We start from the raw sequence: 55,484 nt of genomic DNA, 5'->3' as shown, positions 1-55,484 counted from the left end.
AAGAGGTATCACTTTCGTGATACCTCTGGAGCTTAAGCGTCCACCTCCGGCTATTTTTTATTTTTTAATAACAATAAAAACGACCATCAGCTTTGCCGAGCTAAGACGGTCGTTTTTCTTTGCTTCTTGGCGTTTACGATTACCGCGATAGATAATCACATCAAGAAGCAAATGAGCTAAGTCTATTAAGACTTTTGCCCAATCCAATACGACATCCTCCTTCTTTTAGATTTCAGTTGAGTATGATTACCTTGAACCATACGCATCACCTACTTTCTTTTAAAACAAGCCGGAGGGGACGCCTTAACTAAGCTCCATTCCAATATTTTACCTGAACTTCGTTTTGCGAACAACTGTTTTTATGCAAAAAAGTCTCCACTTGTTTGGAGACTTTTTTGCTATATTTTTATTAATGTTTCTTTTTCAAAACTACACCAGCAAAAGTAGTCAATACAAGACCCATCAAAGCTAAAAAGAAGTTATGATTTCCTGTTTGAGGTAACTTATTCTCATTACTTTTAGTCTCTTCACGATTGTTTGTTTGAGAAGTCTTAGATTGAGAATTTACTGCTTGAGTACTATTAGCTGTTTGAACTTTTAAGTTACTTTCTTGAGTTTTAGTTTCCGTTCCTGTTTCCACTTTATCTGTAGTCAGGTGATTATTAACAGTAGTTTCTGCGGCATTACTACTTGAATCGGTTGTTTCCACTGATTCTGCATTACTATTACTACTATCATTTGAAGTTTGACTATCACTATTCTTGTGAGTTGCATCATCTTGATTAGTTGAAGTAGTACCTGATTCTGTTTGCTCCTTATCTGTTGCCGGCTTTAGTTCATTACTATCAGAATCAACTGATTTGCTTGTATCTTCTTGGTTGGTTGCTTTGTCTTCACCTGAACTTCCTTCTTCTCCAACTACAGTAATCGTTGAAGTATTAGTAATCGTTCCATTATTCAGATGATAAGTATAAGTTAAAGTATAGGTGCCTGCTTTAGCAGTAATCTTATCAACATCAACTGCATTTCCATCGGCATCAACTGCAGAAACGGTTAAAGTCTTACCATCTACAGTTAAATCTTCTGTTGATGTTTCATTAGTATTAGTCATATTAGTCTTAACAATTTGTGCCTTCATGAGCGGACTAGTATCACTAATTTGAGTTGGATTTAATTCATCCCCAACCTTTAAAGTCAAATCTTGTGTTGTTAAAACTTTTTGAACTTCTACGTAAAAGCCTGAGCCTGAGCCTGAACTACTGCTATCACTACCAGAATTATCACTAGTAAAAATAACATTACCAGATGTTAAAACATAGGTATAGTAAGGCCATGAATTATTGCTTGAGTCAACATTGATACTGTAGCCATGTTTACTTAAGACAGACTGAATTTTTGCCAGATTAATACGATAACTACCATCTGTGTACAATGCATCTAAATTACTTGAATAAGTACCGAAATTAGAAATTTCAAAGTAACTTGAATCAATTGCAGTATCCTTTAAAATCTCATTTGCTTCACTACTATATTGATAGTTAAGTGTGCCATCAGATTCTCTAATTAAAACCCGAGCATAATTAGTAATATTGGTATTTTTAATTGCTTCCAAAACACTAGTTGCCTTTTTAGCTACTCGAATATTAACATTATTACTGCTGTCACTGCCAATATATGCGCCTTTACTACCATCAGCATTTAATTTCCACAAGTAGAAAAAGTCGTTGCTAGTGATAGTTCTTAATGATGAACTTCCTGCTTCTTCACCTGAAATTTTACCAGATAACATATTAGCTAATTGACTCTTCACTTCGTCATAATTAGTGATTTCAACTGGTAAAACTGTAGTGTAAGTCTTACCTGCTTCAGCAATTCCTGAAACTCTAACATAAGCAACATTGCTCCAATCAACATCACTTAAGCTAACTGTTTGATAACTTCCAGGATTTGAAAGATAAGAAACTTGAATAGTTTCATTCTTTAAGCCACTAGTAAAACTACTCATCTTACTACTATCAATCGTTGCTTTTACTGTAGTATTTGTATCATTTACACTTGGTGAAGTAAGAATAAAGTCAACATAAGCATCTTCATCTGTAGTATTGGTAATTTTTTCAACGATATTAAATTTGCCATTACTATTGTCAACATCTAAGATTGCTGAAGAAGTTGAAAGTGTATCTGAATCAGCATTAGCAAAACCAGTTGCATGAACGATACCGTTATATGTAGATTGAGCTACGCTACCTGCGCTGTTATTAACAATTGCGCCAGTGGTGTCAGTACTTGCACTATAACTTACTGAAGTTGCTTGCTTACTGTCTGACTCATTAGTAGTTGCTGTAGCACTTGTTGCAGTTTGACTACTGTTAGATGTCTTACTTGCGCTATTGCTATCAGTATTAGCTGCACTACTTGTTGTAGTTTCGTTTGTCTGAGTACTTATAGTTTGGCTGTCACTTACTGTATCAGCTTTAACAATATTACTATTAGTCAATAACACGCCACTTAAAACAGCTGTTGAAATAAAAGTTAAACTAGTGATTTTTTTCATCGATAAAAGCTCCTTTTAGCTGTTGTAAAAGAACTCTTTAAATAAGAATTCCTTCTCCCTTAGTTAAAAAATATATCTAAATATATCTTTATACTTAAAAAGTCTCCCATTATTGGGAGACTTTTCTGTTACTATTTTTTGAATATTCTTTGAATATTTAATGTTTCTTTTTTAAAGTTATACCAGCAAAGGTAGTCAATCCAAGTCCAATCAAAGCTAGAATCATATCGTGATTACCAGTTTGAGGTAACTTGTTTTCATTATTAGTAGCCTTAGCGAGTTTTGTTTGCACACCGTTAATAGCCTTTTGCTTCTTTGAAACAACTACTTGAGTTTTAACTTCAGCTGATTCAGATTTAGTTGCTACTTTATTAAATGTCTTTTCAGTAGTGTTTTCCTTAATAGGATTTTTAGGCGTATTATCTTCGCTCTTCTTATTGATAACTTCCTTGTGATTATCTGCTTCGTGGTTGTTATCTTCGTTATTTTCTGACTTGTGAGTATCATCAGTCTTAGTTTGACCTTCTGCTTCCAAGTAGACTGTAATATCCTTAATATCCTTGGTCAAAGTAATTGAAGTTGGAATAGTTGAACCAGCAACTAGCTTATAGTTATTTGGAATTGCTTGTTCATCACTAGTTAAGTTAACAGTTTCGCCAACTTTACCATTTTTGGTAACAGTCTTGATAGTTTTGCCAGTCTTTTTATCTACAAAGTAAACATGAACCACTGGATCATCAGTTGGTGTTACTGGAGTTGTTGTGTCCTTAACCACTTTGATATCTATTGTTTTATCAGTATCTTTAATTGTGACAAAGTCTGGCACAGTTTGTCCTTTTGCTAACTTGTAACCTTCTGGAACTGTTTGTTGCTTCTTAGTCAAATCAATTTCATCATCTGGTTGGCCTTCAACTGTTACGGTTTTGACCACTTTATTATTGCTTACAAAGCGAATTACATACTTATGGGTAGCAACTTTATCATGATATGGATTTTCTTTCTTATCAAGCACAGTAACTGTTGAGGTATTGGTAATTGTACCGTTATTCAAGTGATAAGTGTAAGTTAAGGTATAAGTACCTGCTTTAGTAGTAATTTTATCAAGGTCAACTGAATTGCCCTTTGCATCAACAGCGGAGACAGTTAAGGTCTTACCATCTACAGTTAAGTCTTTTTCTTTGGTCGTAGTAGTATTATTGGCTTTATCTATGTTTGTAAATTTAATATGAGCCTTCATTAATGGATTATCATCACTAATTTGAGTTGGATCTAGCTCATCCCCAACATATAAAGATACAGGCTGTGTAACTAATACTTTTTGAACTTCGATATACAAATCACTGTTTGAGCTTGTATCATCACTGACTTTTGAATCATCATCGAAAGAAGGATTATCGGTAGAATGCTTGCTATATGTATAATATGGCCAAAAATTATTATTAGAATCAACATTAACACTGTAACCATACTTACTTAAAACTGCTTGAATCTTATCAAGATTAATAGAGTATTCTATATCTTCATAAAGCTTATTATCACTTGATAAATATGCACCTAATTTATGTATTTCAAAGAAACTACTATCTATTGATGTATTATTTCCTAATAAGTCGGTAGCTTCTCCATCATATTTATACTCAAGTTGACCATCTTCATTTCTAATTGAGTCATAAGCACTAATAGCTTTGGTATTTTCAAGTTCAGTGATTGCACTGGTATTAGGCTTAGCCAAACGTAGTTGGATGTTATTTGCAACATCACCACCAATAAATGTGCCCTTACTACCATCAGAGTTAAGTTGCCACATAAATAGAAGATCAGAACTAGAAATTAGCTGATCACTTGAATTTGCTGTACCATCTTCTGGTAAATTAGCCTTAACTTCATCATAGTTGCTAATTTCAACTGGTAAAGCAGTAGTATAAATCTTGCCAGCTTCAGCAATTCCAGAAATTTTAACATAAATAACCTTGCTCCAGTCAACATCACTTAAGTTAACAGTTTGGTAATTACCTGGAGTATAAGAAACTTGAATAACTTCGTTTTTTAAGCCACTAGTGAATCCACTCATCTTGCTGCTATCGATTACTGCTTTAATAGTGTTCGCTTGACTAGGAGCCGCAATATAAAAGTCAACATAGGCATCTTTATCTGTAGTGTTGGCAATCTTTTCTACAATATTGAACTTGCCATCACTTTTTTCTACATTCAAGATTGCTGCAGAAGTTGAAAGTGTATTTGAATCAGCATTAGCAAAGCCAGTTGCATGAACAATACCGTTATAAGTAGATTGCGCAACACTAGAATTGTTGTTATTGAAAATAGTCTTGGTAGCATCAGTACTTGCAGTAAAACTTACAGGGGTAGTTTTATGCTTAGTTTCAGTAGTATCAGTAGCTTTTTTACTATCAGTTGAATCAGTACTGTTCCTCTTAGTCTGATCAGTGGGCTGATTACTACTGGTTGAATCTGTTCCATTAGATTTAGTTTGAGTATCAGTAGCCTTAGTAGTTTGCTTACTATCAATGGAAGTTGACTTATTATCAGAAACAGAATTAGAAGTAGTTTGAGTGTTTACAGCTGGGCTGTTACCCTCCCCAATGGTATTTGCAGTATCAGCTTTAACAATATTACTATTAGTTAACAACATACCGCTTAAAACCGCAGTTGAAATGAAAGTTAAACTTGTTAATTTCCTCATAATATGAAAACTCCTTAAAAATGTTATTTTTAAATAACATAATTTATTGTCATAGTATAGAATAAAAAATAACTTTTCAAGGAATATGCTATTTAAATAATATTTTCTTTTTTTAAGCCTGACATTTCGTCACTTTTGTTATTGATAGTAAGTGAAAAAATCTTTCAACATCGCTACAACCATGTGGATTTAGACTCTCTGTTTTAATTACACTTACTTTTTCAGTAATATGTAAATTTTACATACAAAAAAGGCAACCATCTCAAATGAGATAATTGCCTTAATTAAATTACTTAGTTAATTAAGCATCGATTTCTTCGATGTCAACAATAACAACGTCACCGCTGGTCTTACCAGTCTTCTTGTATTGTGCTTCAGCTAATTCCTTGTCATCTGAAACGTGAACGCTACCGATTACACGTACGTTAGTGTGACTAGGAACATCTGCAACTACAACAGCAACCTTGCTACCGTTGTGAATGTTGTCCCATAAGTGTGCATGAGTTACTTCTACCCATGCCAAGTGACTTTCGTCAAGAACGTTTAATGAACCCTTAGGACCAACTTGTGGGTTACCATCCTTATCTACTGATGATACAAATGCTAACTTTTCTTCGAAAAACTTTTGTTGATCTTCAGTTAATTTAACACTGTCTAATTTCTTCATAATAAAATACCTTTCTTTCTCCACAAAATAGTTAAGTTTTTAACTCTCATTTAGAATAGAACAAAAATCCAAAAATGACAATTCATTTGCTCAGATAAAAAAATAAAAGGTGCTACTTTGTAGTAGCGCCTTCTATGTACGGATATTATTTTTTCTAAAAGTATTTTAACATGCTTTGTTCTCGATTGAAATAACTATGCATCCCTAAATTTAAGCTTGATAACGTTTTTCACCGTCTAGATAAGTTGCATCTAATGTCATATCAGGATTTAAAACGATAAAGTCAGCAGGCATGTCAGGAGCGATCACACCACATTTATCTAAAATATGGCTGCTCTTAGCTGGAACATAACTTGCCATCATGATAGCATCTTCACTAGTTGCCAAGTTCCAGTCAACTAAGTTCTTAACCGCATCTTTCAAGAGTAAAATACTTCCTGCTAAGTTATCACCTTGCTTAAGCCGAGCCATACCGTCTTTTACATAAACTGGCAATTCACCTAGCATATAATCACCATCTGGCATTAAGCCGGCTTGCATACAGTCGGTAATTAAGCAGATATGCTCGCATCCCTTTGCCTGAATTAAGGCCCGCAATGCCGGAATTTGAACGTGGTGACCATCAGCAATTAATTCGCAATCTGTCAATCTACTTGAAAATGCAGCCCCAATAATATTGGGTTCATGTTGTGACAATTGATTCATCCCATTATAGGTATGTGTGAACATGCTAGCACCCGCATTTATAGCATCATCAGCATCTTCAAAGTTACTACTTGAGTGGCCCAAAGCAACAACTACGCCTTCTTTAACTACTTGACGGATAAAATCGGCGCTACCTTGGCGTTCAGGTGCCATTGAAATTTTACAAAGTAAATCACCACTAGCTTTACGCCATTTATTAAACAAATTGATATCTGGATCAATCATGTATTTAGGATTTTCAGCACCACCATGTTCCGGGGTAAAAAATGGTCCTTCAAAGTGCAAGCCTTGAATCTTAGCCCCGGTTTCTTCATGACGATGCTCTTTGAACATCTCACAAATTGAAGTCAAAGTCTCACTGCTAGCAGTAATCGTAGTTGGTAACCAGCTAGTTACCCCAGCTTTTAATAAGCCTTCAGAAATCTTGTTAATACCTTCCCAGTCACTTTTCATAACGTCTTCATTCAATAAGCCGTGGATATGAGTATCAACTAATCCTGGAGCTACTGCTTTGGCTCCTAATTCAACAATCTTACCTTCAGGCTTTTGATTTTCTCGTAAGTAACGTCCAAACTTACCAGCATCAACTTCTAGATATCCTCCCAATTCGGTGCTATTTTTTAAGAAAAACTTTGCTGCATGAATATAATATGTCATTTTTTATACTTCTTTCCTTAAATTGGTAAATACCATTACATCTCAATTTTCCTTCATCTACCAACCTTAAGTCAACAAAAAGATTTTTCCCTTAAAATCCCTTAATATCTACTAAAAATCCGGCCAAAGTTCGTTATAATGAAAGTAACTGTAATTTTAACTTAGAGATGGTATTTATGAGCGAACTAATCAAAGCAAAACATCAATTAGGCGCCTTAAGTGGCGTTCAAAAAACAGATACATATTACGAAATTCATTACACTAGTGGCGATATTGCTCGCTTAACAATTTTAGCTGATGGTATTTTTCGATTCCAAGTTGGAAATTTTGAGCAAAACCCACTTGAATTAAACTTGGATCTTTTTGCTTCAAACTACATGGCTAAAAGTAGTGCCAAAGCAACGAGTGAAGCCTTCATCGTGCAATCTGGTCCATATCGACTAGTCTTTGGTCAAAAGCCAGCCTTGCTAACAATCTTTGACGAAACTGTCCACCGGGCTCGTTTAAGTGAAGTTAGTCCAATTGAACTAGGCGAAAATCGCGCTAGTCAATTTTTGAAGCAAAATGCAAATGAATTTTACTATGGTACCGGTTTGCAAGGCGGTAGATACTCCCACAAGGGACGCCAAGTTTTAATTAAAGACTTAGGTGTTAGTGGCGAAGGTGGAACAATCAATCCACTACCATTCTTCTGGTCAAATGCGGGTTTTGGTATTTTACGTAATACTTTAGCTGATGGTTTATATAACTTTAATGCCGAAAACGGCAAAGCTAGCATCTTAACTCACCAAGAAAACACCATTGATAACTTCTATATCATCGGTAATTCACCACAAGCAATTTTAGAGCGTTACTATGCTTTAGTTGGCAAACCTCAAATTCTGCCTGACTTTGCCTTAAATATGGGTTATTTAGGTAACTTTATTGATCAAAAATGGCTTAGCGCTGACAAGTCAAAACGTGACGCTTTACGTTTTGAAAATGGTAGTTACTACCAAAAAGATCTTACCAATAGTGATTTAGCAGTGAGCGCATCTTTGAACGGCGAAGATAATATTGAATTTTCTGCCCGGGCAATGATTGACCGTTACCAACGCTTGAACTTTCCTTTAGGCTGGATTATTCCAGATTTTGGAGCCAAAACTAGTGTTAGTGCCGAAAGCTTAAATAATTTTACTAGCTACGCTAATGATCACGGCGTTGCAAGTGGTGTTAGTCAAGTTCAAAATATTACAGAAGATACTAAAGTTGCTTTTATTAATAAGGACCAAGCTAAAAAGAGCTTTGACGCCTTAAAAGAACATGTAGCATGTCCTTTAGTCTTAACTAACGATGGTGATGCTCGCAGCAGTCGCTACGCTGGGCTAATTTATGGGGAAACTGGTGGCGAATGGGACAGCATTAAAGTTCAAATTGCTAGTCTACTAGGTATCAGCCTCTCCGGTCAGCCAATTGTTGGAGCTGCTTGTGACGGCTTATATGGCGGGGCCAACGCCCAAGTTAACGTTCGTGACTATCAATGGAAGGCCTTTACCCCACTCTTTTTCAGTATGGATGGACAAGGTAATCTTCCAAAACTTCCATTCTTCTTTAATAACAAGATAACTCGGATTAACCGCGCATATGCTGCCTTGAGGCAACAATTATCTACTTATCTCAAAGCTTTATTCAAAGAAGCGCGTGATGGCGACTTAATTATGCGCCCATTATTTATGGAATTTCCACATGAAAAAGTCAACTATCGCGATGACTTCGCCCATGAATTTATGCTAGGGAAGGATTTATTAATTGCTCCAATTACAGATGGTCGCGAAGATGAAAATGGTTATTCAATTAAGGATCGACTCTATTTGCCGGATCACCGTTGCATGTGGATTGATTTATTTACTGGTGAAAAATATGCCGGTGGCCGTGTTTATAACAACCTTAAGTATCCTATCTGGCATTTGCCGGTCTTTGTTAAAGCAGGCGCAATTCTAGATTTTGGAAAACGTCATTTCAGTATCTACCCATATGCAAACAGCTCTACTTTAGCCTTATCTGATTTAGGTCAAACTAAACTTGAATCTAATCTTAGTGATGGCGTCCTAACTGTAACAGTTAACCCAAGTGAAGGTAACTATCAAGAAAATGATAAGCAACAAACAACTTCCCTTGATATCTTAACGGATCGTTATCCTGGAAAAGTTGTTTTGAAGATTAACGACGAGCCTATTCGCTTTAATGAATATGGGTCAAATGAAACCTTCCAAGCTGCAAAAGAAGGTTACTACTTTAGTTCTAACTATATTGCTACTAAAGATTTTAGTGGATTTACTGATAAGCGCCAAAATGTGTTACACGTGAAACTTTCTGCACGTGATATCACTGATACTAAGATTGAACTAATTATCGATAACTTTTCGTACGGCGGTTTAGCTATGGCACATGCAATTACTGATTCAGCTTTACGTCCACCACGTCAGCCAATGATTGATTCTAAGAAGACTAGCGCCCATTCAATAACTGCAGTTTGGCCTAATAAAGCACAAGTACAAATTGAAGTAAACGGTATTGTCTTTGATGGCATTTATTCTAAGAGTTTTACTTTTAACAGCTTAGTTCCAAATACCCTTTACAAGATGCGCTTGCGCTATATTTCAGGTAACAAGGTTAGTGAATGGAGTGACTACTTCGGTACTAAGACCAAACCTAGTCAATTTACTTATGCTGTCAAAAATATCAAATTAGAAACTATGCTTGGTGGTCAAACTGAAAATGCAACCGACTTAATCCCAGCTAGTGAGTGGATTAGTGACAAAGAAATTGAAAATAATAGCGAACTCAACTTTATCTTCCCAGAAAAAGAAGCATTAAGTCGAATGGTCTATGTCCCTCGTAGTGCAGATCAAGTTGGGCGAATCTTAAATGGTAAAGTTTTAATTAGTGAAAATGGTACAGATTTTACTGATTATCAAGACTTCACTTGGCACAATGATCCTAAAAACAAAGTTATCGGTCTGCGTGATGTTCAAGCAAAAGCTATCAAATTAATTATTAATGAAACTAGCGATAATTTGGTCAGCGCCAAACAATTCTACTTCTTTAAAGCAAAATAATTTCTTAAGATACCCTTATGGGTGTCTTTTTTTGCGTAATGAGTCGTGTTATAATTCTAATTGAGTGTTATCTAACATATGGACAGATACATAACTGACTAGCAAATTATTATTTTCTCTTTTCAACTGCTTTACAGATGCAGCTAATGTAAAGTGGTCATGTTATAATCAAATAAATTAATGCGCAATAGGTATATATAACGAATAAATTGAATTAATAGTAGCTAGATAATCACTTAAAAAAGAGCGTTCAGCTTTACTGAACGCTCTTTTCTTTTTGTCCCATTTTTCGAGCTAATAACCAACTAGTCAACGGAATTGTTAAAACAACTCCAATAATTGCATATATCATTATTAACATTTCACTCACAAATAATTTTTCATTTAAAATTTGTCCAAGTGAATAGTTTAAACGTAAATACCAGATAAATAGTGGTAAAAAGCTGGCAAATAAGCTAAACAAGATAGTATTGACTGCCGTTGTTAAGACATCAACTCCAATTTTACTTGCACTATGCTCTAACTGCTTACTAGTAATCTTAGGATTATGCTTTTTTATTTCAATTAAGCCACTGCTCATAGCAACACTAGCTTCACTAATTGCACCCAAGGTACTGAAAATCGCAACTGCAACTGCAATTACTGGATAAGAAATTCCTGCAAATTGTGATAGTCCCACCAACTCTTCGCCTGCTTCTTCGCCAAAGCCTGCAGCTTGGGCAAAGTATTCTAAAACTATAATTATAACTGCTAAAATTAATGACACCAGAAAGGCAGCATAAAATGATATTTTAGCTACTCTCACATCATGAGTCCCTAAAAAAATAATAGTTGCTAATTTTAATGGAATAAAAATCAATAATAAAATTTCAATGTTAATTCCCCAAGAAATCAGCAAAGCCACTAAGATTAATAAACAAGTGTTAAGCAAAATACTCAAAAAACTATTAAGTCCACTTTTCCCGCCAATTATTAGCATCAAGAAAAATAAAATTAACAATAAAGCCATTAAGGTCGACATTACTTAGCCTCCTTTGAATGGAGAAAAGTCAAACTAGCTACACTTGCAAAAACTGCCGTTAAGCAGATTCCAATCGCACTCATTAAGCTTTGAATCATCCCCAAGGATAAAGTAAACTCAAAGGTAAAACGCAAGGTATTATTATCGCGCAAATACAAAATAGTCATTGGCAATGCTTCCGCCATAAAAATCAAAACCAAAACATTAATCAAGGGTCCCATAATTTCTTGTCCCATACTACGACCACTTAATAGCAGTTCTTGGGCTTTTAGCGTTGGCTTTCTTTGGCAAAGTTCATACAAACTAGAAACAATATCTGTTGCCTCATCCATTACTGCCCCAAGTACTCCAAGTAAAGCCTGCGCTAAAAATAACGAGCGTGGATTCTGGGTCGCATATTCAACAGTTTCATATTTCATGCCATTTTCACCAGTTAATATCATTACTGCATAACAAATGCCAAAGGAAACAAATACTCCAAGTAAAGTCACCAAAAAAGTAATGAGCATTTTTCGATTGAAGCCTTGTCCTAAAAGAAGTGAACAAAAAGCAAAAATAATTACTGCTGCTCCATAGATAGTAAAAATTTCGGTGCCATTTTCCTTAACATCAAAGAAAATAACCAGGTAAAAAATAATCCAGTTCAAAAGTAATGAAACTGCCAGCCAGATTGTCCTTTTTCCACAAACCAAAATTAATAATGCACTCGCAATACTCAAACCTAAAAAGATAACCCAATCACGCTTAGGACTTTCAAGTTTGATAGTACCATGATTGAAACTGACTAAAACTCGCTGCCCTGAACGATATTTCTGTGTTTGAATTTGACTAGCAACATAGTGATTTTTTATTTGGTATATTTTTCCCCGCTCTTTACCAGATAAAATTTTTATTTTTAACGTTTGTACCCGTTTAACATCGCTATTCTTATATTCATCTGTTACTTTGTCTGTTACCTTATCTGCCAAATCATGATTAATAATAACGCCAGTATTGCAATAACTGCTTGGAGTAAAATAAATGACTACGGTTAAAATTAGCCCTAATAAAAAGACTATTCCCGCCGTTACTTTCTTCGCATCAATTTCTGTTTTCATCCTCACTAAACCTTTCTGCCATTTATTTTACTCATCAAAAAAAGATGACTCTCACCAAAGTCATCTTTTTATTGATTTCTTATAGATTAAGAAAGGAAACGATCCCACCAGTGCTTTTTACGTGGCAGTTGCATATCTGCTAGTGTCCGGTGCACATTGGCTTTTGCGCGTTTGGCTGCATTTTCATGAGCTCGACGTAAAATCTCACCGCGAACTTCATCTTCGCTTTTTTGCATATCTTCGGCAACTTCGCTCCGTTTTTGTTCTGGAGTTTTTTCTTGAGGTTCAGCTGCCAAATCAGCATCAACAATCCCAGAAATATCAGGCATCCCTGCGAATTTATCTTCAGGTGCTGGAATTTGCTTTTGTGCATCAAGCAAGGCTTCATTTTGCTTTTGCACAGCTGCTACTTGTGCTTGCAAGTCAGCAATAGCCTTGTTTTGACTAGCGATTGTTTGTTGTAAAGCAGTTAATAACTTCACCACTTGCTTAGAATCAAGCAAGGCATTAGCTTGTTGCTCTAATTTTTGATCAGCCTTTTTTTGATCCTCAGCCTGTTTATCACTAATTGCAAAAACTTGTCTAGCAGCTTCACTCAAAGTTAAGTCACTGGTCTTAGCTAACTTGTGAAAAGCCTTTAAATCCTCAATGTTCTGCTGGGTGTACAAGCGGGCTCTTTGCGCAGTTCTTTGGTAGTAATCATCCCTACCAGTTGTCTTTTCAACCAGTAATGAATATTTACGCAAAGTTGCAACGCTAATTTTTAATTCTTCTGCAGCAGTACTTGGATTGACCAACGCTGTTTCATTCTTACTACTCATACCCGCTCTCCCTTTTATTCAGGCTTGTGCAACAAAGTGCTCTTGTGATTGTGACGTTCAATTGCCAAATCAATTAAACGGGTAATTAAATCTGGATACTTAATGCCAGCTTCTTCAAATAACTTAGGGTACATACTAATGTTAGTGAAACCAGGTAAAGCGTTTAATTCATTGAAAATAACCTTGTGGTCACTAGCTCTAAGCATTGAGTCAATTCTAGCCATACCACTACATTCAGTTGCACGATAAATCTTTTCAGCATTTGAACGAACTGTTTCTACAATTTCATCAGGTAATTCAGCTGGAATTTGTAAAGTAGTAGTTGAATTATCTTCATACTTGTTTTTGTAGCTGTAAAATGAACCAGATGCGTTGATAATTTGACCAACACCTGAAACTAAAATATCATCATTACCCAAAACAGCAGTTTCAACTTCAGTTCCGTGAATTGCTTCTTCAACTAATACCTTGTCATCATACTTAAAGGCTTCTTCAAGTGCAGGTAAGTATTCACTTGCCTTAGTTACATGACTAATACCAACACTTGATCCTTGGTTAGATGGCTTAACAAAAAGATCACTACCCAGCTTTTCACTAGCATAATCATAGCTTAACTTTTCATTATTTTTATCGTTAAATTCGTAACGCTTGATTGAAATCCAATCAGCAACAGGTACGCCAGCTCTTTGGGCCAAAATCTTGGTCATTTCCTTATCCATAGTAACAGCTGCTGCTAAAACATCATCACCGACAAATGGCTTATCAAGCAATCTAAATAGCCCTTGTAAAACACCATCTTCCCCTAAGTTACCATGGACAATTGGGAAGAAGACATCAATTTCAGGTAAATTAGCTAATTGTTCAAAGTTAGAAACATTAGCCATTTTATGAGGATTCTTAATTGTATAACTAGGATTATCCCAAACCTTCTTTGAATCTTCTAAGCTTGCAAAATAGTTTTCTTTGGTTAACCAAATTGGATATACATCGAACTTATCTTTATCAATTGCATTATAAATATTGTGGCCAGAAACAATGGAGACCTCATATTCTGAGGAGTTACCACCAAAAATTAAGCCAACTCTTGTTTTGTTAGTCATACTTTTTCTCCTTATCTTGTTCAATTTTTAATTATACGCATTTAAAGCGAACATTGCGCACTTTCAGCGAAAAAAAGCAAAATTTTTTCAAAATTTTATAAATGTTACATTTATGTTACAAAAGAATCTGGTATTATATGTGTAACGAAAGGATGGATTTAAATGAAAATCAAACATGCTTTAATTGGTCTATCAGCAAGTGTACTATTAATGGCACCTGCAACAAGTTTGGTTGAAAATACTGCCCCAACTGTACAAGCTGCGACTTTTTCTCAAAGTGAAATTAGCTTAATTAAGAATTTGCAAGCTCGTTACGCCGCATTGGACAAAACCAGTTATTCTAGAAGCAATTTATATCAAATTACTCCTAATTTAGGTACTCCATTTTCAGCTGGGAGTTTGAATTCTAACTATATCTCCAGTCAATTAGCCTGGATTAATTACTATCGAGCTTTATTTGACTTATCCCCAATTTCAGCTTCCGCAACTGAAAACCAAAATGCACAAGTTGCTGCTGCTGTTATGGCGTCAATTAATGCTAATCCTTTCCATGATCAACATGGTTTACCAAATGAAAGTCGCCCTTCCAATATTAGTTCTAGCGACTGGGATACTGCCGTGGAATTAACTAACAATTCCAACTTAAATTTCAATGTTTCCAATGAATCCGCTGGTGACGTTATAACCGACTTATTAACTGATAGTTATAACTTAACCGGTGGTGACACTGGACACCGTGCTTGGCTCCTGTCCCCTTGGCTTTCAACTACTGGAATTGGTGCAGCTTATGGATCTAACGGCTATCGCTATTCAGTTCAACGAGTTATTAACATTTCTGATGCCTTAAGAATACCAACTAAAACTACATTAACCTATCCTAGTGACGGCGTTTTCCCAATTGAACTTTTACAAGGTCCCAACATTTATTGGTCACTTTACTTAGCCTATGATCAAATTAAGGGAACGCCAACAATTACTATTACAGACTTAGATACTGGTCAAAAATCAACTGCTACTAATGTATCTAACTATAACTCAAAATACTATGGTAACTTCTCAACAATTATTACCTATAAACCTGGTAATATTAACTTAGTTTCTGGGCACCAATATCAAGTAAATATTAATGGTGTAACCACTTATAATTTCAAGCTCTTTAACCAAGTAGCAGCTAATCAACCAAGTTTAAATACCAATAAGACAACTACTGATATCGATAAAATTAAGAGTGAAAATCTAACACCAGAAGAAAGTGATGTTAAGATTAAATCAGCTTTACTCATTAAGGCCGAAGCTTTACGTGATAGCTTAATGAAACACCGTATAATCAATAACAGTGTTTTTGGTAGATCTTACCAAGATGGAAAGTCTTTCCATAATTTAGGTAAAAATCAGTGGTATCATGACTTTTATTTGACGGGGAATCCTTCTTTAACTGCAGGTATTTTAAACGCAGATAATAAATTAATTGATACTAATATTTATACCAGTCCATACGCATCATTACGTACCAAAACTAATGCCCATTTAACTAGCCATACTAGTTACGCATATGGCCAAAAAATTCAAATTGGACAAGTAAACTGGTACTATCTTGGTCCTAAGATGTGGGTTCAAAAATTGCCAACTGATTTAAAATTAAGTAAACAAAAATAAGTAAACAAAAAACTAAGCCAAATTTATGGCTTAGTTTTTTTATTGAGGATATCCTACTACTACTAGTCGCCCTCGAACATATTCAGCAAGGTATACATCTAAAGAACTAGTAAACCCTTTTTCAGCTAATTCTTTATTTAACCACTCTTCATCTTTATGGATTAAATCTAAGACATCATAGTTGATTTGACCATCATTAATTAATGGGAATTTGACATTACTTTCATTATTTTCAATTACAACAAATTGGCCATTAGCATCAACGAAAGCACTCTTAACTTGGCTAGTATCGTTAATGCCATTACTACGCAAATGCATCATAATTTCATTAGCAGTGATACCATTTTTAACACAAGTTTTTACTTGAATTTGACCATTGCGAATTATATTAATGGGTTGACCATCAATCAATATTCTAGCCAGGCGCCAGCGGGCTTTTAAGACATAAATAATAAAGACAATTAAGGTCCAAATCAACAAAATAATTGCAAACTGCATAATCGTAATTGCTTCATTATAGATAATCCCGCCTATAATACCACCTAGAACGAAATTTTGAATTTGATCAATTGGTGATGAAGGAGCTAAATTCTTCTTACCAAACAAATTAATTTGTAAGATTAATGCCAGCATCCCGATAATAAACTTCAAAGTAATTGCTGTATAGTCCATTTTGCCTCCTCCTTAATTATGATAGTTAATTTGATTTGATATTAGATGAGTTTCCTTTAAGCTATAACTGGCTGAATCTGATGCCAAAGTTACTCGGTAAAACTTATCTTTAACTTTGACAATTATTCCATCAGTTAATTGGGAAGAATTTACATAAACTTTTTCAATAGAAACATTATGATCACGAGCAAGTGATTTAATGAAAGGTGCCATTTGCGAAGTTTTATTACCTTGTTGTCTAGTCTGATTCAAGTTTTCAATTTGACGAAAAGCTTGAATTGAAATAAATAAACCAAAAATAATTGCTAAATCGCGATACTTAATATCGTAATTATGACGAAAGTAAAACACAACTGCTAAAATCAACAAAACAACTGAGACAATAATTGAAGTCATAATTACAGTTGAATTGAAACTTTCCTGATTTTTTATAAAATCAAGTGAATAAAAATCCATTTTTTCTTCTCCTATTTTTTCTACTTCAATTTAAAATAAAAAACCAGATAATCTTTTTGCAAGATTTTATCTAGTTTTTTATTTTATTTAGCTGAAGAAAGCTGCCATGGAATTGTACTAATAATAAAGATAATAGCACCTACCATTACATACTCTAAGAATACCGAACTCGCTAATTCGATTTCGTACCCTAAATCTAAAATTGTAATAGCTTCAACATTAAAAATCAATGGAATCATAGCAAGTAAAACAAAGAGAATCATCATCAGTGCACCTGTCCACATTCCACTAGCAGTTACCTCATGAATAATTGCTCTTTTAGAAAGTTTGTCATTCATTTCTAGCAAAATAGAGATAAAAGATAAAATCAAGACAATAATTAAGACGACATTAATAATCAAAAACATAGTGTCTAAATTAGCCTTTTGGGTAACATCAGACAAGTAGAAGGCAGTAATTACTGTATAAACCGCACTATCCCCTTGTTTTTTTAATCCATCACGAATATTTTGCGCTTCAGTTGTTGATTCATCATTAACTTCGCTTTTAATTGTTCGTAACAATTGCTTAGCTAAAGCAGTATTATCAGTTTTAAACCAGTGAAATCCCAAAGTATAATCGGTTAATTCATCTGCTAAAGCTGAAGTTTGACTACTGGTTAACAAGTTGGTATTACCATCTTTTTTACCATTGAGTAGTACCGCTAAACGATCAAATTTAGCATTAATCTGGCGGTCAATTACCGCTTGACCACTACTAGTTCGCGCGATGCCCTTCATAAATCCAGGATTCATTAAAGTTAAGGTTGTCATTACTAGCGTTACTACTAAAAAGATAATAGCTATTAATGACCTCTTATATGTTCTATTTTGAACTGCATCAAGTCGGCGCACTTCTGAACGTGTCGCTTGCACCATTTTTTAGCTCCTAACTATAAATTTCTTTTCCTTCATCAAACATGTGATCAATTGCATAATGAACACTAGTAATATCAGCTTTCATTATGGTTTGATGGCCTTCTTTGATAACTTTTTGGATATCTTTTTGGCTATAATCCAAGAAGACCCCCATCAATGTTGATGTCATATAATCGGCAATCTTTTCTGGATTTAAACGGTGCGTTTGACGACGAATGTATAAACGTCCCCCACCTGCAGCAATAAAAGAAATACCTGATTTTAATTTGGTAATTTCTTCATTAGAAAACTTCTCCATCAAGTTTCTTTCTTCAATCCATGAATTAAGCATCCCACTCCAAGTATCCAGACTTGTATTATCACTAAAAGCTTGGTAAATCACCTTTTCTAAGCCTTCATCCATGAGGCCTAGTGATCCAATAACATAGCAGAAGGTTTTAATTTGAACAAATAAGTTCACCTCATCATCAACCACATTTTTATATATTTCATCCCATAAAATGCTAAAGAGGTTATGCATAATATCTGTTGTTAATTTTCTCTTATGTGGATAGTATGATTGCAAAAGTGATTTAGAGATACCTGACTCTTCAGCTATCATTTGTAAGGAGACATTATCCATTCCATTCTGGCGGATTAATTTAAAAGTATTATCTAAAATTATTCTTCTCCGCTTCATATTTTTATGTCTGGCCATCTTAATCCTTCTTTCCTGATAATTCATACTATACAATTATAAGAAATTATACCAACTATAGCTGATTTTGTATAGTTTAAAGAAAAAACTGACCTACTTGAGGTCAGTTTTTATTAGTTATCAAATTACCCACTTACTTAATTCGGTTTTGTTCATCAAAAATTTGGTGGATTGAACGATCATTATAAACGTAATCAATTCCTCGTGCCAAAAGTTGATCAACTGATACTCGAACTAAACGATCAGGATACTTTTCATGCTTAATTGTATCAGTAACAACAATTTGTTCAATTGGTAACTTGTTTAAAACTGAAATTGCATCATGTGACAAGAGGGCATGACTTGCAGCTACATAAACCTTAGTAGCACCCGCTGCAAGAACAGAATTAGTTGAAGAAGCAATTCTAGTACCAGTATCGATTAAATCATCAACAATAATACATTTCTTACCCTTTACATCACCAATCATATCATGAACTGAATCGTCATAGCGAGCACCTCTTTGATCAACAATTGCAATTGGTGCATTGAAGAATGAACCAAAGCTTCTTGCTAATTTAGTACCAGAGTGGTCAGGTGAAACAATAACAACATCATCTTCATCGACACTAGCAATCCCATTATCTAAGTAATAATGTGCTAAAAGTGGCATTGCATGTAAGTGATCAACTGGAATATTGTAGAATCCTTGGATTTGTTCAGCATGTAAATCAAGGGTAATTAAGCGATCAATTCCAGTTAATTGTAACAAGTTAGCAACTAACTTAGCTGTAATTGGTTCACGTGAACGGGTCTTAGTATCAGAACGTGAATATGCAAGATATGGTACAACGCAGTTAATTCGGTGTGCTGAAGCACGATGGAGTGCATCACAAACAATTTCAAGTTCCATAAAGTTTTCATTCACCGGATCTTGAATTGATTGAATTACAAACACGTCACAACCACGAACTGTTTCACCAATATTAACTGCAATTTCACCATCACTAAAATGATGTACTGCAGTTTCAAGTAATGGTATATGTAAAATATTAGCAATCTTTTCATTTAAAGCTTGATTGCCGCCCAATCCAATTAACTTCATTGGATGCAACATTTGATGGAGTTCTTCTTTGTTCATTTTTTGCCCCTTTTTGGAAATAACTAGATACATCTATTATAGCCAAAAAAAGGCTTTGGATAAACCAAAGCCAATAAAATTTATTTCTGATTTTTAATTTGAGCACTTACTTTAACCCTTTTTTTAAAGTAGCCTAAGAAAATTAATGCAAAAACTAAAGCAGCTGGAACTGTTAAAAATGTATAGTACATTTCATGCCAACCAAATCTCACACTTAAATAGATAAAACTAGCTAAGCAGATAACTGCCAATAATGAAAAACCATAGCCATGCTTACGATAATAGCGTTGCTTTCTTGCGCGGGAAACATGCTTCACTTCTGTTTGCATAATCTTATATTGAGTAAAAGCTACTAATAAAATTGCTAAAAAGTAGATGATTAAGCCACTGAAATTCATCAAATTTCCCTTCTTTCTAAATTAAATATATTGTCTAATACACTACCACAAGATACAGATTTAATGCAAGCAAAAAGCAGTTAAGTTATTAAACCTAACTACTTCTTACAAAGATAAAGTCTATCAGCGTCTCAAGGTTTTTAGTTGATTTGATATTTTCTAAATTGGAAGACTGATTAGTAATAACAAATCTTAACCATGAGACAATATATGGGGTAGCTTGCGCTACCAAATGATTTATTGCGTTATACTTAATAGATTTTCATGTGGAAGCTGACAGAGAGAAAATCCAACTCTCTCCTACAAAAAGAAGGAATACCTCTACCAAGGCATCCCCTCTCTCGTATTAGATTTCTTATGCCATGTACAATCTAGTACACGACGAGGATTTCCCACGTGGGGATATGTATCACACTTCATACAAAGGTGATAGCCACCAAGGCGGATAAACGATTAATTTTACGAAGTTAACCTTGGAGAAACAACCCTTTGAATGCTACCTCAGCTTATATCTCCACGTAAGTTATTGTACCATTTTTTAATAATATTTGTACTAAAAAGGTTCATTTTTAGAGAAAAATTTTTCATACTGTTATACTATTTGTATTAACTAATTAAATCATAAATTTGGAGGAACTATGAGTACTTTTAGCACAATTTTATTACTAATTTTAGCTGTGGAACACTTAGTTATTGCCTTTATGGAAATTATGGGAACACCAGAAAAACAAGCTAAGGCTTTTGACTTAGCGCTTGCTTATGTTAAACAACCTGAAGCACGTATTTCAATGGCAAACCAGGGAATTTATAACGGCATGCTTGCAATCATCATTATTTTTGCACAAATTTTAATTACTCAACCTAATTTAATTTATATCAATATTTTACTTGCAAGCTTTATTACAGTTGTAGGATTTTTCGGTGGTTTAACTGCAACCAAAAAAATCTTTTTGGTACAAATGACCCCTGGTTTACTTGCTGTTATTGTTAGTACTTTAGCTCTATATTTCTAAATTAAATAAAAGGCAGGAGATTATCTCCTGCCTTTTATTTAATCGCAAAACTCTTTAATTAAATCTAACATCTTAAAACTATGAACCGTATAACTGTCATGATTTTGTCTTGGCATAATTACCAGTCTAGCATGTTGCATAATTTGTGAATACCAACGAACGTGTTCAACTTTGACCCAATCTTTTTCACCAACAACGCATAAAACAGGTGTAGTAATCTTTTTTAATTGTTCAGGGTTAACAATTGTCTCAGTCAATTCCACTTGAGCATCAGGGTCACGATTAACAAATCGCTTTACCCCTTCAAAAGCATAATGATATTTTTTAATCCCTGAACCATGAACAAAAACTCCCGCCACAATAGCTTTTTTAATCATATTGGGATATTGACTAGCCAACATCAAGGTTACAACTCCACCAGCATCAAAACCATAAACATAAGGTTGCTTAAGATTTAATTTACGAATAAATGCCGCTAAATCGGATACCTCTTCTTGGTAGTGATCAGCTGCGCGCCCACTACTTAGGCCATGTCCTCGCATGTCTAAGACATAAACAGTATAGTAAAGTGATAGCGGGGACAAAATTTTATCAAACATACTACCATCTAAGTGGTGCCCGTGAAGTAAAATTAATGGTTCGCCTTGTCCTAGTTTTTGGTAATACAAATCAACGTTATTAACTGTAACTTTCATTCTTAGATTCCTTTGATAAACCCTCTGTCTTCAAGAGATGACGACGATGTTTTCTTTGGGATTTTTCAAGCTCTTTTTCTTGCATAATACTCTTAACGATCTGGCTCCATACACGATAATTACCAACAACATTGTCTGAAGCTTTCTTTAGACTTGGCTTATGCACTAATGAATCGCTTCTTTGCCAATAATGATAATAAGGACGCTGAGTATAATAAAAGCCATCTGAAACTGAAATATACTTTACATTAAAAATCTGATCTTCTAACAAATTAATATCAGTATCAAAACGTAAGTTGTTTTTTTGGACAATTTCGGTCTTATACCCTTTATTCCATGAGTAACCCTTAACCGGGGAAGAAAAAACATTCGTCATCTTTAAATAAGTATTCCCCTTAGTTAAAAGACCACCTTCTGGCATCCCCATTGCGCGTGGCTGCTTATTAGGACGGTCAATATAGTACCCGCAAGCTACCATGTCAACTTCTGGATGCATTTTAAAAGCACGTAAGAAAAAGGCAGTATAGCCTGGTTCGACAAAGTCATCCCCATCATGAAAAGTAAAATAAGGCGTATCCACTTGCTCTATTGCAGTATTCCTTGCTGCACTTGGTCCCTGATTTTGGGTAGTAATCAAAGTAAAGTACTTAAAGCTATGCCGATATTGCTCTAATATCTTGTTACTTTCATCAGTGGAGCCATCATCAACAATTAGTAATTTAAAATTTCTTTCTTCCTGCTTAAGTAAGGCATCTAGAGCTCGTGGCAAGTATTCAGCTAAGTTATAAACCGGCATAATTACCGTTAATTTTGGTTGCTGCACACGAAAATCCTCCTTAGGTAAGATTATATCATCACATAAAAAAATTGCCTATTTTCTCTCCAAATTAGTTAAGGAAATGCAAAAACTATTAATCTTTCATTATCAAAATTCATCCACCAAATTTAAATCAGTTATAATATAAGGCAAAGGAGCGAAAATTATGAAAAAATTTTTTACATTATTAACTGCTGGGTTATTATCCCTTAGCATGGTCTCTTTTAGTAAAACATCAGTTGTCAAAGCTGATGACTCTACTCCTGTTGTTACCTTGGGATCATCTTTAACAAGTAGTCAAAGACAAGGAACAATAGATACTTTGACTAGTTCATTAAATGGAGCTAGTTACAAGACCATTACTGTTACTGGTAGTGATTTAGTTAAATATCTTAACCCATCTGGTTCTAACTTCACCAGTAATTCAGGTGTTTGGTCTAGTGCTATGATTCAAAAAACTAGTAGTGGTAGCGGAATTAACGTTAAAATTCTAGATTATAATGGCAACAACAACATCACCACTATTACCGCTAACCAATACAAAAACGCAGCTTTAACTGCCGGAATCACTGATGCCAATATTTACGTTACTAGTGCTACTGAAATTGATGGTTCTGGTGCCTTAGCTGGTATTTACGCAGCGTATGCTCAAACTGGTAATAGCTTGAATCAAAGCCAAGTTAATGCGGCACAAAACGAATTAAATACTTTGAGTGGTATTACCCAGGAAAACAAAAATAAAGATGGCTATAGCGATGCCCAACTAAATAACGCAGTAGCTGGCGCTAAAGCTGAGATGGCCAAGTATGGTTCAAATATTTCCAATAGTCAAATTACTAATATTGTTAATAATCAAATTCAAAAAAATAATTTAACCAATGTCATCACTAACAATCAAAAGAAGCAAATTATTAACTTGTTAATTCAAATTAAAAACTCAGGTGCTTTAAGCTCTAGTGGTTTCAAAGAACAAGCTCAAAAATTATCTAGCCAAATTCAAAATGGTGCCAAGAACATCTTTAATAAGTTAAATTCTCAAGAAACTAAAAACTGGATTCAACAAGTTATTGACGCAGTTGTTAACTTCTTCAAAGGCTTGTTTGGTGGCGAAATTATTTTAGGATAAAATTAAATAACTAAATAATGAAAAAAGCTCTGATTTTTATCAGAGCTTTTTTGATCCATGTTTTTGCTTACGCCAAAAATGAAAGACTACCGTTAAACCTAAAATACCAAAAACAATAATTGCAAAAATGGTATTCGGAACTTCAAACTTCAAAGGTGGTAAATCAAGTAATAATTTTAAGGCAATAATTCCAATCAAAACATAAGCCATTGGTTCTAATTCCGGAATAATAGCCATCAATCTAATAATAATTTCGGCTACTCCCCGCATACATAAAATTCCAATCATCCCACCAATTAAAACAACAACTGGATTTTCAGCAATTGCTAAAGCAGCTAAAACTGAATCAATTGAAAAGACAATATCCATTAATTCAATCGAAATAACTGTCCGCCAAAATAAAGAAAAAATATGCTTTTTACCATTAGCTTCAACATGATGAACCTTTTTATGTTGACTAGCTTCAGGATGCCTTTGATTATAGAAAAACTTCAAGCTCAAATAACAAAGATAAAGACCACCAGCTAGTTTAATTTCCCAAAAATTAATTAAATATGAACCAACACCAATAATTAAAAATCGGAAAAGATAAGCACCCCATAAACCATATAGCAATGATTTTTCTTTTTCTATTTTATTAGGTAAAACTTGTGTCTGTGCTGCCAAGACAACGGCATTATCTACTGATAAAAGACATTCCATGACAACTAAAGTTAAAATCACCAGCCAGTCCTTACTACTTGTAACAACATGGGCCCAATTATTTAACTCAAAAAACGGCTGATACATTTTAAAAATTAACATGTGATATTTTCACCCTTTACATTTGGTCCATGTATTTATTTAAGGCGTTATCAACGAAGTTATTGCCGTAATTATCCGCATGGCCCTTGGTCCATTCAAATTCTGCTTGAGTGAAATGTGGTAATAATTGATCTAATTCTTGCCATAACTCTTTATTCTTTAACTCGCCACCGCTACGCTTCCAGCCACGTTGTTTCCAGCTTTGAAGCCATTTTTTTGTAATTGCATTCAACACATATTGGGAATCAAGCACAAATAAGATTTTTTTATTTTCCAACTTCAATTCAAGTGCTCGTTTCATCGCCTGAATTAAAGCTGTTTGTTCCATCTTATTATTGGTTGCTCCAAATTCACCACCAGCTTCACTAATAGCATCTTCACCAACTTCAATTAAATAAGCCCAAGCAGCTTTATCCGTTGCTTGTACATGTTCTCCAGCTTTATTACCATGATTACGACAACCGCCATCAGTAAAAATCACTACATCATAGTTATCATAGTTTGATTTTGTCATCTTTACTTTTTTACCTTCCTTTTTATCATTTTTCATTACTCGGCTTTGAGCTTTAATCTTTTCTGCAGCAGCTGTTAAACTGTCAACAGTAGGCTTCATAATTGCCTTTTTTTCATCAGCAGATAAGTCTACATAATCACTAGCTTCACTTATCTTTTCAAAAGACTTATATTCTGCACCACTAAAGCCCTTAACTTGCTTTTCGCATTCTTCCCAAGTGCGGTAAACACCTGGCTTCCGTCCCTTTTTTACAGCGTAATACTTCATAGTGTACCCATTTCTTTTTCTAGACTAACCAATTAATGATAAAATACCATTATTACAACTATCTGCGAGGAGGGCAAAGTTGATTTTTAATTCAAAAAAATATTCTGAAGAAACTGAAAAAAATCGTATTGCTAGCTCTAGTGATCCCAGTACTTTCAACATGATTTCACTAGGCTTATTAGCCACATTTGCTCCCAGCAGATGGATTCTTCGCTTACGTAAGCTTAGCGTAGATAATTTTGCCACGATAAATCCAATTTTGCAAAAGCAGTGCCCTATTATTTATATCCATGGCTTTCGCGGAGGCGCTTATACTACTCAAGTAATGGTAGATGAAGTTTGCAAATTAAAACACGACTCTCACTATTTACGAGTAATAATGGACTTAAGTGGTAAAGTCACTTTCGAAGGAGAATGGACCAGCGATAAGCATCCCATTATTCAACTTGTTTTTCGCCAACGAATTATTGGCAAAAAAGGAATTAACTACTATCTTAGTCGCCTGCTACCCCTTTTAAAATCGCAGTTTCATTTTGATAATTATTATGCTGTTGCTCATTCACTGGGAGCCCCAGCAATCATTGATACACAAATGCGTTATGCTAAAAATGCTAAGTTTCCACAACTTAAAAAAGTTGCCCTCATCGCTGGTCCTTTTAATGGCGTTACTTACTTAGGTGATATCCCTAATGTTAATATTATGGGAGAAAAGGGTTATCCCCTAGCAATGAATTTGACTTACCTTCATTTCTTACATCAGCGCAAACGTTTTTCTTCTCATATTCAAGTTCTCAACATCTACGGTAACATCTTAGATGAAACTAATACGGATAAGTTTATTAGTGTTGTTTCAGCTAAAAGTATTCGCTACATTCTGGCTCCCCAACTTGATTACTATCAAGAAGTTGAAGTTCGAGGAGCAATGGCTGAACATAGCCAGATGCATGATGAACCCTTTGTTATTAACATTATCAATCATTTTTTAGGTTTAAAGTAAAAACAGTAAAGGAATAATAATCATAAGGAGATTTTCGGTGATTTGGTTTAGCTATATTCATTTAACTATCATTGTTATTAACACATTACTGGCAATTTATGTTGTATTCCGTAGAAAAAGAAGTGTCGCAAGCGCCTGGGCTTGGCTAATTATTCTGATTATTTTGCCAATTATAGGTTTTATTCTTTATGGCTTTTTTGGTCGAGGATTATCACAAGAAAATCTCTTTGCGATTAATAAGCAAAATCACATTGGCTTACGTAATGTTCAAAAAATGATTCCAGTCTCCCCCATTAAGGCGGGGAACTCCGATACCAGTGAGAAAGCTAAGGTAGCAATCGAATATTTTAATCAAAATAACGAAGCTCCTCTATCAAAAAATAATACAGTCAAAATTTATACAGATGGAATTGAAAAATTTCAAGATTTAATGCGCGATATTGAAGCCGCCAAAGAAACTATTAACATTGAATATTACAGCTTTTATAATGACAAAATCGGTAATGAAATGTTAGATCTTTTAATAAAAAAGGCCGAATCTGGTGTCAAAATCCACTTGCTTTATGATGCTTGGGGGTCATTAGGTGCCAGTAAAAGTTGGTTTAACAAGTTGCGCCGCGCCGGAGGACATGTTTTGCCCTTCATTACGTCTCGAAATATGATTCTGCGTTACCGCATTAATTATCACCTTCACCGTAAAATCGTTGTCATTGACGGACGTATTGCTTGGACCGGTGGCTTTAATGTAGGAGATCAATACTTAGGGAGAAAGAAAAAATTTGGTTATTGGCGTGATACTCATGTTCGAATTGTTGGTTCAAGTGCACTCCTACTTCAAGAACGTTTTGTCATGGATTGGAACGCTTCAATTACTAAACCTAGTGAAGTTATTACTTTTTCTAAAAAACTCTTCCCCAATCTGGATGAAAGTAGAATTACCGATGCTAATGTTGCAACTCAAATCGTTGCTGACGGACCAGACAGTGAATTACCATATATGAAAAATGGTATGATGCGACTTATGCTTTTGTCGCGCAAACGCCTTTGGATTCAAACACCTTATTTAATTCCTGATGAAGCTATGGTCGCAGTTTGGCAAATTATTGCCAATTCAGGTGTTGATTTTAGAATCATGATTCCATCTAAGCCAGATCATCCCTTTATTTATCGAGCAACTCAGTGGTACGCCAATCAACTTACGCGTCTAGGAATTAAAATTTATATCTATGATAGTGGCTTTTTACATGCTAAAACTATTATTTGTGATCATGATTTTGCATCAGTCGGCTCAATGAACCAAGACTTTAGGTCTTATAACTTAAATTTTGAAGACATGGCTATTTTTTACGACAAAAATGTTTGCCATGATTTAGCTCAAATTTTTGAAGAAGATATGGCTAATTGTCATTTACTAACTATTGAAGAAATTGAAAATCAACCTTTACATTTGCGCGCACTTCAAGCATTCTCTCGGTTATTTTCACCAATTTTATAAAACAAATGAAAAAGAGGTAGCATTAGCTACCCCTTTTTCATTAAAATGCATCAACTTCAATACCTACATCTTTGCGTACACATTTTTGTAGAGCCTGAATCACATCATCAATTGCTTTACTAAAGCGAATATAATAGGTTCTTCCTTTAGATTGGAAGGCTACGATAACTAACCCCTTGCCATTAGGCTTAGTTGTCCCCATAACTTTGATGTGGTCAATATCTGAAAACTTAACAGTCCGCTTCAAATAACCACTTACGACAATTCTAGTTTTAGAAAAGCCAGTATTACCATCCATAATACTCATCAATAAAAAGATGGCCAATAAGATTGGTAAGCCCGTAGTTGAGAAATTAATATAATTCCAAGCAAAGCAAACCCAAATAAAGATAATAGCCCAAATAATTGATGCTAAACGATAACGGCCATGTATTTCAATTGTGGCTTGCCAATACCAGCTGTAACCAATATAAGCAAGGAGTAACAACGCTAATAAATATATCATTGCAGTCACCTCTCGTTCTTTCTGATTCAATTATAACAAATATTGGGTATATAATTGAAATAGTAGTTTATAACGAGGTAAGAAAAATGACAAGCAAAATAGACTCTTTTATTTCTGATTTAAAAACTGCAAATAAAGTTACTTTTTTGACAGGTGCTGGAGTTTCAACTCACTCTGGCATTCCAGATTATCGCTCTAAAAATGGTATCTATCATGGCGTAAATATGTCACCTGAAATTATTTTGAGTCCAGATACGCTCTTACATCGTCCAGAACTTTTCCATCAATTTGTCATGAATAACATGTATTTTCCTGACGCTAAGCCCAATTTAATCCATCAAAAAATTGTCCAAATCTGTAATCAAAAAGGTGAACTAATTACCCAAAATATTGATTGTTTAGACACTAAAGCTGGCAATAAACATGTTACCGAGTTTCATGGCAATTTATATAATATCTATTGCACTAAGTGTCACCAAAAAGTAGCTTTTAATTCTTACCAAAAATCCTATAAGCATGAATGTGGTGGCATTATTCGTCCAGGGATTGTTTTGTATGGTGAAGGCATTGACTCGCAAGTTTTGGAACATTCACTGCAGGCAGTAAGTACTAGTGACTTAATTGTAATTGTTGGTACCAGTTTTGTGGTCTATCCATTTGCCGGTTTGCTTAATTATCGCCAGGCAAACAGTAAGGTATGGTGTTTAAATAAAACTAAAATTCAAACCGATATTGCCGAACAAATTACAACAGATGCATTAAAGGTCTTTCAAGAACTCTCTTAAAACTTGAGCTTGATTGTGCAATTCGTCGCGAGCTCCAAATAAGAAAAGAACATCCTGTTTGGTTAATTTTGTCTTAATTAGCTGCTTAAAAGCTGCTAAATCAGGATTTTGAGTAAGTTCTGCTTGATATTTAGCTTTAAATTCAGGAAATTTTTCCACTTCATGGTGATACCATTTACGTAATTCACTACTTGGTGCTATTGTCTTAGCCCATAAATCTAATTGAGCTTTTTCTTTACTCATTCCCCTTGGCCAAATCCGATCAACTAAAATGCGATAGCCATCAGGTTGATCTTTACTATATATTCTGACTAATTTAATTTCTGACATTTGTTTCATCTCCAATATTTTTATCATAGGCAGGTTTTTATGAATTATCAAACTTTCTTTCAAAATCGTCCCACAACTGAAATCGCCCAAGATCTTCTAGGTAGAATGTTAACATATCATGGAATTGGCGGATTAATCGTTGAAGCTGAAGCTTACTTAGGAAAAAAAGATTTCGCTGCCCATTCATATAACGGCCGAAGAAGTCCAGCTAATGAAGGACTTTACTGTGAAGGAGGCCACTTATACATTTACGCTCAAAGACAATATTTTTTCTTTGATATAGCTACTCAAGAAAAAGATGTCCCAGAAGGTATTTTAGTTAGAGCAATTGAGCCTAAAATCGGAATTGAAGCGATGATTAAAAATCGTTCAGGAAAAACTGGTCCTTTATTAACCAATGGTCCAGCAAAAATGATGCAAGCCTTAGGTGTTACGTCAAGAAAATGGGATTTAGCAAACTTAGCAGACTCTCCTTTTGAAATTGATCTCGCACACAAAATAATTCCCCGGGAAATTATCGCTGCCCCACGAATTGGAATTAAGCAGGCAGATTCTTACTGGGCTAAGGCTCCACTTCGCTTTTATGTCGCTGGAAATCCATATATTTCTGACATGAAAAAGAAAAATATCCAAGAAAATAACGGCTGGGTGTTGACAAAATAAATTCTTTAATATATTCTTAAGCACAGTTAAATAAATAATCCAATGCAATAGAGGTTGCGGCAAGTCACAAAAATTCTGGAGTTCACGTAGACTTTGAAGGAATCGTAAGGATTGTCGCCGAAATGGATAGATAGACGTGCTATCTATCTGTTGGGCTACAAGAGCATATCTTGTAGACTGTCCTGGTAGTCCCCAGGGAGCGCTATCTGATTTGGTAGATAATACTGATGATTAAACCCTATTGTTTTTAGTGAACAATAGGGATTTTTTTATTGCTCTTTATTGTATTGGCTTTAGTTGATTAATTTTTGGAGGTTTTATCAAGTGAAGTCAAAAAATACTTGGCTAGTAATTCTAGCATTTTTAATGGCATCAATTGGATTTTTTGGAAATAGCAATCAAGAAGTTCAAGCTGCCAAAAGCAATGGTGTTTTAAGAATTGGGATGGAAGCAAACTATCCCCCATACAACTGGACACAAACAAACAGTAGCAATGGCGCAATTCCAATTGAAGGTTCAAAGACCTATGCTAATGGTTACGATGTTCAAATCGCTAAGTTAATTGGTAAAAAGTTGGGTAAAAAAGTTGTCGCTGTAAAAACTGAATGGGATGGACTTTTACCTGCTTTAACAAGTGGCAAGATTGACTTAATCATCGCTGGTATGAGTCCAACAGCCGAAAGAAGAAAGGCTATTAACTTCTCTAACCCATACAGAAAGTCAACTTTTGTTGTTATTACTAAGAGTAACAGTAAATATGCTAATGCTAAGAGTTTAACTGATTTTGCTGGTGCAAAGTTAACCGCTCAACAAGGTACTTTACACTACGACTTAATTAAACAATTAAAGGGTGCTGTTCGTGAAAATGCCATGAAAGACTTCGCCGCAATGCGTCAAAGTTTAATTTCTGGCACGATTGATGGTTATGTAGCTGAAGATATTGAAGCTCAAAGTTTCAAGAGTGTTTACCCTAACTCAACTGCCATTAACATCAGCAAGATGCCTGGTTTCCACGTTTCAGCTAGCGATAGCGAAACTTCAATTGGGGTTAAGAAAGGTAATGACAAGCTTTTAGCTCAAGTAAATTCTGCTTTAGCAACTATTTCAAATTCTAAGCGTGACCAATTAATGGAAACCGCTGTTAAAGAACAACCTTCTACTGACAGTGACAAGAAAACCAACTGGTTTGTTTCAACTTGGAACACTTACGGTTCAATGATTCTTGCCGGTGTTGGTATGACACTTTTGCTTGCCTTAGTTGGTACTATTGCAGGTTTCTTTATCGGTTTAGTTGTCGGAGTTATCAGAACTATTCCTACTCCAACTTCTTTACTTAACCGCTGGTTATTAAAGGTTGTTAACTTCTTACTTTCTGTTTATGTTGAAGTCTTCCGTGGAACTCCTATGATGGTTCAAGCAGCTGTTATTTACTACGGAATCGCTCAATTCTGGCACCTTAACTTGAACAGAACTGTAGCAGCTTTAGTAATTGTTTCTATTAATACTGGTGCCTACCTTGCCGAAGTTATCCGTGGTGGTATCATGGCAACTCCTAAGGGTCAATTTGAAGCTGCTAGTGCATTAGGTATGACCCACAATCAAAGAATGTGGAATATCATTTTGCCACAAGCAATTAAGAACTGTTTACCATCAATCACTAATGAATTTATCGTAAATATTAAGGATACTTCAGTATTAAGTATTATTTCTGTTTCAGAATTGTTCTTTGTTGGTTCAACAATTGCCAGTCAAAGCTTCCAATTCTTCCAAACTTACTTGATGATTTCAGCAATTTACTTAGTACTTACCTTCTCAATTACCAGAATCTTTAACCTAATTGAAAAGAAACTACAAGGTCCTAAGAATTACAATCTAATGGCTAACCAAGTCCAAGTCGGTACACCTGAAGAACAAGGAGGAAACAACTAATGAGTGAAAATATCATCAGTGTTAATCACTTACAAAAAAGCTACGGTGATCACCAAGTATTGCGTGATATTACCTTTGATGTAAAAAAAGGTGAAATTGTTTCAATCATCGGTCCTTCTGGTGGTGGTAAGTCAACCATGCTTAGATGTATCAACTTGCTTGAAGAACCAACTGGTGGTGAAATTAACTTCAACGGTAGTGACATTACCAAGCCTGGCTTTAATCGTAACGATTACCGTTCTAAAGTCGGCATGGTTTTCCAACAATTTGACTTATTTGAAAATAAGAACGTTTTACAAAACTGTATGATTGGACAGGAATTAGTCTTAAAGCGTTCAAAAGAAGAAGCCAAAAAGATTGCTTTAGAAAACTTGAAGAAAGTTGGTATGGATCCATTTGTTGATGCTAAGCCTAAGCAATTATCTGGTGGACAACAACAAAGAGTGGCTATTGCCCGGGCAATATCTATGAATCCAGATGTTTTACTCTTTGACGAACCAACCAGTGCCCTTGACCCAGAAATGGTTGGAGAAGTTCTTGATGTTATGCAAAAACTAGCAACAACTGGTTTAACAATGATTATTGTTACTCACGAAATGGCCTTTGCTAAGCATGTTTCTGATAAGGTTATCTTTATGAGTGATGGTGTGATTACTGAACAAGGTAGTCCTGAAGATATTTTTGATCATCCTCAAGAAGAAAAGACGCAAAAGTTCTTACGTAACTTTAGAAAAGAAGACATTTAATAAAAGATAATATAGAAATAGCTATCCCTAATTGGCAGGGATAGCTATTTTTTATCCTTCAAGAAATTCTGACATATGCTGTGCGTAGGCTTCCATTCCTAGCCAGGCACAAATTTCGATTGCTTTTTGGCATTTTTTTAAATACTTTGTAGCATTCGAACTTTTATACAACGCTAAATTTTTATAGAAAATAACACTATTTTTATAAAAGACTAAATCGGGAGAACTTGGAATTGCATCAGCTATTGACACCAACTTATCTATTCCTTCATATTCTCCAATCTTAAGTTTTAAAAATAGATTATTACAAATAATTCCTAAAAGGATTCTCTTAAGCTCTTTAGAAAATGGTGGTTTGTATTCTTTTAAAATATCCTGAACAATTAAATTCACACTAAAACAATCGTACAAAGGCATTAAGTTACAAAAAAGCGTTAATTTTTCTTCATTCCAATTCGGAAGATTGAAAACTTTTTCTCTGAGTTGTTCCCGTAGTTTCCAATTTACTGGTTCAGTTGACTTTTTAACAGTTTCTATCCATCCACGAGCAATTAAGACTTGCTCTTTCTTGATTTTTTCGGGTAGCTGACTTTTTTGTATTAATTCAGGAATTTTTTCAAGCGTCTTTCTATCATCATTGTAGTGAGCATTTATCATCATTTCATGAAAAAGATTAAGCTGCTTGGCCAAATCTTGAGAATCAAACATTCCAAAAAAATCACTTAATCGGATATTGTTTCTTTTTAGCAGTTCAATCAAATCTTCAGCTGATACCCGATGAGAGCCTTTTTCAATCTTACAGTAGTAAGATGGGCTAACTACATCAGAAGCAAATTCTTTACGTGTTTTGCCTTGTTCGAGGCGAAATTTTTGTAACAACTCTCCAATTTTCATCATCATTCCCCCATTTTTAGGAGTAATGATAATTGGAATTTAGTATGTTTGCAAGTTATATGCACAAAAAGCAAAGCCAAGTGTTTCTATCATTTGCTTTTTAATCTAATAACTAAAAAGTAATAGATTGCACTTAAAAATAAAGCTAGACCATAGATGTATTGTGTGCTAAGTGAACCCCAGGTTTTAACAATCCAGCCACCAAATAATGAACCAATCGGAATCATAATTGATACAATACTATCGTTAATTGTTTGGACTCTTCCAAGAATTGCTGAAGAAAAACTTACTTGCACTAAAGCTTCAAAATTAGTATTCATCATTGTTATCCAAGCTGATGAAATTGCTGAAGATAAGAGCAAAATCCAAGCACTTAAGTTGACGGATAGAGGAACTATAAGTCGGAAAATTGCCGCGCCAAAAAAGCAGATGGCTACGAAAAGGCGCATTTCTTTTTTGCTAGCCTTAAATTTTTGAACTAAAAAGGCTCCTAATACTCCTCCAATAGATGATGCAAGTAATAATTCACCATATCCGATTACCGAATTATGAATGTAATCTTGTGCAAAATATGGTAAACCCACAGCGAAGATTCCATAAAAGAAATTGACGACTCCAAGTGGCAAAATTAATTCCAGTATATTTTTTTCTTTTTTTAATGTTTTCCAACCAATCAGAATGTCATTTAAATATGAACCAGAGAAATATTCATCTTCCTCGAGAACATCTTTAGCAGATACTGAGATATTTACATTGGCATAAAAGAGTAATGCCAAGGCGAAAACTAAGGCTGATAAAATCACCGTTGCATCAATAGAAAAGAGGGCAATTATTACAGTTACCCCAGCATCAAGAATCATATCTAGGGTAGTGAAAGTTACTTGAAACAAGCCATTAAACCGTAAAATTTCTCTTTCAGAAACCAGTAGTGGCAGTAATTTGTATTGGGCTGGGTAAATTATGGCGGATAAAATAGTTGATGCAATAAATAAAAGCATCAAAACAATTGTCATCAAAAGATTGTGGAATTGTGTTATTAAGGCTAAAAATACCACAATACTAATTGAGGCCTGCAAGATTGTAGAAATTTTAAGCAACTTTTTAATCGAAACGCGATCGATAATCGGGCCAAACCCAAAAGAAAGCATATCAATTCCTGAAGTAATTGCGAAGATAATGGAAACACTCATTGTCGAATGAGTTACTTGCTTAAAGTACCATAAAATTGCTAGATAAAATAAACTGTCGGCGATATTAGTAGCGACTCGACCAGCTAAAAGAGTATAAACACTGAGATTTTTCTTTAGTTTTAACATGATTAATTATCTTTCTCTAGTTTATGTTAATAATAAAGGAGATTACTAGAAAGTAAGCTCTTTTGTATCATATTTGTTACATATTTATTTTTGACCAACTTTTTACTACTTTTTCATATCCATATTTGTTCAATATATCTTGAATTTGATTAGCGGATTTATAATCACCTTCAATTAAATACTTGAAGTATATAGCAAAGAATCTATAAATCATAAAATGAAATACATTTTCTGTTAAATCTAAAATAGTCTTGATAGTTTTTTCAACCTTTATTTTTCCTTGAGCTGTAACATAAGTTTTTCTTTCATAGCAAAGCCCAAGATAGTTCTCTAACAAACGTAAATATCTTTCTATCATAATCTTTGATATACTTTTATTTTTTTGGATGTACGCTAACAATCTACCAATTAAAAAATCTAAATGTTCCTGAGACCATATCGGCATTGTATTAGCTAGCAATCTCAATGATTCTGGACGTGTAATCCACTTTTCTCCCTCATCAAATTGCTCATAAATCTCCTTAATTGTCTGTTGCTCAATTTGCTCTAGCTTATTATCAAGATAGGCTACAGATACTATACTCCTCAATTTTAGTCCAGGCAATACATGCACTTGTTTACAATATTCTTTTAATTGCCGCAAATCTTTCCGATCAAATGCAAACATCATTTTATTCTGTAAATATTCACTCATTTGGTTTTCTTTCGGCATGTAAGTTTCTTTTAACAACTTATAAAATGAAGAGATATCTATTTCATGTAAAAATAATATTTTAGCAAGACTTTCTGCACTGATACCTGTTTGATTACTTTCAACTTTTGCATAGAATGGGCGACTAACAATCCCTTCACACATTTGTTTTTGAGTAAGTCCTCTTTCCAATCTAACCTTTTTTAATGCGTCACCTATTGTCATTGCCTTTACCTCATAAATATTATTTTTCTTTAAAAGCTTAATTTATAAATATTGTACAAAAAAATGGTAAAACCAGCACTCAAACTGCTTTGCCCCTTAAAATGTCATATCCGCCATTTTTTCTTCCCCACTCAAACTTTTCTATAAAATATTTCATAAATATCCACTATAGAAAGGTTATACAAAATGAAAGTCTTCTTTAAAAACTCAAATTTCCGGCTTTTTGCAACTGGTAGTTTTCTTTCAAGCGCTGGCGATGTTTTATTCTACCTAGCCTTCATGACCTATGCCAGCAACTTAAAAAATTATTCTTTAGCAATTTCATTAATCGCAATTAGTGAAGCTATTCCGAAGTTTTTCACACTTTTTGGTGGTTACCTTGCCGACAAAACGAGAGATAAATTTAAGAGCATTTTTAACCTTGCCTTAGTTAGATGTATTCTTTACACCATCGTCGGCTTATTATTAACGACTAAAATGAGTGATTGGAATCTGGTAATGTGTATTGCCTTAGTGAACTTTATTTCAGACACCTTTGGTACTTATTCAAGTGGCTTAGTTACACCTTTAATTGTTGCTATCTTAGGTAAGGAAAACTACGCCGAAGGTAGTGGTTTTGCTAATGGTATGTCACAAACAATCTCAATGCTTGCTCGCTTTGCTGGTGCTAGCATGTTGCTATTTATGTCATATTCTTCATTAGCATTTATCAACGCTGCTACTTTTTTAATCGCTGGTATCTTATTTGCTTTAGTTGGTAAGCGAGTAAATACACAAAAATTGCCACTTCCTAAATCAAATAAATTAAACTTCTTCCAAACACTAAAAACATCTTTTAAGTAAGTAAAAAAGCAAAACAATCTTTTAACTATGATTTCTATCTTAGTTTTGCTTAACGCTGTCTTAGCGGTACTAATTCCTCTATTTACAATTATTTTAGCAACTCATAAGCAAACCATGCTTATTGGTAATTACAGCTTTACTTTGGCAATTAGTGAAACAATTGTTGGCGGCGGTATGATTTTAGGTAGTTTATTTGGTCCTACTATCTTCAAAAAAACTTCTGTTTTCTTACTAGCAATTTTGGCAAGTATTTTGGCACTATTTGCTAGTTTAAGTTTGTTCATTAACAATTTATTTGTTATTTTAGGAACCTTTGCCTTGCTAACTTTCTTTGTAGCGACAATTTCTTTAAAAATGAATCAGTGGCTCATTTCTTCCGTAGAATCAAGCATTCTAGGCTCTACTGCTAGCTTATTAAATACCTTGTTAATGGCTAGTGACCCATTTATGACGATGCTGCTCTCAAGTATTACTGCCATCAGCAATGTCTATATCGCTATTTCTGTTCTACTATGCTTTAACGTTTTAGTTATCTTTTTAATCATCACAGCTTATTTGAAAAATAAAGCCTTAAAAGCTAATATCCCTCTTGCTGAGTCAGAAGCTTAAACTAGTTATTTGTACTCTTGCTTTTTAATTATTTATAATGAAAATAACTATTGAAACAGAAAGGATACACTATGACTCACAAGCAAAATAAAGTTGATGCTAGTTCTGGTTCATCTTTTACCGAAAAATTAGAGCAAGAAGCCCCACAAGTTTGGCCTGGTCCTAAAGGTATGATTCCTGTTACTAGTGGCCGCGCTGATGATGCCAATGTCCACAATCGTAATTATTTAGACAATATTTTAGTTGAAATGCGCATCATTGATGCTGTAAAGCCTGATCTAACAACTGAATTTTTTGGCAAAAAATATGCTTCACCAATTAACTTAGCAGCTGTCTCTCACTTAAATAAGGTCTTACCTGACAGGAGCCGCAAGCCAATGCAAGAGAAAGTTCAAGCTGCTAAAAGTCAAAACGTCTTAAACTGGATTGGTATGGAAAGTAATCAAGATTACGCCGAAATTGTCAAAAATAGTGGCGATACCGTTAGAATTGTTAAGCCTTTTGCGGAACACGAAGACATTATCAATGAATTGCGCTTTGCTCAAGATTTAGGAGCCCTTGCTGTTGGTATGGATATTGATCACGTTCCTGGTGAAGATGGTAAATATGATGTGGTTGACGGCATTAACTTAGGTCCAGTTACTTTTTCAGATTTAAGAAGATATGCTCATGCGACAAGTCTTCCGTTTGTAGCTAAGGGCGTTTTATCTGTCCAAGACGCACTCAAAGCTAGAGATGCTGGGGCTAGTGCAATAGTTGTTTCTCACCACCATGGTCGTTTACCATTTGGCGTTCCCCCACTAAAAATGCTACCTGCTATTAAAGAAGCTCTTGCTGATAGCAATATGACCATTTTTGTTGATGGTTCATTAATGACTGGTTATGATGTCTACAAGGCTATGGCTATGGGCGCTGATGGGGTCTTAGTAGGGCGCGCAATTTTATCTGAATTATTGCAAGCTGGCCAAAAGGCAACTGAAGAAAAAATCAAGCTGCTTAACGAGCAATTATCACAAATGATGCTTTATACTGGCATCCCTGACACTAAGTCATTTGATAGCAGCGTACTTCATTTTAATTAAAATAAAACCACTTGTAGGAATCCAACCTATAAGTGGTTTTTAGTTTATATTATTAGCACTTTCTTTATTTATTATGATATAATTTTGCTAATATAATTATAATATAATTTTCATGGAGGTGCTTTTATGGACTCGCTCACTTTATCAATTGACACTTTAACGGTTGACATTGTCAAAGCTGATACTTTTACAATTAAATACCAGGATTGCAAGCCGGAAGACTTTGAAATCACCTATGGCGATAATGTCACTATCACTCAGATTAACCCTGGTCGGACGATTTCTATTAATCGTTTTTCCCTATTCTTTAAGAAAAAAGAAATCAAACTCCCTAAAATCCAAGTTGGCGTACCTGACCTAAAAAAATTATCTGCCGAAATCGACTCTGGTTGTCTTAGAATCTCAAACTTAAATATTGATCAGCTGGATTTAGATTTAGACAGTGGCGTAATCAAGCTTGAGCAAGTTAAAGTGCAAAATGCTAAAATCCTATGTGATTCCGGCTTAGTAAATATCGAACAACTTAAAGTAGCTAATATTTGTGATATTGATGTCGACTCAGGTAAATTAACACTTAAAGATTCAATCACTGATCAATGCGGTTATGATATTAAATGCGACTCTGGCATTACCAAACTATTTGGCGCAGTTAAGCTTTCTAGTCATAAACACTGGAAAAAAGATGGTAGTCCGCTCTTTCATATTCGCGTAGACAGCGGTATGTGTACGGTTAAATAAAATAAGCTAGGATTCTTCCTAGCTTATTTTTTGCGGTTGATTAACTTAATAACTAACCCGGCTAATACAGTGATTGCAACTGAATTCAGCAAAGTGCTTTGTAAATTATGACCACTTACGCCATACCAAATTAAGCAAGCTAATAAAATAGCTAATTCTCCTACCCAAAAGGCATATTTTTTAATGAATTCCATCTTAAACTCCTTCAACAGTTATAACAACATTATACCAAGCTTTTGAAGTATAATTTCATTATAAAAATGCACTTATGCAAGGGCCAGGTAAAGTTATCCGAAAAATTACCGAAGCTGATAATTTAGATAGTTTTCCTGGGTACTTACAAAATAATGAATTTATTTCATTTTATACTATAGCAATCATATGTTCGATTTGATAAAATCAATTATTATAATATTATCCAGTTTGATAATTAATTAGCAGCTATAGCAAAGGATGAAATTCATTGCAAAATAAAAATGAAATATTGAATCAAGTTAACTAACGATTTGAGATTTTGTGCAACTCTACTATAACTAAATTTAAAAAATTGCCTTACTGGCTAAATTTTGTATCTAAACAATATATATTTGAAAAAGATAAAAAATTACCTACACATTATTATCACTTTAAAAGAGGTACAGTAATTCGTGTTAATTTTGGTATCAATCCCGGTAGTGAATTTTCATTTACACACTTTGCTATCGTTCTTGATAAAAATGACAGTTCTCGAAAAAACACACTTACCGTTCTACCATTAACTTCAAAACCTGGTATTAATCGATATTGTCTTGGGAAAGATATTTTTAATCAAACGGTAACTTTGTTGAACTCTCAAATTAAAAAAATTAATGATCAAATCCCCAGGATTCAACAAGAAAACTTAAAGCAAGAGGCAGAAATATTAGCAGAAGATATTAATCAAATTTCTAAGGTTGCTTATATTTATCAAGATTTTAATAAAAGTTCTTACGTAAGACTTACTGATATTACTACAATTAGCAAATTAAGAATTACCAAAATTAATAAATTTGATCCTTCTGGGAAAATAAAATTAACAGAAAAGCAAATGAAAGATTTAAGTTTAGAGATTGCAAAGCTATATCTAGACAAAACATAATTATCTCGTATATAATGAAGGTACGCGGGACATAGATCCCCTAATTTATTCACGAGTGCCTAGAGCACCAAGCACCATCAATGTTGATGGTGCTTTTTTTTCACATATAAAAAAATACACCAGATATGGTGTATTTTTCTTTGTTAGTAAAATTTTATTTGCCAAAATATGACTTTAAAACAGCAACGCTTTCTCCACGTAAAACGCCACTAGTAACAGTAGGCGCATTGTTTGAATTTTCAAAAACGATTTTGCTACAATTTGAGCCATGTTTTCCCATGGTCATTTCTAAGTCATCATTGCTTGCCGCATAAACCATTCTCCCTAATTTTGACCAAACCATGGCACCAGAACACATAAAACATGGTTCACAAGATGTATATAAAGTATATTCACTTAAATTAGTAATTCCTGTTGAGGTACAAAAACGACGAATTAAGCCTGTTTCTGCGTGAAAAGTAGGATCATTGGCAGTAAAAATTTGATTTTCATTGGTGAATACAACTTCATTATCTTTAACTAGTACTGCTCCAAATGGTTCATTGCCATGTTCTACAGCTTTTTTAGATAATTCAATCGCTTCTTGCATAAATTTTTCGTCGTTCATTGTTTTTTACCTTTCTTTTATTAAGTTATTAAATAAAGTATATCCTATGCATTAGCTTTCATTGCAAGCTTAAATTTATTTTCACATGCAAAATAAGTAACAATGGTAATCAATACACGATAACTAAAAAACTGATAGTAACTTTATCCTAATAACTGTAAAGCTACAGTAATAAGAATTAAAACATAGAAATTTTGCGAAGTAAAAAGAGATATCCTTCAGATATCTCTTTTTGTACGGGTTATTATATTTCGTTTTTTAATTTACTTATAAAATATTATCTTCAGTTTTTGCATCAAAGAATGAAGCCTTATTCAAATCAAATCCTAACTTAATAGTAGCTCCTGGTTTTACAAAATCACGAGCATCCACTTTTGATACTAATTCAAAATCACCTATTTTACAGTACAACTGAGTTTCAGAACCGAGCAATTCAGAAACGACTACTTTTGCTGAAACAGTATTTTCAGGAAAGGTATTTAAGAATAATTCTTCAGAATGCATATCCTCTGGTCTTATTCCTAAAATAACTTCATTTCCTTCATAGCCTTTCTCAGCTAATTGCTTATAAATACCTTCTGGAATAGGAATTGAAAAGGCATTGTTTAAAACGACTTTCCCCTTTTCTAGCTGGCAGTTAAAGAAGTTCATAGCAGGTGCGCCAATAAAGCCAGCAACAAACTTATTTGCAGGATGACGATAAATTTCTAGTGGGCTTCCAACTTGTTGAATTTTACCATCTTTCATAACAACAATTCGATCTGCTAAAGTCATAGCTTCTACTTGGTCGTGAGTAACATAGATGGTTGTAGTCTTAAGATCTTGGTGTATTTTAGCAATTTCTGCTCTCATAGAAACTCTAAGCTTCGCATCCAAGTTTGATAATGGCTCATCCATTAAAAAGATTGGAGCATCCCGCACAATTGCGCGTCCTAAAGCAACTCTCTGTCTTTGACCACCGGACAAATCAGCTGGTTTACGCTTTAAATATGCTTCAAGTCCCAATACTTTAGCAGCATCAGTAACTTTCTTGTTAATTGTTGCCTTATCTACCTTACGAATCTTTAATCCAAATGCCATATTTTCAAAGACGGTCATATGAGGATACAAGGCATAATTTTGAAAAACCATCGCAATGTCTCTATTTTTTGGAGCCACATCATTAACAACTTTGCCGTTAATTTTCAAAGTTCCTTTGGTAATATCTTCAAGTCCAGCAATCATTCTTAAAGTGGTTGATTTACCACAACCTGAAGGTCCAACAAAGACAATAAATTCATTATCTTTAATGTGTAAATCAAAGTCAGTTACAGAATAATTTTCTGCTTTATCATATCTCTTGTAAATATGATCTAAATCTATTGTAGCCATCACTATCCCTCACACTCTCTTCCTTGTATCAAAGTAACAATACTGAAAGTTTTTTCTTTAGCAAAAATTTCTAAAGTTGAATTATCAAAAATCAAACTTAACTCTTTACTATCTGCTTGCCAGTGATATTCTTTCTTAAAAGCTGGAGAATGAACTGTTATCACGTATTCATTTTCATCATTAATACGCTTAATTTTGACCTCTCCATCTTTTCCTTGGAACAGATATTGTGAACCTAATTCAAAGATACCCTGAATTCTTGGTGTTTGATTTTTTATTGATTGAATAGCCTTTATTTTTTCCGTTTTAAATACACCAAATGGCTTTTGAATAACTTTTTTGCCATCTTCAGCCAATTCAAGATATCTAGGAATGGTCATCATTCCATTCCATTGGTGATTAGTATCTGCCAAATATGTTTCATTTTCCATACTTCTGAACCAAGAAATTAGTACCCTGCTACCCTCATAATTAAATGATTGAGTTGCATAAATATCAGCATTACCATCTAAAGCCATAAATTTATCGCAAGTAAATTCAGCTTGGTCCCAATCCATCTTACCTTCAGCAAGATATACCTGACTGCGCTTTGATTCTCCCCAAATAACGCAAAATGTAAGAATGTCTTTGTCACCAATTGAGTAAAAATCTGGACATTCAGTCATTATTCCTAGCTTACTGAAGTCTTTAAAGACATTGCCCTTGTAAGTCCAATGCTTTAAATCATCAGATTCAAATAGAACAATATTACCATGTTTTTGAATTCCAGCAGCTAAAAATAGATAGTACTTACCATTTTGTTGAATAACTTTAGGATCTCTAAAATTCTCAGGTTCAATTCCAGGAATAGCATCTAGATCTATAACTGGATTTTGATCATACTTTTGGAAAGTAACACCATCTTTAGAATAAGCTAGACATTGCGTTTCATGTGCTTGTCCTTTAGCATCAACTGAATGGCCAGTATAAAGAACATATAATTGGTCGTCTTTAACAATTGCAGATCCAGAAAAGACACCATCTTTGTCATAGCTCTCACTTGGTTCAAGTGCTACCGGCATATCATTCCATGTTTGCAAATCTCGACTAATTGCATGTCCCCAGTGAATATTACCCCACTGATTTTTGAAAGGGTTATATTGATAAAATAAATGATACATTCCATTGTAATAAATCAAGCCATTAGGATCATTAAGCCATCCAAACAAAGGAGTGAAATGCAGATTAGGTCTTGCACCATCTTTTTCTAATGCTCTTACTTTTTCAAAAAGAAAATCATTTGCTTTCATTACTTATCTCCATTACCTGTTGAACCTAATCCTTGGACTAAGTACTTTTGGAAGAAAGCATATACTAAAATCAAAGGAATAGTAGAAATAGCCAATAAAGCCATCACTTGGTTCATATATACAGGTTGTGTATTGTTAATATTTGTTATTGCCACTTGTAATGGGAATTGGTTAGAATCATTCAAAACCATCAATGGCCAAACATAGTCATTCCAGCTTCCGATAAAGGATAAAGTACCAATAGTTGCAATAGTTGGCTTAGCCATTGGTAATAATACGCTCCAAAAGATTCTAAAGCTACCAGCGCCTTCTATTTCCGCTGCCTCGCTTACATTAGCTGGAATTGCTTCAAACGCATTTCTAAACATGTAAATTGCAAATGGGCTAGACATCCCTGGCAAAATAACTGCCAGCATAGTATTTAAAATACCTAATTGCTTTGCAACTTGGAATTGCTGAATTAACAATGTCGCACCAGGAATTACCATTAATGAAATCAAAAAGGCAAACAAGGCTTTTTTGCCCCAAAAATCAAATTTAGCAAAAGCATAACCAGCTAGTGAGTTGACAATTAATGAACCTGCAGTTAATGAAATTGCATAGACAACAGAGTTCAAAATATATCTAAAAATGGGGAATCGACTAAATAATTGCTGATATGCCACGCCCCAATCTTTAGGATTGGTAGAAGGCAAAAATGCGAATATGCTAGTCATTTGAGAATAAATATCTTTTTCTTGCTTTAAAGATGATGCAATCATCCAGACTAAAGGGAAGATAAAGAATAGAGCTAGCATCATAATTAAGAAAGTGGAAAAAATCAAATTTGCTTTTTTTCTGCTCATCTTTATTTTTCCTTTCTATTAGTAATACGTCTTTGAATGACTGTTAAAACAATGATAATTAATCCATAAATGACACTAACAGCAGAAGCATAACCTAATTGACGATCAGTAAAGCCTGTCCGATAAATATAGTAAATCGGAGTCATAGTTGAATATTCAGGTCCACCTTGGGTCATAACCATTGATTGTGTCATTAGGTTCAAAGCCGAAATTAAGGTAGTAGTCAGAATCATTACTGTTGTTGGTTTTAGACCGGGCAAGGTAATATAAAGGAACTTCTTCCATTTACTTGCACCATCTAATTCTGCTGCTTCATAAAGGGATTCAGGTATGTCTTGCAATCCTGCCAAAAAGATTAACATCTGGTAACCAGCACCTTGCCAGGCGGAAATCCCAATAATTACATACATCGCTTGCTTAGTAGAAGTTAAGAATGGCTGTGGAGCTATATGAATAATCTTAAGTAAACTATTTAAGAGCCCTTGTTCAGGGTTAACAATATAGAGCCACAAAACCGAGGTGACGGTTAATGAAACAACTACTGGAGCAAAAAATGCAATTTTGTAAAAGAGATTAAATGGTCTCTTTTTATTAACAATAAGTGCCAATCCTAAAGCCAGCCCAAGTTGAATTGGAATAATAAAGACAACGAATTGAGCTATATTTCTAAGACTTTGAAGAAAAATTCCATCTTTAAAGGTTTGAATATAATTTGCTAAACCAACGAACTTTTTTGCATCTGGATTCAAAATATTGTAATCAGTGAAAGAATAGCTAATTGACATAGCAAAAGGAATGATAAGAAAAATCAGCAATAAGAGGATTGCGGGTAGGACAAATAGCCAACCAATTTGATTTCGCAAAACTTTATTTTTCATATCTAAAAATCCCCTCTAAACTACTTAAGGTATTTTTGCATTGCTTTAGCTTGCTTCTTCAATACCTTTTCAACATTAGGATTCTTTTGGTAAAGTGTTACATCTTGAACAGTTTCAGCAAAAGTACGTGAAATTTGTGGGTAGTTAACAATAATTGGTCTTGCATGACCTGATTGTTCATTTTGTTCAATTAAGAATTTCATAGCGCTATCGGCATTCTTAGAAATTCTAGCAATATTTGACTTTCTTGATGGAAGAACACCTAGAGCTTTATCAGTATTGTAGCTTCCTTCTTTACTTGCTAAGAAGTTAACTAAGGCACCTGCAGCCTTCTTATTCTTAGCAGTTGCACTCATTGCATATTGCCATGAGCCAGTAGGAGAAACAAGCTTCTTAGTTTCAGGTGATACAGGGTATGGTAAAACGTCCCAATCAAGTGACTTATATTGAGTCTTCAAAGATTGAATTTCCCATGCACCAGTTAAAAACATTGGGTACTTACCAGTTTCAAATCCTTTATCTTTAGGACTCAAAGTAGTGTAGCCCTTCTTTACCAATTCTTGGATAAACTTAAAGGCACTAGCAGTCTTGGCTGAATCAAAGTAACCGGTTGATTTAGTTGATGAACTGTTTACAATATCACCATTTGCTGACCATACAAATGGAGCAAAAGCATAAATTGACCATTCAGAGCGATCATTTAAGTTCATGTTAAATGGTGTAGTGTGTAACTTATTCTTTAATCTCTTACAAATACTTAAGAATTGATCCCAAGTCCAAGGTTTGTTTAAAGTTGGTAATTCTGAATCAGAAATGCCGGCTTTCTTAAATAACTTCTTGTTGTAGTAAATTCCGACAGATGATTCTTGATAGCCAACTGCATAAAGTTTACCTTTATAAGTACCTTGTTTAACAATACTTGGTAATAAGTCTGATTTATTAGTAATGTACTTATCAATTGGTTGAATAATCTTTGAATGTGCATATGCAGCAGTATTTGGACCGTCCAAAGTTAAAACATCTGGTAATGAACCTGAATTAACAGCCGCATTAATCTTGTCTTCATAGCCACCACCAGAACTAGAACGTGGAATAAATTCTACTTTAGCTTTGTAGCCATGTTTATTTGTCTTATTAAAAATAGAAATATTCTTAGATAAAGCTTTTCCTTCAGGGTCATCTTTAGAAACGTGGACCCACATAGTAACTGTATTTTGATTTTGGGCTTTTTGACTTGAACACCCAGCAAGTGATAATCCAGCCATGCAGGCTATAGTTGCAAGACTTGTTTTCCAAAACTTCTTCATTTTTGTATCTCCTGTTTCATTTTAAAATTGAAACGTTTCATTTACAATTCAAATAATAACAGCGTGTGTAAACGCTGTCAAATATTTTTTGTGGTATTACCTTCAATATAGCTTACTGGGAAACGCTCAATCCTTTGTTCATCCCTATGTTGCTCTACTTTTTCGATAACCATTTCTACTGCGCATTTTGCCATTTCTGGGAGTGGCTGTCTAATTGTCGAAATCCCTAATTCAGAATTAAAATCTGGCTTTATCCCATCATAGCCAATTAACTGAATTTGCTCTGGTACGGAAATCTCTCGTTGCGCTAACCAATTTTTAACATCTAGTAACAAACTATCAGTATTACAGAAAATCCCATCAATTTCAGGATTTTTATCTAGCAACTTAAATAGCTCTGTTTCTTCCTTTTCTTTTGTCACTGGTTCTAGCAAATAAACATCTGCAAATTCATATCCTTGTTCTGACAAATATTCTGCAAAACCCTTATGACGTTTCATTACATCACTAGGATTATGGTTATAAGTACCAATAAAGGCTGGGTGTTTCACTCCATGTTTCAGCAATTCTTCAGCAGCTAATCTGCCACCTTCATAATTTTCCGAAGTAACATAAGAAATTTTTTGTTCAAAATATCGATCAATTGATACCAAGGGAATACCAGCATAGAAATATTTATCCAAATCATCATATGTGATGCAAATAATGGCATCAATCTTGTTTTGTTTAGCCATTTTAATATAATGCTGTTCTGCCTTAGGATTATTAGAATAATTGCAAAGTAGCAATTTATAATTTTTTTCTGCTAAATATTTTTCTACATAATAAGCAAATTCCGCAAAAAACAAGTTCCAAATTGAAGGTAAAATAAGCGCCACAGTCTTTGAAGATTTAACTTTTAAGCCTCTTGCATATTCATCTGGAACATAGTTTAGCTTTTTGATAGCTGCATTAACTTTATCAATTGTCTTTTGCTTAACACCAGGAGCGTGATTAATAACTCTTGAAACTGACCCCAAAGCAACACCAGCTTCGCGTGCAACATCTTTCATAGTAGCCATAAATACCATCTCCCTTTTTACAGATAAATTTAATACTTAACAGTTTATTATACTATGCAAATAAATAATATTCACAAACTAAGCCAAAAGAAAAAAGATATCCAAATGGATATCTTTTATACAATATCATCTTTCTTAGCTACTAAAGCTAACTTCCAGCCAGTAGTAAAGTGATTTTCTCTCAAGTGCCTAATAGCGTCATAATCACTTTCTAAGCTATCAATTGCATCTTGCAGCCTTTTATTTTCTTTTCTAATCGCATTTAATTCCGGATCATTCACTACCCCTCTTAAATGCACCTGTGCAGCTAAATAACGGCGACGATGTTCGAATTCTTCTTTTAAAGTTCTTAAACTAGCATCATAGCGAACTAGTTTTTTATTCAAGTCTTCAACCTGCTTATTTAACTTTACAAATAAGTCATAAGGCATGTCTGATTTGATGCGATTGCATTCACTACATGACAAAATTAAATTATCTAAGTCGTTATTATGTGACAAAGATACTGGATCTTTATGATCCACACTGCGGCCAGGGCGACCACAATATTGACAAATATACTTGTATTTAGCCCGAATACGCTCGCGATTAATATAATCAACTTCATTAAGTTGGAAATTAACATTTAAGCCTAGCCCAATAAGATTACGACTAAACTCAATTCCAGCTTGGGGGACAAAATCAAGTTCGCCGTCTTCACTTTTAATGATGGCTTGATTTAATTCGCTACGGTCTATTTGACCACTGGCTACTTCATTACTATCGAAGTCTTGCATAAAGGCTTCATAAGCTTTTCTCTGCTTTTGACTTTTAACAATAAAGTTATGTTCGCCTGTGCCTTCTTTACCACGATAGCCATATAAAAGTGCCTGTGCAAAAGTTGCAATAACTTCATTTGCGTAGTCTTCAGGATTTAAATTACGCTCAAGACAAATATCACAAATACTCCGTAATTTAGGATTCATTAACCCTTTTTCTTTGAAATGAAAAGAAGCTAATCTTAGTCCACAACTTTCACACTGAAGCCTCACTAGTTTTCCTCCACCAAAATGCTAAAGGCGATTTTTTGCATCTTTACTGCACCAGCAAAATCACCCTTAAATAAGTCTGGCAAAATCTTTTTGATGAAGTATTTAACACATGCTAAATCGTCAAATTCTTTTATTGTTTCTAAGCTTTCTTTGAACATCTGCATATAAACTGGATTAGGATTACCTAATTCAATTTCACCATATGCTTCATACATTAAGTCTAGCTTATCACAAACTGACAAAATTTTACCTTCTAAAGTGTCATCTTTTGCTTCACTTAGACGTTTGCGGTAGATTTCTTGAAATTCTGCTGGAATTTCATGTTTGATGAATTCATTAGTCATGGCTTCTTCAACATCGCCAACTAATTTACGCATTTGCGGTGTTGCGTATTTAACTGGGGTCTTAATATCCCCAATGAAACGTTCAGTATAGTCATGGTTTAAACTCTTTTCGTAAAGGGCCTTCCAATTAACTTCTTGATCACCATATACTTCTTCAATATCTCCCATCATTTGGGCAAATTCAGCTGTTCTAAAGCAGTGTGCAGCAACTGAATGGTGTTGATATTTAAAGTAGCCCGGTGCTCTGTCAATTGACTCCAAACTTGATAACCCTTGTAAATATGCGTGTAAACCCATTATTTATTTTCCTCCCTTACTTAAATTTGACTAAAAATTTTTACTATCATACCAAATAAAAAAATTAAATGCAAATGCGAATGTAAAAAGCTATAAAAAAAGACTACTAGAACAAATATCCTAGTAGTCTTTATTTAAATTCTTACTTGTTTTCGTCCTTAGCAGCCTTGTTAAGGTATGCTACAACTGCTGCTGCGTGAGCAACACGCTTCTTTGAGTTAGCAGCGTTACGAGGACGACGGTGTGGGTTAATCCCAGTGTGAATGTTTCTTGACATGTCTATTCTTCCTTTCAGATTTTCGAAAATCTATATAATTCTAACATAGGAAGAGTTATTTTAGCAAGTCTTTCCAGCTTTCATTTCTTCAGCTGTTAAAGCATGAGGATGATATTCATTTACACTAACTGCACCATCAATAATGCCACTATTATCACTTAAGCTAATTAAGGCATTGCGGGCGTTTAAAACTAATCCATCTGTTAAGAAGGCCATTTCATCACTTGAAGTATACATTTCAAAACCAGCATTATTTTCTAAAACAATATCGTATGCTGGATCTTGCTTGTCAACTACTACTAATTGGAAATCTGCCCCAATTGTACAAGTACCACCTTGAGTTGAATACTTATTAGAACCGTCATCTAAAGTAAGTAAAACAACTTGTCCAGGCTTAACGTGCTTAGCAATAATAGCTTTTGCTTCATCCTTAACATTAATTGAAATAGTTTTTAAATCAGTCATTGTAATTCCTCCCTTTATACTTACCTGAATTACTAACTAAATGTTAGCAATTACAAAAACTGAATTCAAACAATTTGCTCACATCTTTATTTTAATAAAATTTTTGAAAAACCATTGCAAGCGGTGTAAAAATGGCTCACAATAAAAAATGGTGATTTTTAGACGATTAAGTGTGAGGGGGACCACCAAATGACCGTCTTAAAAAATATTGTTAAAGATAGAATTTTTCAAATAACTTTAGTTGTTACTATTGTTAGCTTATTTTTTGCGCGTCCAAAAATAGCTGACATTAATTTCCATACACTTTATTCCGTAACAGCCATGCTCTGCTTAATCCAAATATATTCATATTTGCATGTTTTGGATATTTTAGCATATAAATTAACAAAACTGGCAGATAATACTCGTAAACTTACTTTAATGTTTACCCTTTTATCTGTTCTCTCTGGTATGTTTTTAGGAAATGATATTACTGTTTTAACTTTAATCCCTCTATATTTAAATATAGCTAAAAAATACTCACTACCAGAAATTGTCCCCGCCACTTTAATCGGAATGGGTGCAAATATTGGAGCTTCATTTACTCCTTGGGGTAACCCGCACAATATCTTTATTGTCAGCAATTATCACGTCGCTGTTGACACTTTCTTTTCTTGGTCAACGCCTTATTTAATAATTTCTGTCTTATTGCTTCTATGTGTCTTTTTCTTTTTACCTAAAACTGCAATTCCTGTTGCTGAAACGCAGGCTATCCATGTAAATTGGCGGATGACCATGCTAACAACCGCTGTGTTCATTTTCTTCTTCTTTGGTGTCTTTTCCATCGTACCAATTTATTTACCAATGATTGCAGCTTTATTATTAGCTTTGCTCATTAATCCAAGAATTTTGTTAAAGCTAGACTATGCTTTACTATTAACCTTTACTTTATTCTTTGTCTTCATCAGTGATATCCAACAAATTCCTTCAATTGTCGGATTGATTCACATGACAGTTTATTCTGAAGGTTCAACTTATCTAACTTCAATTATTTCTAGCCAGTTTATCAGTAATGTACCTTCAACTATCCTAGTTGGGAAGTTTACTAATTTCGCCAAAGCTTTACTGTTAGGCTCAAATATCGGTGGTTTTGGATCTGTTGTTGGTTCAATGGCAAATATGCTAGTACTTAAGACTTTCAACCAACATGCTAGCCATAGTAAGCGCAAGTTCTTCTTGCATTGGACCTTAATGCAATTTGCCGGACTTATTATTTTAACCATTGTTGGCTGGATTATCATTAGTTTTAATATTTAAGTTAAGGAGTGGTGCTAACCACTCTTTTTTCTTGTAAAAGAAAAGCGTTATTAATACAATTAAAACTAAGTATTAAAAGATTAAGGAGATTATATTATGGCAATTTGGATTATTTTAGCTATTATAGTTTTGCTAGTAATAATTTATATTTTGACTTATAACGGCTTGCAAAATGCCAAAGTTTATACTGAAGAATCATGGAGTCAAATTGACGTGCAATTAAAGCGGAGAAATGATTTGATTCCTAACTTGGTCGAAACTGTTAAGGGTTATGCTGCTCATGAAAAAGAAACTTTGAGCCAAATCGTTGAATTAAGAAACCAATTAACTCAAGTGCCAGCAGATGATCACGAAGAAAAGATGAAGGTTTCAAACCAAATTACCGATTCTTTAAAGAGTATCTTTGCTTTACGTGAAGCTTACCCAGATTTAAAAGCTAACCAAGAATTTAGCAAGTTAATGGAAGAACTTACTAATACTGAAAATAAAATTGCATATTCTCGCCAACTTTATAACTCAAGTGCAGCTCTTTATGATCGTAAGCTTTTAACCTTCCCTTCAAATATTGTGGCTGGTATTCACCACTTCACTAAGGTTGAATATTTAGTAACTCCAGAAGCTGAAAAGGAAGCTCCAAAAGTTTCATTTAAGGACTAGCCTATGCTATTTGAGCAAATTTCAAGAAATAAACGTAGAACTGCTCTGATTCTAACAATTTTTGTTTTAATTTTAGCTTTAGTTGGCGCAGCTGTTGGCTACTTTGTCGCTGATAGCATGATAGCTGGAATAATTATTGCTGTAATTGGAACAGGTATCTATTTGGCAATTGTTTTGCACGATCCTGCTCAATTAGTTATGAGCATGAATAACGCCGAAGAAATTCAGGAACAAGACAATCCAGAACTTTGGCATATCGTTGAAGATATGGCAATGGTTGCTCGAGTTCCAATGCCTCGAGTTTATATTATCGACGATGCTAGTCCTAACGCTTTTGCGACAGGACGAGATCCTGAACATGCTAGTGTTGCTGTAACACGCGGCTTACTTGAGATGATGAACCGAGAAGAGCTTGAAGGGGTACTTGGTCACGAACTTTCTCACGTCCGCAATTATGATATTTTGGTATCCACTATTGCGATTGCAATGTTAACCGTGATTACTCTATTAACCGACTTTACTTCGCGTTACTTATTCTGGTTTGGTGGTAGCAGACGAGATAGAGATGACGATGATAATGACAACAAGAACTTAGAAATCATTAAAATCGTACTCTTCGTAATCACAATTTTGTTAGCACCTTTGGCTGCTACTTTGATTAATTTAGCTCTTTCACGAAACCGGGAATACTTAGCTGATGCTGGAAGTGTTGAATTAACTAGAAATCCTCATGGCTTAATTTCTGCTTTAAAAAAGATTGAAAATAGTCAACCCATGGAAAATGTAAGTTCTAGTAGCCGGGCCCTTTATATTGAAGATCCGGTAAAGAAAGAACACAGCAGTTTATTTGACACTCACCCACCTACAAGTGAACGAATTAAGCGACTTGAACAGATGTAAAAAAGAGAATCCTAACGGATTCTCTTTTTGTGTTGCTAATATTAACTCACACCTAAGGCAAATTTAGCGTAATCTGACATCCGCTCTTTCGTCCACCTAGGCTGTGTCCTAAATTCAACGTCGACATTTTTAACTTCAGGTATTTTTACTAATACCTCTTTAATCATCTTTGCTAAAACAATTTCTAAGGGGCAACCTAAAATCTCTAGTGTTAATTCAACTAAACAAATACCATCTTCATCTAAGTCAATACTATAGACAAAACCCATATTAACAATATCAATTCCTAATTCAGGGTCAACAACAGTCGTTAGTTGCTTAATAATTTCATCTTTAATAACTTCTGGTGCTCTCATTTTCTTCACCACTAGGCATCTTTACCAAAAATCTTAGCCTTAATTGCTTGCCCAGTAGGAGTCCCAGCTAAACCGCCAATTCCCGTTTCACGCAAAGCAGCTGGCATTGACTTACCTACCTTATCAAGGGCCATGATACATTCATCTGCTGGAATTACACTTACACATCCTGCCAAAGCTAAGTCAGCCGAAACCAAAGCATTCGCTGCTCCAATAGCGTTACGCTTGACACATGGAACTTCAACTAAACCAGCAATCGGATCACAAACCAAGCCCAACAAATTACTAATTGCAATCGATAAGGCTTCAGCGCATTGTTGGGGCGTTCCACCTGCAGCTTCAACTGCCGCCGCTGCTCCCATTGCTGAAGCACTACCTACTTCCGCTTGGCAGCCTCCAGTTGCACCAGCGATTCCTGCGTGATTAGCAATTACTAAACCAAAACCACCAGCTGTAAATAAAAAACGTACTAAAGCATCTTCATCTAAATTAAGTCGCTTTTCTAAAGAAGCAATTACCCCTGGCAAAGTACCAGATGAACCAGCTGTTGGGGTTGCACAAATAATCCCTAAAGCAGCATTTACTTCATTAGTTGCCATCGCTGCTTGCACGGCTCCCATCATAGTATCACCGGACAAGGTCTTATGGGTTTGGCGATACTTAGCCACTTTTACGGCTTCACCACCAGTTAAGCCAGTTGAAGACATTACCCCCTTACCAGATTCACCTCTTTTGACGGCTTTTTGCATGGTTTGAAGATTGAATTGCATCTTCTTCCATATTTCTGCTCGCGATAAACCTGAAGTTTTGATTTCATCTTCAATTATTAATTCAGAAATTGCCTTGCCAGTTTTGTTAGCTGTGTCAACAATTTCTTTAACACTATCAAACATAATCTTTCCTACTTTAAATAAATTATCCCTTTAAATTTTTCTTGCAGCGAGGCTAAAGTCTCAGGTGCTAGATATTTTTCAATATCAAATTCATATAATTCACCATTAGCTACTGGCCATTTTTGTAATTTTTGTAAACCTGCTTCTTGATCTAATAATTCATTTAATTGACTAACTAAAGGATTATTTTTTTCATTTGATTGATATAAAACCATCGGCAGTGGTCCAGTTAAGTTCATTTTACAGCCTTGTAACTCGATTAAGCGAATTTCAATTGTTCCACCACCAATTGAGCATCCCCCAACTGTAATTTGCTTTTCACCATCTGATAAATCAATAATTGCAGTATTAGGGTGATTAATTGGACTTGGTCCTTCTTCTTCAACAAAACGCAACTTAATTCCTGCTTTAGCAACCATTTCTGGTGCTTTTGGAATCCGCTCATCATCTGGAGCCATCCCTAACAGTCCACCTGCAATTGCAAAATCAGTTCCATGACCGCGATGCGTTTTTGCAAAAGATTCATAATAATGAACTATTACTTTTTTAGGAGTTTTTTGAAAAATTAGACGTGCAGCATTTCCAATTGCAACTGCTCCTGCTGTATGTGAACTAGATGGTCCAACCATAACGGGACCAATAATATCAAAAACACTGCGATAGTTAGCCATAACTATTCTCCTTTAGCTATTTACTACTTTAAGTGTAAATATTTTCAGGTAAAAAATGAAGGGATGTAGGAAATTTATAACTTTTATATTAAAACAGCAAAGCTGCTTCCCTCAACGGAATGTAGCTTTGCTGTAATCATATAATTTCTCCTCGTAGCTTACTTCAAATTCTGATGAATTATTTCTCGAATTTTACCATCACTGAGGCTGAAGTCTGGACCAACTGATTTCTTTATTTGCTTAAACAAGTCTGATTCATTAATCTCTGGCCGTAAATCTTGGATTGTGGCAGCTAGCACTTTCACTGTATTTTTATCGCCTTCTTCTCGACCTTCTTTTCTAGCTACTGCAGTTTCTTCCTTCATCCGTAATTCTGCTGTTCTCATAAGATTTCTCCTTTT

The 55,484-nt window shown here is 34.5% G+C and carries 56 protein-coding genes, 1 pseudogene and 1 riboswitch; of the genes and pseudogenes, 17 read left to right on the top strand and 40 right to left on the bottom strand.

The genetic code is table 11. The features are described from left to right. Nucleotides 1-57 precede the first annotated feature (57 nt). The 5 genes from H628_RS07655 to nagA form a co-directional block, all read right to left on the bottom strand. Entirely contained in the window at nt 58-207 is a 150-nt protein-coding gene (locus H628_RS07655) for a hypothetical protein (RefSeq protein WP_155825160.1), read from the bottom strand. A gap of 202 nt (nt 208-409) precedes the next feature. Continuing rightward, complete coding sequence (locus H628_RS0103400; RefSeq protein WP_027825205.1) at nt 410-2,554, bottom strand: LPXTG cell wall anchor domain-containing protein; 2,145 nt, start codon at nt 2,552-2,554, stop codon at nt 410-412. Nucleotides 2,555-2,711: 157 nt separating this feature from the next. After that, nucleotides 2,712-5,255 (bottom strand): LPXTG cell wall anchor domain-containing protein, encoded by a 2,544-nt coding sequence (locus H628_RS0103395; RefSeq protein ID WP_027825204.1) that lies wholly within the window; start codon nt 5,253-5,255, stop codon nt 2,712-2,714. A 301-nt stretch (nt 5,256-5,556) separates the two neighbouring features. Next, the gene (locus H628_RS0103390; protein ID WP_027825203.1) at nt 5,557-5,922 is read right to left on the bottom strand and encodes a pyridoxamine 5'-phosphate oxidase family protein; all 366 of its coding nucleotides are present in this window, start codon (nt 5,920-5,922) and stop codon (nt 5,557-5,559) included. Between the two features lie 210 nt (nt 5,923-6,132). Further along, a complete protein-coding gene (gene nagA / locus H628_RS0103385; RefSeq protein ID WP_027825202.1) occupies nt 6,133-7,284 on the bottom strand; it encodes an N-acetylglucosamine-6-phosphate deacetylase in 1,152 nt (383 codons plus the stop codon). Nucleotides 7,285-7,460: 176 nt separating this feature from the next. Between nagA and H628_RS0103380 the strand changes: the two genes are divergently transcribed. Next, on the top strand, nt 7,461-10,382 hold the full coding sequence (locus H628_RS0103380) for a TIM-barrel domain-containing protein (RefSeq protein WP_027825201.1): 2,922 nt from the start codon (nt 7,461-7,463) through the stop codon (nt 10,380-10,382). 256 nt (nt 10,383-10,638) lie between these two features. On the opposite strand, the gene H628_RS0103375 is transcribed toward H628_RS0103380, so the two are convergent. From H628_RS0103375 to H628_RS0103360, 4 genes are all read right to left on the bottom strand, one after another. Next, on the bottom strand, nt 10,639-11,403 hold the full coding sequence (locus tag H628_RS0103375; RefSeq protein WP_027825200.1) for a YibE/F family protein: 765 nt from the start codon (nt 11,401-11,403) through the stop codon (nt 10,639-10,641). Further along, nucleotides 11,403-12,500: a YibE/F family protein gene (locus H628_RS0103370; protein ID WP_027825199.1), complete on the bottom strand. Its 1,098-nt coding sequence runs from the start codon at nt 12,498-12,500 to the stop codon at nt 11,403-11,405. The genes H628_RS0103375 and H628_RS0103370 overlap by 1 nt, the downstream gene beginning before the upstream one ends. A gap of 86 nt (nt 12,501-12,586) precedes the next feature. Continuing rightward, complete coding sequence (locus tag H628_RS0103365) at nt 12,587-13,321, bottom strand: hypothetical protein (RefSeq protein WP_027825198.1); 735 nt, start codon at nt 13,319-13,321, stop codon at nt 12,587-12,589. A 14-nt stretch (nt 13,322-13,335) separates the two neighbouring features. Continuing rightward, nucleotides 13,336-14,421, bottom strand: a complete 1,086-nt coding sequence (locus H628_RS0103360) for a D-alanine--D-alanine ligase family protein (protein WP_027825197.1) — start codon at nt 14,419-14,421, stop codon at nt 13,336-13,338. A 162-nt stretch (nt 14,422-14,583) separates the two neighbouring features. On the opposite strand from H628_RS0103360, the gene H628_RS0103355 reads away from it, so the two are divergent. Further along, nucleotides 14,584-16,077 carry a CAP domain-containing protein gene (locus H628_RS0103355; RefSeq protein WP_027825196.1) on the top strand — a complete coding sequence of 498 codons (1,494 nt, stop codon included), beginning with the start codon at nt 14,584-14,586 and terminating at the stop codon, nt 16,075-16,077. Nucleotides 16,078-16,116: 39 nt separating this feature from the next. Here H628_RS0103355 and H628_RS0103350 read toward each other — a convergent pair whose 3' ends face one another. The 6 genes from H628_RS0103350 to H628_RS0103325 all read right to left on the bottom strand — a co-directional run bounded on the left by H628_RS0103350 (nt 16,117) and on the right by H628_RS0103325 (nt 20,337). Further along, on the bottom strand, nt 16,117-16,749 hold the full coding sequence (locus tag H628_RS0103350; protein ID WP_027825195.1) for a DUF421 domain-containing protein: 633 nt from the start codon (nt 16,747-16,749) through the stop codon (nt 16,117-16,119). A gap of 12 nt (nt 16,750-16,761) precedes the next feature. Further along, nucleotides 16,762-17,205, bottom strand: coding sequence for a DUF3290 domain-containing protein (locus tag H628_RS0103345; protein ID WP_027825194.1), 444 nt, complete (start codon nt 17,203-17,205; stop codon nt 16,762-16,764). A gap of 83 nt (nt 17,206-17,288) precedes the next feature. Further along, the gene (locus H628_RS0103340) at nt 17,289-18,122 is read right to left on the bottom strand and encodes a hypothetical protein (protein WP_027825193.1); all 834 of its coding nucleotides are present in this window, start codon (nt 18,120-18,122) and stop codon (nt 17,289-17,291) included. A gap of 10 nt (nt 18,123-18,132) precedes the next feature. Further along, on the bottom strand, nt 18,133-18,819 hold the full coding sequence (locus H628_RS0103335; protein WP_027825192.1) for a TetR/AcrR family transcriptional regulator: 687 nt from the start codon (nt 18,817-18,819) through the stop codon (nt 18,133-18,135). Between the two features lie 133 nt (nt 18,820-18,952). After that, on the bottom strand, nt 18,953-19,939 hold the full coding sequence (locus H628_RS0103330; RefSeq protein ID WP_027825191.1) for a ribose-phosphate diphosphokinase: 987 nt from the start codon (nt 19,937-19,939) through the stop codon (nt 18,953-18,955). Nucleotides 19,940-20,019: 80 nt separating this feature from the next. Then, on the bottom strand, nt 20,020-20,337 hold the full coding sequence (locus H628_RS0103325; protein ID WP_027825190.1) for a hypothetical protein: 318 nt from the start codon (nt 20,335-20,337) through the stop codon (nt 20,020-20,022). A 638-nt stretch (nt 20,338-20,975) separates the two neighbouring features. Between H628_RS0103325 and H628_RS0103320 the strand changes: the two genes are divergently transcribed. Continuing rightward, nucleotides 20,976-21,350, top strand: a complete 375-nt coding sequence (locus H628_RS0103320; RefSeq protein ID WP_027825189.1) for a DUF1304 domain-containing protein — start codon at nt 20,976-20,978, stop codon at nt 21,348-21,350. A 38-nt stretch (nt 21,351-21,388) separates the two neighbouring features. Here H628_RS0103320 and H628_RS0103315 read toward each other — a convergent pair whose 3' ends face one another. Both H628_RS0103315 and H628_RS0103310 read right to left on the bottom strand, forming a co-directional pair. After that, entirely contained in the window at nt 21,389-22,045 is a 657-nt protein-coding gene (locus H628_RS0103315) for an alpha/beta fold hydrolase (RefSeq protein WP_027825188.1), read from the bottom strand. Further along, a complete protein-coding gene (locus tag H628_RS0103310; RefSeq protein ID WP_027825187.1) occupies nt 22,029-22,868 on the bottom strand; it encodes a glycosyltransferase family 2 protein in 840 nt (279 codons plus the stop codon). The genes H628_RS0103315 and H628_RS0103310 overlap by 17 nt, the downstream gene beginning before the upstream one ends. Nucleotides 22,869-23,028: 160 nt before the next feature. Between H628_RS0103310 and H628_RS0103305 the strand changes: the two genes are divergently transcribed. After that, the gene (locus H628_RS0103305) at nt 23,029-23,988 is read left to right on the top strand and encodes a DUF1002 domain-containing protein (protein ID WP_027825186.1); all 960 of its coding nucleotides are present in this window, start codon (nt 23,029-23,031) and stop codon (nt 23,986-23,988) included. Between the two features lie 39 nt (nt 23,989-24,027). Here H628_RS0103305 and H628_RS0103300 read toward each other — a convergent pair whose 3' ends face one another. Both H628_RS0103300 and H628_RS0103295 read right to left on the bottom strand, forming a co-directional pair. Next, entirely contained in the window at nt 24,028-24,792 is a 765-nt protein-coding gene (locus H628_RS0103300) for a TerC family protein (protein WP_027825185.1), read from the bottom strand. Between the two features lie 16 nt (nt 24,793-24,808). Then, nucleotides 24,809-25,573 (bottom strand): ribonuclease H family protein, encoded by a 765-nt coding sequence (locus tag H628_RS0103295; protein WP_027825184.1) that lies wholly within the window; start codon nt 25,571-25,573, stop codon nt 24,809-24,811. A 79-nt stretch (nt 25,574-25,652) separates the two neighbouring features. Between H628_RS0103295 and H628_RS0103290 the strand changes: the two genes are divergently transcribed. Next, entirely contained in the window at nt 25,653-26,570 is a 918-nt protein-coding gene (locus tag H628_RS0103290) for an alpha/beta hydrolase (protein ID WP_027825183.1), read from the top strand. Between the two features lie 37 nt (nt 26,571-26,607). Further along, nucleotides 26,608-28,065 (top strand): cardiolipin synthase, encoded by a 1,458-nt coding sequence (gene cls / locus H628_RS0103285; RefSeq protein ID WP_027825182.1) that lies wholly within the window; start codon nt 26,608-26,610, stop codon nt 28,063-28,065. Between the two features lie 40 nt (nt 28,066-28,105). Here cls and H628_RS0103280 read toward each other — a convergent pair whose 3' ends face one another. Further along, complete coding sequence (locus H628_RS0103280; RefSeq protein ID WP_034538199.1) at nt 28,106-28,570, bottom strand: hypothetical protein; 465 nt, start codon at nt 28,568-28,570, stop codon at nt 28,106-28,108. Between the two features lie 86 nt (nt 28,571-28,656). On the opposite strand from H628_RS0103280, the gene H628_RS0103275 reads away from it, so the two are divergent. Next, nucleotides 28,657-29,355: an NAD-dependent protein deacylase gene (locus H628_RS0103275; protein ID WP_027825180.1), complete on the top strand. Its 699-nt coding sequence runs from the start codon at nt 28,657-28,659 to the stop codon at nt 29,353-29,355. Here H628_RS0103275 and H628_RS0103270 read toward each other — a convergent pair. Then, nucleotides 29,329-29,685 carry a DUF488 domain-containing protein gene (locus H628_RS0103270; RefSeq protein WP_027825179.1) on the bottom strand — a complete coding sequence of 119 codons (357 nt, stop codon included), beginning with the start codon at nt 29,683-29,685 and terminating at the stop codon, nt 29,329-29,331. The two genes, H628_RS0103275 and H628_RS0103270, sit on opposite strands and share 27 nt — an antisense overlap. 39 nt (nt 29,686-29,724) lie before the next feature. Here H628_RS0103270 and H628_RS0103265 point away from each other — a divergent pair, with 39 nt between their 5' ends. From H628_RS0103265 to H628_RS0103255, 3 genes are all read left to right on the top strand, one after another. Continuing rightward, nucleotides 29,725-30,348 carry a DNA-3-methyladenine glycosylase gene (locus tag H628_RS0103265; protein WP_027825178.1) on the top strand — a complete coding sequence of 208 codons (624 nt, stop codon included), beginning with the start codon at nt 29,725-29,727 and terminating at the stop codon, nt 30,346-30,348. A 40-nt stretch (nt 30,349-30,388) separates the two neighbouring features. Further along, a riboswitch (Lysine riboswitch) is annotated at nt 30,389-30,561 on the top strand. 111 nt (nt 30,562-30,672) lie between these two features. Further along, nucleotides 30,673-32,277: an ABC transporter substrate-binding protein/permease gene (locus tag H628_RS0103260; protein WP_027825177.1), complete on the top strand. Its 1,605-nt coding sequence runs from the start codon at nt 30,673-30,675 to the stop codon at nt 32,275-32,277. Beyond that, complete coding sequence (locus tag H628_RS0103255) at nt 32,277-33,023, top strand: amino acid ABC transporter ATP-binding protein (RefSeq protein WP_027825176.1); 747 nt, start codon at nt 32,277-32,279, stop codon at nt 33,021-33,023. Before H628_RS0103260 ends, H628_RS0103255 begins: the two co-directional genes overlap by 1 nt. 51 nt (nt 33,024-33,074) lie before the next feature. Here the strand turns inward: H628_RS0103255 and H628_RS0103250 are convergent, their stop codons facing one another. The 3 genes from H628_RS0103250 to H628_RS0103240 all read right to left on the bottom strand — a co-directional run bounded on the left by H628_RS0103250 (nt 33,075) and on the right by H628_RS0103240 (nt 36,149). Further along, the gene (locus H628_RS0103250; protein ID WP_034538196.1) at nt 33,075-33,920 is read right to left on the bottom strand and encodes a helix-turn-helix domain-containing protein; all 846 of its coding nucleotides are present in this window, start codon (nt 33,918-33,920) and stop codon (nt 33,075-33,077) included. Nucleotides 33,921-34,006: 86 nt separating this feature from the next. After that, entirely contained in the window at nt 34,007-35,233 is a 1,227-nt protein-coding gene (locus tag H628_RS0103245) for an MFS transporter (RefSeq protein ID WP_027825174.1), read from the bottom strand. A 76-nt stretch (nt 35,234-35,309) separates the two neighbouring features. Then, on the bottom strand, nt 35,310-36,149 hold the full coding sequence (locus tag H628_RS0103240; RefSeq protein WP_027825173.1) for a helix-turn-helix domain-containing protein: 840 nt from the start codon (nt 36,147-36,149) through the stop codon (nt 35,310-35,312). 186 nt (nt 36,150-36,335) lie between these two features. Here H628_RS0103240 and H628_RS08040 point away from each other — a divergent pair. From H628_RS08040 to H628_RS0103225, 3 genes and pseudogenes are all read left to right on the top strand, one after another. Next, nucleotides 36,336-37,601, top strand: a pseudogene (locus H628_RS08040) (MFS transporter). Nucleotides 37,602-37,771: 170 nt separating this feature from the next. Next, nucleotides 37,772-38,683 (top strand): alpha-hydroxy-acid oxidizing protein, encoded by a 912-nt coding sequence (locus H628_RS0103230; protein WP_027825172.1) that lies wholly within the window; start codon nt 37,772-37,774, stop codon nt 38,681-38,683. Nucleotides 38,684-38,809: 126 nt separating this feature from the next. Then, nucleotides 38,810-39,421 (top strand): DUF4097 family beta strand repeat-containing protein, encoded by a 612-nt coding sequence (locus H628_RS0103225; RefSeq protein WP_027825171.1) that lies wholly within the window; start codon nt 38,810-38,812, stop codon nt 39,419-39,421. Between the two features lie 23 nt (nt 39,422-39,444). Here H628_RS0103225 and H628_RS07815 read toward each other — a convergent pair whose 3' ends face one another. After that, a complete protein-coding gene (locus H628_RS07815; RefSeq protein WP_006585445.1) occupies nt 39,445-39,615 on the bottom strand; it encodes a hypothetical protein in 171 nt (56 codons plus the stop codon). 320 nt (nt 39,616-39,935) lie between these two features. Between H628_RS07815 and H628_RS0103215 the strand changes: the two genes are divergently transcribed. Further along, nucleotides 39,936-40,538 carry a type II toxin-antitoxin system PemK/MazF family toxin gene (locus H628_RS0103215; protein ID WP_027825170.1) on the top strand — a complete coding sequence of 201 codons (603 nt, stop codon included), beginning with the start codon at nt 39,936-39,938 and terminating at the stop codon, nt 40,536-40,538. Nucleotides 40,539-40,692: 154 nt separating this feature from the next. Here the strand turns inward: H628_RS0103215 and H628_RS0103210 are convergent, their stop codons facing one another. From H628_RS0103210 to H628_RS0103160, 11 genes are all read right to left on the bottom strand, one after another. Continuing rightward, nucleotides 40,693-41,145, bottom strand: a complete 453-nt coding sequence (locus tag H628_RS0103210) for a nucleoside deaminase (RefSeq protein ID WP_027825169.1) — start codon at nt 41,143-41,145, stop codon at nt 40,693-40,695. 267 nt (nt 41,146-41,412) lie between these two features. Then, a complete protein-coding gene (locus tag H628_RS0103205; RefSeq protein ID WP_027825168.1) occupies nt 41,413-42,516 on the bottom strand; it encodes an ABC transporter ATP-binding protein in 1,104 nt (367 codons plus the stop codon). Nucleotides 42,517-42,518: 2 nt separating this feature from the next. Further along, complete coding sequence (locus H628_RS07195) at nt 42,519-43,805, bottom strand: glycoside hydrolase family 32 protein (RefSeq protein WP_034538194.1); 1,287 nt, start codon at nt 43,803-43,805, stop codon at nt 42,519-42,521. Then, entirely contained in the window at nt 43,805-44,650 is an 846-nt protein-coding gene (locus H628_RS0103195) for a carbohydrate ABC transporter permease (protein ID WP_027825167.1), read from the bottom strand. Before H628_RS0103195 ends, H628_RS07195 begins: the two co-directional genes overlap by 1 nt. 2 nt (nt 44,651-44,652) lie before the next feature. Continuing rightward, on the bottom strand, nt 44,653-45,528 hold the full coding sequence (locus H628_RS0103190) for a carbohydrate ABC transporter permease (protein ID WP_027825166.1): 876 nt from the start codon (nt 45,526-45,528) through the stop codon (nt 44,653-44,655). A 20-nt stretch (nt 45,529-45,548) separates the two neighbouring features. Further along, nucleotides 45,549-46,835 carry an ABC transporter substrate-binding protein gene (locus H628_RS0103185; protein WP_027825165.1) on the bottom strand — a complete coding sequence of 429 codons (1,287 nt, stop codon included), beginning with the start codon at nt 46,833-46,835 and terminating at the stop codon, nt 45,549-45,551. A gap of 77 nt (nt 46,836-46,912) precedes the next feature. Further along, complete coding sequence (locus tag H628_RS0103180) at nt 46,913-47,896, bottom strand: LacI family DNA-binding transcriptional regulator (protein WP_027825164.1); 984 nt, start codon at nt 47,894-47,896, stop codon at nt 46,913-46,915. A gap of 116 nt (nt 47,897-48,012) precedes the next feature. Continuing rightward, complete coding sequence (locus H628_RS0103175) at nt 48,013-48,927, bottom strand: HNH endonuclease (RefSeq protein WP_027825163.1); 915 nt, start codon at nt 48,925-48,927, stop codon at nt 48,013-48,015. After that, nucleotides 48,927-49,568, bottom strand: a complete 642-nt coding sequence (locus tag H628_RS0103170) for a YfbR-like 5'-deoxynucleotidase (protein WP_006585437.1) — start codon at nt 49,566-49,568, stop codon at nt 48,927-48,929. The genes H628_RS0103175 and H628_RS0103170 overlap by 1 nt, the downstream gene beginning before the upstream one ends. 142 nt (nt 49,569-49,710) lie before the next feature. Then, nucleotides 49,711-49,845: a hypothetical protein gene (locus tag H628_RS08015; protein WP_006586126.1), complete on the bottom strand. Its 135-nt coding sequence runs from the start codon at nt 49,843-49,845 to the stop codon at nt 49,711-49,713. Nucleotides 49,846-49,905: 60 nt separating this feature from the next. Further along, nucleotides 49,906-50,310, bottom strand: coding sequence for an iron-sulfur cluster biosynthesis family protein (locus H628_RS0103160; RefSeq protein WP_027825162.1), 405 nt, complete (start codon nt 50,308-50,310; stop codon nt 49,906-49,908). Nucleotides 50,311-50,499: 189 nt separating this feature from the next. Between H628_RS0103160 and H628_RS0103155 the strand changes: the two genes are divergently transcribed. From H628_RS0103155 to htpX, 3 genes are all read left to right on the top strand, one after another. Next, a complete protein-coding gene (locus H628_RS0103155; RefSeq protein WP_027825161.1) occupies nt 50,500-51,606 on the top strand; it encodes an SLC13 family permease in 1,107 nt (368 codons plus the stop codon). A 96-nt stretch (nt 51,607-51,702) separates the two neighbouring features. Next, a complete protein-coding gene (locus H628_RS0103150; protein WP_027825160.1) occupies nt 51,703-52,263 on the top strand; it encodes a LemA family protein in 561 nt (186 codons plus the stop codon). Between the two features lie 3 nt (nt 52,264-52,266). Next, nucleotides 52,267-53,163, top strand: coding sequence for a zinc metalloprotease HtpX (htpX, locus tag H628_RS0103145; protein ID WP_027825159.1), 897 nt, complete (start codon nt 52,267-52,269; stop codon nt 53,161-53,163). Nucleotides 53,164-53,204: 41 nt separating this feature from the next. Here the strand turns inward: htpX and H628_RS0103140 are convergent, their stop codons facing one another. From H628_RS0103140 to H628_RS0103125, 4 genes are all read right to left on the bottom strand, one after another. Next, a complete protein-coding gene (locus H628_RS0103140) occupies nt 53,205-53,519 on the bottom strand; it encodes a metal-sulfur cluster assembly factor (protein WP_027825158.1) in 315 nt (104 codons plus the stop codon). An 11-nt stretch (nt 53,520-53,530) separates the two neighbouring features. Continuing rightward, the gene (gene sdaAA, locus H628_RS0103135) at nt 53,531-54,412 is read right to left on the bottom strand and encodes an L-serine ammonia-lyase, iron-sulfur-dependent, subunit alpha (RefSeq protein WP_027825157.1); all 882 of its coding nucleotides are present in this window, start codon (nt 54,410-54,412) and stop codon (nt 53,531-53,533) included. An 8-nt stretch (nt 54,413-54,420) separates the two neighbouring features. Next, nucleotides 54,421-55,083 carry an L-serine ammonia-lyase, iron-sulfur-dependent subunit beta gene (gene sdaAB, locus H628_RS0103130; protein ID WP_027825156.1) on the bottom strand — a complete coding sequence of 221 codons (663 nt, stop codon included), beginning with the start codon at nt 55,081-55,083 and terminating at the stop codon, nt 54,421-54,423. A gap of 158 nt (nt 55,084-55,241) precedes the next feature. Continuing rightward, nucleotides 55,242-55,469 carry a hypothetical protein gene (locus H628_RS0103125; protein WP_034538204.1) on the bottom strand — a complete coding sequence of 76 codons (228 nt, stop codon included), beginning with the start codon at nt 55,467-55,469 and terminating at the stop codon, nt 55,242-55,244. Between the last annotated feature and the right edge of the window lie 15 nt (nt 55,470-55,484).

Source organism: Lactobacillus psittaci DSM 15354 (assembly GCF_000425905.1).
GTDB lineage: Bacteria > Bacillota > Bacilli > Lactobacillales > Lactobacillaceae > Lactobacillus > Lactobacillus psittaci.
This window is presented reverse-complemented; position numbering and strand designations above follow the sequence as displayed.

What these genes read in the sequence shown, in the direction of transcription:
- H628_RS0103210 (WP_027825169.1), bottom strand. Translation starts at nt 41,145, where the DNA reads ATGAACGACGAAAAATTTATGCAAGAAGCGATTGAATTATCTAAAAAA.
- H628_RS0103390 (WP_027825203.1), bottom strand. Translation starts at nt 5,922, where the DNA reads ATGAAGAAATTAGACAGTGTTAAATTAACTGAAGATCAACAAAAGTTT.
- H628_RS0103300 (WP_027825185.1), bottom strand. Translation starts at nt 24,792, where the DNA reads ATGTTAATTTTTAAAATGTATCAGCCGTTTTTTGAGTTAAATAATTGG.
- H628_RS0103315 (WP_027825188.1), bottom strand. Translation starts at nt 22,045, where the DNA reads ATGAAAGTTACAGTTAATAACGTTGATTTGTATTACCAAAAACTAGGA.
- H628_RS0103155 (WP_027825161.1), top strand. Translation starts at nt 50,500, where the DNA reads ATGACCGTCTTAAAAAATATTGTTAAAGATAGAATTTTTCAAATAACT.
- H628_RS0103320 (WP_027825189.1), top strand. Translation starts at nt 20,976, where the DNA reads ATGAGTACTTTTAGCACAATTTTATTACTAATTTTAGCTGTGGAACAC.
- H628_RS0103160 (WP_027825162.1), bottom strand. Translation starts at nt 50,310, where the DNA reads ATGACTGATTTAAAAACTATTTCAATTAATGTTAAGGATGAAGCAAAA.
- H628_RS0103340 (WP_027825193.1), bottom strand. Translation starts at nt 18,122, where the DNA reads ATGGTGCAAGCGACACGTTCAGAAGTGCGCCGACTTGATGCAGTTCAA.
- H628_RS0103190 (WP_027825166.1), bottom strand. Translation starts at nt 45,528, where the DNA reads ATGAAAAATAAAGTTTTGCGAAATCAAATTGGTTGGCTATTTGTCCTA.
- H628_RS0103150 (WP_027825160.1), top strand. Translation starts at nt 51,703, where the DNA reads ATGGCAATTTGGATTATTTTAGCTATTATAGTTTTGCTAGTAATAATT.
- H628_RS0103305 (WP_027825186.1), top strand. Translation starts at nt 23,029, where the DNA reads ATGAAAAAATTTTTTACATTATTAACTGCTGGGTTATTATCCCTTAGC.
- H628_RS0103240 (WP_027825173.1), bottom strand. Translation starts at nt 36,149, where the DNA reads ATGACAATAGGTGACGCATTAAAAAAGGTTAGATTGGAAAGAGGACTT.
- H628_RS0103375 (WP_027825200.1), bottom strand. Translation starts at nt 11,403, where the DNA reads ATGTCGACCTTAATGGCTTTATTGTTAATTTTATTTTTCTTGATGCTA.
- H628_RS07195 (WP_034538194.1), bottom strand. Translation starts at nt 43,805, where the DNA reads ATGAAAGCAAATGATTTTCTTTTTGAAAAAGTAAGAGCATTAGAAAAA.
- H628_RS0103245 (WP_027825174.1), bottom strand. Translation starts at nt 35,233, where the DNA reads ATGTTAAAACTAAAGAAAAATCTCAGTGTTTATACTCTTTTAGCTGGT.
- H628_RS0103280 (WP_034538199.1), bottom strand. Translation starts at nt 28,570, where the DNA reads ATGATATATTTATTAGCGTTGTTACTCCTTGCTTATATTGGTTACAGC.
- H628_RS0103345 (WP_027825194.1), bottom strand. Translation starts at nt 17,205, where the DNA reads ATGGATTTTTATTCACTTGATTTTATAAAAAATCAGGAAAGTTTCAAT.
- H628_RS0103330 (WP_027825191.1), bottom strand. Translation starts at nt 19,939, where the DNA reads ATGAACAAAGAAGAACTCCATCAAATGTTGCATCCAATGAAGTTAATT.
- H628_RS0103325 (WP_027825190.1), bottom strand. Translation starts at nt 20,337, where the DNA reads ATGAATTTCAGTGGCTTAATCATCTACTTTTTAGCAATTTTATTAGTA.
- H628_RS08015 (WP_006586126.1), bottom strand. Translation starts at nt 49,845, where the DNA reads ATGTCAAGAAACATTCACACTGGGATTAACCCACACCGTCGTCCTCGT.
- H628_RS07815 (WP_006585445.1), bottom strand. Translation starts at nt 39,615, where the DNA reads ATGGAATTCATTAAAAAATATGCCTTTTGGGTAGGAGAATTAGCTATT.
- sdaAB (WP_027825156.1), bottom strand. Translation starts at nt 55,083, where the DNA reads ATGGCTAACTATCGCAGTGTTTTTGATATTATTGGTCCCGTTATGGTT.
- nagA (WP_027825202.1), bottom strand. Translation starts at nt 7,284, where the DNA reads ATGACATATTATATTCATGCAGCAAAGTTTTTCTTAAAAAATAGCACC.
- H628_RS0103225 (WP_027825171.1), top strand. Translation starts at nt 38,810, where the DNA reads ATGGACTCGCTCACTTTATCAATTGACACTTTAACGGTTGACATTGTC.
- H628_RS0103185 (WP_027825165.1), bottom strand. Translation starts at nt 46,835, where the DNA reads ATGAAGAAGTTTTGGAAAACAAGTCTTGCAACTATAGCCTGCATGGCT.
- H628_RS0103170 (WP_006585437.1), bottom strand. Translation starts at nt 49,568, where the DNA reads ATGGGTTTACACGCATATTTACAAGGGTTATCAAGTTTGGAGTCAATT.
- H628_RS0103195 (WP_027825167.1), bottom strand. Translation starts at nt 44,650, where the DNA reads ATGAGCAGAAAAAAAGCAAATTTGATTTTTTCCACTTTCTTAATTATG.
- H628_RS0103275 (WP_027825180.1), top strand. Translation starts at nt 28,657, where the DNA reads ATGACAAGCAAAATAGACTCTTTTATTTCTGATTTAAAAACTGCAAAT.
- H628_RS0103255 (WP_027825176.1), top strand. Translation starts at nt 32,277, where the DNA reads ATGAGTGAAAATATCATCAGTGTTAATCACTTACAAAAAAGCTACGGT.
- H628_RS0103265 (WP_027825178.1), top strand. Translation starts at nt 29,725, where the DNA reads ATGAATTATCAAACTTTCTTTCAAAATCGTCCCACAACTGAAATCGCC.
- H628_RS0103335 (WP_027825192.1), bottom strand. Translation starts at nt 18,819, where the DNA reads ATGGCCAGACATAAAAATATGAAGCGGAGAAGAATAATTTTAGATAAT.
- H628_RS0103365 (WP_027825198.1), bottom strand. Translation starts at nt 13,321, where the DNA reads ATGAGTAGTAAGAATGAAACAGCGTTGGTCAATCCAAGTACTGCTGCA.
- H628_RS0103360 (WP_027825197.1), bottom strand. Translation starts at nt 14,421, where the DNA reads ATGACTAACAAAACAAGAGTTGGCTTAATTTTTGGTGGTAACTCCTCA.
- H628_RS0103125 (WP_034538204.1), bottom strand. Translation starts at nt 55,469, where the DNA reads ATGAGAACAGCAGAATTACGGATGAAGGAAGAAACTGCAGTAGCTAGA.
- H628_RS0103295 (WP_027825184.1), bottom strand. Translation starts at nt 25,573, where the DNA reads ATGAAGTATTACGCTGTAAAAAAGGGACGGAAGCCAGGTGTTTACCGC.
- htpX (WP_027825159.1), top strand. Translation starts at nt 52,267, where the DNA reads ATGCTATTTGAGCAAATTTCAAGAAATAAACGTAGAACTGCTCTGATT.
- H628_RS0103380 (WP_027825201.1), top strand. Translation starts at nt 7,461, where the DNA reads ATGAGCGAACTAATCAAAGCAAAACATCAATTAGGCGCCTTAAGTGGC.
- H628_RS0103270 (WP_027825179.1), bottom strand. Translation starts at nt 29,685, where the DNA reads ATGTCAGAAATTAAATTAGTCAGAATATATAGTAAAGATCAACCTGAT.
- H628_RS0103180 (WP_027825164.1), bottom strand. Translation starts at nt 47,896, where the DNA reads ATGGCTACTATGAAAGATGTTGCACGCGAAGCTGGTGTTGCTTTGGGG.
- H628_RS0103400 (WP_027825205.1), bottom strand. Translation starts at nt 2,554, where the DNA reads ATGAAAAAAATCACTAGTTTAACTTTTATTTCAACAGCTGTTTTAAGT.
- H628_RS0103355 (WP_027825196.1), top strand. Translation starts at nt 14,584, where the DNA reads ATGAAAATCAAACATGCTTTAATTGGTCTATCAGCAAGTGTACTATTA.
- H628_RS0103205 (WP_027825168.1), bottom strand. Translation starts at nt 42,516, where the DNA reads ATGGCTACAATAGATTTAGATCATATTTACAAGAGATATGATAAAGCA.
- H628_RS0103140 (WP_027825158.1), bottom strand. Translation starts at nt 53,519, where the DNA reads ATGAGAGCACCAGAAGTTATTAAAGATGAAATTATTAAGCAACTAACG.
- H628_RS0103250 (WP_034538196.1), bottom strand. Translation starts at nt 33,920, where the DNA reads ATGATGAAAATTGGAGAGTTGTTACAAAAATTTCGCCTCGAACAAGGC.
- H628_RS0103230 (WP_027825172.1), top strand. Translation starts at nt 37,772, where the DNA reads ATGATTCCTGTTACTAGTGGCCGCGCTGATGATGCCAATGTCCACAAT.
- H628_RS0103395 (WP_027825204.1), bottom strand. Translation starts at nt 5,255, where the DNA reads ATGAGGAAATTAACAAGTTTAACTTTCATTTCAACTGCGGTTTTAAGC.
- H628_RS0103350 (WP_027825195.1), bottom strand. Translation starts at nt 16,749, where the DNA reads ATGGACTATACAGCAATTACTTTGAAGTTTATTATCGGGATGCTGGCA.
- H628_RS0103370 (WP_027825199.1), bottom strand. Translation starts at nt 12,500, where the DNA reads ATGAAAACAGAAATTGATGCGAAGAAAGTAACGGCGGGAATAGTCTTT.
- sdaAA (WP_027825157.1), bottom strand. Translation starts at nt 54,412, where the DNA reads ATGTTTGATAGTGTTAAAGAAATTGTTGACACAGCTAACAAAACTGGC.